The organism is Pseudomonas sp. BJa5 (assembly GCF_030272875.2).
Classification (GTDB): Bacteria; Pseudomonadota; Gammaproteobacteria; order Pseudomonadales; family Pseudomonadaceae; genus Aquipseudomonas.
Genome location: NZ_JALRNG020000007.1, coordinates 111,416 through 165,655, shown reverse-complemented (window position 1 = coordinate 165,655; position 54,240 = coordinate 111,416). Strand labels below are relative to the sequence as shown.

45 protein-coding genes and 2 tRNA genes (1 of these 47 running past the window's edge) are annotated in these 54,240 nt (G+C 62.4%); 19 read left to right on the top strand and 28 right to left on the bottom strand.

Translation table 11 applies throughout. The features are described 5' to 3' along the window. Positions 1 to 259 precede the first annotated feature (259 nt). The 13 genes from M2D63_RS06450 to M2D63_RS06390 all read left to right on the top strand — a co-directional run bounded on the left by M2D63_RS06450 (position 260) and on the right by M2D63_RS06390 (position 19,470). Positions 260 to 436, top strand: coding sequence for a hypothetical protein (locus M2D63_RS06450; RefSeq protein WP_003250005.1), 177 nt, complete (start codon positions 260 to 262; stop codon positions 434 to 436). Further along, positions 420 to 3,374, top strand: a complete 2,955-nt coding sequence (locus M2D63_RS06445; protein WP_285861992.1) for a sensor histidine kinase — start codon at positions 420 to 422, stop codon at positions 3,372 to 3,374. Before M2D63_RS06450 ends, M2D63_RS06445 begins: the two co-directional genes overlap by 17 nt. Positions 3,375 to 3,396: 22 nt before the next feature. Continuing rightward, positions 3,397 to 4,836, top strand: coding sequence for a sigma-54 dependent transcriptional regulator (locus M2D63_RS06440; RefSeq protein WP_285861991.1), 1,440 nt, complete (start codon positions 3,397 to 3,399; stop codon positions 4,834 to 4,836). Positions 4,837 to 5,535: 699 nt separating this feature from the next. After that, on the top strand, positions 5,536 to 6,921 hold the full coding sequence (locus M2D63_RS06435; RefSeq protein WP_285861990.1) for a polynucleotide adenylyltransferase PcnB: 1,386 nt from the start codon (positions 5,536 to 5,538) through the stop codon (positions 6,919 to 6,921). Positions 6,922 to 6,923: 2 nt separating this feature from the next. Beyond that, complete coding sequence (gene folK, locus M2D63_RS06430; protein WP_285861989.1) at positions 6,924 to 7,400, top strand: 2-amino-4-hydroxy-6-hydroxymethyldihydropteridine diphosphokinase; 477 nt, start codon at positions 6,924 to 6,926, stop codon at positions 7,398 to 7,400. Positions 7,401 to 7,651: 251 nt separating this feature from the next. Next, positions 7,652 to 8,452: a 3-methyl-2-oxobutanoate hydroxymethyltransferase gene (panB, locus tag M2D63_RS06425; protein WP_285861988.1), complete on the top strand. Its 801-nt coding sequence runs from the start codon at positions 7,652 to 7,654 to the stop codon at positions 8,450 to 8,452. Further along, the gene (panC, locus tag M2D63_RS06420) at positions 8,449 to 9,306 is read left to right on the top strand and encodes a pantoate--beta-alanine ligase (RefSeq protein WP_285861986.1); all 858 of its coding nucleotides are present in this window, start codon (positions 8,449 to 8,451) and stop codon (positions 9,304 to 9,306) included. The genes panB and panC overlap by 4 nt, the downstream gene beginning before the upstream one ends. A 125-nt stretch (positions 9,307 to 9,431) precedes the next feature. After that, positions 9,432 to 11,096 carry a glucose-6-phosphate isomerase gene (gene pgi / locus M2D63_RS06415; RefSeq protein ID WP_285861985.1) on the top strand — a complete coding sequence of 555 codons (1,665 nt, stop codon included), beginning with the start codon at positions 9,432 to 9,434 and terminating at the stop codon, positions 11,094 to 11,096. 120 nt (positions 11,097 to 11,216) lie between these two features. Further along, positions 11,217 to 13,151 carry an acetate--CoA ligase gene (gene acs, locus M2D63_RS06410; RefSeq protein WP_285861984.1) on the top strand — a complete coding sequence of 645 codons (1,935 nt, stop codon included), beginning with the start codon at positions 11,217 to 11,219 and terminating at the stop codon, positions 13,149 to 13,151. A 39-nt stretch (positions 13,152 to 13,190) separates the two neighbouring features. Further along, positions 13,191 to 14,060, top strand: a complete 870-nt coding sequence (locus M2D63_RS06405; RefSeq protein ID WP_285861983.1) for an oxygenase MpaB family protein — start codon at positions 13,191 to 13,193, stop codon at positions 14,058 to 14,060. A 113-nt stretch (positions 14,061 to 14,173) separates the two neighbouring features. Beyond that, positions 14,174 to 15,352: an acetyl-CoA C-acetyltransferase gene (locus tag M2D63_RS06400; RefSeq protein WP_285861982.1), complete on the top strand. Its 1,179-nt coding sequence runs from the start codon at positions 14,174 to 14,176 to the stop codon at positions 15,350 to 15,352. A 79-nt stretch (positions 15,353 to 15,431) separates the two neighbouring features. After that, positions 15,432 to 16,448, top strand: coding sequence for a class I SAM-dependent rRNA methyltransferase (locus M2D63_RS06395; protein WP_285861981.1), 1,017 nt, complete (start codon positions 15,432 to 15,434; stop codon positions 16,446 to 16,448). A gap of 91 nt (positions 16,449 to 16,539) precedes the next feature. After that, positions 16,540 to 19,470, top strand: coding sequence for a DUF748 domain-containing protein (locus M2D63_RS06390; protein WP_285861980.1), 2,931 nt, complete (start codon positions 16,540 to 16,542; stop codon positions 19,468 to 19,470). A 157-nt stretch (positions 19,471 to 19,627) separates the two neighbouring features. Here M2D63_RS06390 and M2D63_RS06385 read toward each other — a convergent pair whose 3' ends face one another. From M2D63_RS06385 to rlmE, 16 genes are all read right to left on the bottom strand, one after another. After that, positions 19,628 to 19,978, bottom strand: a complete 351-nt coding sequence (locus M2D63_RS06385) for a BON domain-containing protein (RefSeq protein WP_285861979.1) — start codon at positions 19,976 to 19,978, stop codon at positions 19,628 to 19,630. 259 nt (positions 19,979 to 20,237) lie between these two features. Next, positions 20,238 to 22,343, bottom strand: a complete 2,106-nt coding sequence (gene pnp, locus M2D63_RS06380; RefSeq protein ID WP_285861978.1) for a polyribonucleotide nucleotidyltransferase — start codon at positions 22,341 to 22,343, stop codon at positions 20,238 to 20,240. 251 nt (positions 22,344 to 22,594) lie between these two features. Beyond that, positions 22,595 to 22,864 (bottom strand): 30S ribosomal protein S15, encoded by a 270-nt coding sequence (rpsO, locus tag M2D63_RS06375; protein WP_028944521.1) that lies wholly within the window; start codon positions 22,862 to 22,864, stop codon positions 22,595 to 22,597. Positions 22,865 to 23,017: 153 nt separating this feature from the next. Next, the gene (truB, locus tag M2D63_RS06370) at positions 23,018 to 23,935 is read right to left on the bottom strand and encodes a tRNA pseudouridine(55) synthase TruB (RefSeq protein WP_285861977.1); all 918 of its coding nucleotides are present in this window, start codon (positions 23,933 to 23,935) and stop codon (positions 23,018 to 23,020) included. 3 nt (positions 23,936 to 23,938) lie between these two features. After that, positions 23,939 to 24,337 (bottom strand): 30S ribosome-binding factor RbfA, encoded by a 399-nt coding sequence (gene rbfA / locus M2D63_RS06365; RefSeq protein ID WP_285861976.1) that lies wholly within the window; start codon positions 24,335 to 24,337, stop codon positions 23,939 to 23,941. A 121-nt stretch (positions 24,338 to 24,458) separates the two neighbouring features. Next, positions 24,459 to 26,975, bottom strand: a complete 2,517-nt coding sequence (gene infB, locus M2D63_RS06360; RefSeq protein ID WP_285861975.1) for a translation initiation factor IF-2 — start codon at positions 26,973 to 26,975, stop codon at positions 24,459 to 24,461. 27 nt (positions 26,976 to 27,002) lie between these two features. Further along, entirely contained in the window at positions 27,003 to 28,484 is a 1,482-nt protein-coding gene (nusA, locus tag M2D63_RS06355; RefSeq protein ID WP_285861974.1) for a transcription termination factor NusA, read from the bottom strand. A gap of 59 nt (positions 28,485 to 28,543) precedes the next feature. After that, complete coding sequence (gene rimP / locus M2D63_RS06350; protein ID WP_285861996.1) at positions 28,544 to 29,002, bottom strand: ribosome maturation factor RimP; 459 nt, start codon at positions 29,000 to 29,002, stop codon at positions 28,544 to 28,546. A 129-nt stretch (positions 29,003 to 29,131) separates the two neighbouring features. Then, positions 29,132 to 29,208, bottom strand: a tRNA-Met gene (locus M2D63_RS06345). Between the two features lie 98 nt (positions 29,209 to 29,306). Beyond that, positions 29,307 to 29,392 (bottom strand) — tRNA-Leu (locus tag M2D63_RS06340). 19 nt (positions 29,393 to 29,411) lie between these two features. Next, positions 29,412 to 29,798, bottom strand: a complete 387-nt coding sequence (gene secG, locus M2D63_RS06335; protein ID WP_285861973.1) for a preprotein translocase subunit SecG — start codon at positions 29,796 to 29,798, stop codon at positions 29,412 to 29,414. 3 nt (positions 29,799 to 29,801) lie between these two features. After that, on the bottom strand, positions 29,802 to 30,557 hold the full coding sequence (gene tpiA / locus M2D63_RS06330; protein WP_285861972.1) for a triose-phosphate isomerase: 756 nt from the start codon (positions 30,555 to 30,557) through the stop codon (positions 29,802 to 29,804). A gap of 66 nt (positions 30,558 to 30,623) precedes the next feature. Further along, positions 30,624 to 31,964: a phosphoglucosamine mutase gene (gene glmM, locus M2D63_RS06325; RefSeq protein ID WP_285861971.1), complete on the bottom strand. Its 1,341-nt coding sequence runs from the start codon at positions 31,962 to 31,964 to the stop codon at positions 30,624 to 30,626. A gap of 17 nt (positions 31,965 to 31,981) precedes the next feature. Further along, positions 31,982 to 32,833, bottom strand: a complete 852-nt coding sequence (gene folP, locus M2D63_RS06320) for a dihydropteroate synthase (RefSeq protein ID WP_285861970.1) — start codon at positions 32,831 to 32,833, stop codon at positions 31,982 to 31,984. An 8-nt stretch (positions 32,834 to 32,841) separates the two neighbouring features. Further along, positions 32,842 to 34,743 carry an ATP-dependent zinc metalloprotease FtsH gene (gene ftsH / locus M2D63_RS06315; RefSeq protein ID WP_285861969.1) on the bottom strand — a complete coding sequence of 634 codons (1,902 nt, stop codon included), beginning with the start codon at positions 34,741 to 34,743 and terminating at the stop codon, positions 32,842 to 32,844. A gap of 212 nt (positions 34,744 to 34,955) precedes the next feature. Beyond that, complete coding sequence (rlmE, locus tag M2D63_RS06310) at positions 34,956 to 35,579, bottom strand: 23S rRNA (uridine(2552)-2'-O)-methyltransferase RlmE (protein ID WP_285861967.1); 624 nt, start codon at positions 35,577 to 35,579, stop codon at positions 34,956 to 34,958. 102 nt (positions 35,580 to 35,681) lie between these two features. Between rlmE and yhbY the strand changes: the two genes are divergently transcribed. Then, positions 35,682 to 35,990, top strand: a complete 309-nt coding sequence (gene yhbY / locus M2D63_RS06305) for a ribosome assembly RNA-binding protein YhbY (protein WP_285861966.1) — start codon at positions 35,682 to 35,684, stop codon at positions 35,988 to 35,990. A 12-nt stretch (positions 35,991 to 36,002) separates the two neighbouring features. Here yhbY and M2D63_RS06300 read toward each other — a convergent pair whose 3' ends face one another. The 8 genes from M2D63_RS06300 to grpE all read right to left on the bottom strand — a co-directional run bounded on the left by M2D63_RS06300 (position 36,003) and on the right by grpE (position 46,398). After that, a complete protein-coding gene (locus tag M2D63_RS06300) occupies positions 36,003 to 36,452 on the bottom strand; it encodes an MFS transporter (protein ID WP_285861965.1) in 450 nt (149 codons plus the stop codon). Further along, the gene (greA, locus tag M2D63_RS06295; RefSeq protein WP_081255197.1) at positions 36,430 to 36,912 is read right to left on the bottom strand and encodes a transcription elongation factor GreA; all 483 of its coding nucleotides are present in this window, start codon (positions 36,910 to 36,912) and stop codon (positions 36,430 to 36,432) included. The genes M2D63_RS06300 and greA overlap by 23 nt, the downstream gene beginning before the upstream one ends. Continuing rightward, positions 36,909 to 40,130, bottom strand: coding sequence for a carbamoyl-phosphate synthase large subunit (gene carB, locus M2D63_RS06290; RefSeq protein ID WP_285861964.1), 3,222 nt, complete (start codon positions 40,128 to 40,130; stop codon positions 36,909 to 36,911). Before carB ends, greA begins: the two co-directional genes overlap by 4 nt. A 106-nt stretch (positions 40,131 to 40,236) precedes the next feature. After that, positions 40,237 to 41,373: a glutamine-hydrolyzing carbamoyl-phosphate synthase small subunit gene (gene carA, locus M2D63_RS06285; RefSeq protein ID WP_285861963.1), complete on the bottom strand. Its 1,137-nt coding sequence runs from the start codon at positions 41,371 to 41,373 to the stop codon at positions 40,237 to 40,239. Positions 41,374 to 41,671: 298 nt separating this feature from the next. Further along, entirely contained in the window at positions 41,672 to 42,475 is an 804-nt protein-coding gene (gene dapB / locus M2D63_RS06280; protein WP_285861962.1) for a 4-hydroxy-tetrahydrodipicolinate reductase, read from the bottom strand. Between the two features lie 13 nt (positions 42,476 to 42,488). Next, positions 42,489 to 43,613 carry a molecular chaperone DnaJ gene (gene dnaJ, locus M2D63_RS06275; RefSeq protein WP_285861961.1) on the bottom strand — a complete coding sequence of 375 codons (1,125 nt, stop codon included), beginning with the start codon at positions 43,611 to 43,613 and terminating at the stop codon, positions 42,489 to 42,491. A 209-nt stretch (positions 43,614 to 43,822) separates the two neighbouring features. Further along, positions 43,823 to 45,742, bottom strand: a complete 1,920-nt coding sequence (dnaK, locus tag M2D63_RS06270) for a molecular chaperone DnaK (protein WP_285861960.1) — start codon at positions 45,740 to 45,742, stop codon at positions 43,823 to 43,825. Positions 45,743 to 45,843: 101 nt separating this feature from the next. Continuing rightward, a complete protein-coding gene (grpE, locus tag M2D63_RS06265) occupies positions 45,844 to 46,398 on the bottom strand; it encodes a nucleotide exchange factor GrpE (protein WP_285861959.1) in 555 nt (184 codons plus the stop codon). A gap of 230 nt (positions 46,399 to 46,628) precedes the next feature. On the opposite strand from grpE, the gene recN reads away from it, so the two are divergent. Further along, the gene (gene recN, locus M2D63_RS06260) at positions 46,629 to 48,302 is read left to right on the top strand and encodes a DNA repair protein RecN (protein ID WP_285861958.1); all 1,674 of its coding nucleotides are present in this window, start codon (positions 46,629 to 46,631) and stop codon (positions 48,300 to 48,302) included. 75 nt (positions 48,303 to 48,377) lie between these two features. On the opposite strand, the gene fur is transcribed toward recN, so the two are convergent. Further along, the gene (fur, locus tag M2D63_RS06255; RefSeq protein ID WP_285861957.1) at positions 48,378 to 48,782 is read right to left on the bottom strand and encodes a ferric iron uptake transcriptional regulator; all 405 of its coding nucleotides are present in this window, start codon (positions 48,780 to 48,782) and stop codon (positions 48,378 to 48,380) included. Between the two features lie 97 nt (positions 48,783 to 48,879). On the opposite strand from fur, the gene M2D63_RS06250 reads away from it, so the two are divergent. Next, positions 48,880 to 49,422 (top strand): outer membrane protein assembly factor BamE, encoded by a 543-nt coding sequence (locus tag M2D63_RS06250; protein ID WP_285861956.1) that lies wholly within the window; start codon positions 48,880 to 48,882, stop codon positions 49,420 to 49,422. A 58-nt stretch (positions 49,423 to 49,480) separates the two neighbouring features. Here M2D63_RS06250 and M2D63_RS06245 read toward each other — a convergent pair whose 3' ends face one another. Together M2D63_RS06245 and M2D63_RS06240 are read right to left on the bottom strand one after the other, a co-directional pair. Further along, positions 49,481 to 49,798, bottom strand: coding sequence for an RnfH family protein (locus tag M2D63_RS06245; RefSeq protein WP_285861955.1), 318 nt, complete (start codon positions 49,796 to 49,798; stop codon positions 49,481 to 49,483). Continuing rightward, positions 49,791 to 50,225: a type II toxin-antitoxin system RatA family toxin gene (locus M2D63_RS06240; RefSeq protein ID WP_285861954.1), complete on the bottom strand. Its 435-nt coding sequence runs from the start codon at positions 50,223 to 50,225 to the stop codon at positions 49,791 to 49,793. The genes M2D63_RS06245 and M2D63_RS06240 overlap by 8 nt, the downstream gene beginning before the upstream one ends. 168 nt (positions 50,226 to 50,393) lie before the next feature. On the opposite strand from M2D63_RS06240, the gene smpB reads away from it, so the two are divergent. Beyond that, positions 50,394 to 50,876: an SsrA-binding protein SmpB gene (gene smpB / locus M2D63_RS06235; protein ID WP_285861953.1), complete on the top strand. Its 483-nt coding sequence runs from the start codon at positions 50,394 to 50,396 to the stop codon at positions 50,874 to 50,876. Positions 50,877 to 50,966: 90 nt separating this feature from the next. Here smpB and M2D63_RS06230 read toward each other — a convergent pair whose 3' ends face one another. Further along, entirely contained in the window at positions 50,967 to 51,734 is a 768-nt protein-coding gene (locus tag M2D63_RS06230; RefSeq protein WP_285861952.1) for a GntR family transcriptional regulator, read from the bottom strand. Between the two features lie 256 nt (positions 51,735 to 51,990). Between M2D63_RS06230 and M2D63_RS06225 the strand changes: the two genes are divergently transcribed. Together M2D63_RS06225 and lldD are read left to right on the top strand one after the other, a co-directional pair. Then, positions 51,991 to 53,661 (top strand): lactate permease LctP family transporter, encoded by a 1,671-nt coding sequence (locus tag M2D63_RS06225; protein ID WP_285861951.1) that lies wholly within the window; start codon positions 51,991 to 51,993, stop codon positions 53,659 to 53,661. A gap of 70 nt (positions 53,662 to 53,731) precedes the next feature. After that, a protein-coding gene (lldD, locus tag M2D63_RS06220; RefSeq protein WP_285861950.1) for an FMN-dependent L-lactate dehydrogenase LldD crosses the window boundary here: on the top strand, positions 53,732 to 54,240 show its start. The gene runs 637 nt beyond the window's last position; 509 of the gene's 1,146 nt are visible here — the first part of the coding sequence; its start codon is at positions 53,732 to 53,734; its stop codon lies off the right edge, out of view.

The following is a 54,240-nucleotide window of genomic DNA, read 5'->3' as shown; positions in this document are numbered from 1 at the left end:
GTGCTTCATGGGTAACTCCTCTTCAGGGGTGTTGTGGGGGGCTGCCCCTGTTTTGCGTGGGTTCTTTTTTCACGAATGGGGGGGCAACCCCCGCTCCTACCACCAGCAACAATCAGATACGTCAAAAGCCCAATAAATTCAAAACTTTGGCTAAATTGCGCCAGCCCGTTTGCAGCCGTCAGCCCATCCGTTACCATCGCCGCAGCCATTTGCGCCAATAATAAGTTCAAGCCGCAGCGCCCTAACCTTTGAGGCCAGCATGTATATCTATCGTTTGGTCCTGCTTCTGGTCGTGGGGATCTACCTGTTCTCCCCGGCCATCATGGACTGGTGGATCGAGCCAACCGGTGCCTGGTATCGCCCTTACCTGCTCTGGCTGATCCTGATCGTCGTGACCTTTATCCTGCAGAGCCAACGTGATGCCGATGAGCTTTAGCCTGACCCAGATGATCCTGATCAGCGCCGCCTACCTGCTGGTGCTGTTCGGCGTGGCCTGGGTCAGCGAACGCGGCATGATCCCGCGCTCGATCATTCGCCACCCCCTGACCTACACCCTTTCGCTGGGCGTCTACGCCAGTGCCTGGGCCTTCTACGGCTCGGTGGGCCTGGCCTACCAGTACGGTTATGGTTTCCTGGCCTGTTACCTGGGTGTTTCCGGGGCCTTCCTGCTGGCACCGGTGCTGCTCTATCCGATCCTCAAGATCACCCGCACCTACCAGCTGTCATCGCTGGCCGACCTGATCGCCTTTCGCTTTCGCAGCACCTGGGCCGGAGCCCTGACCACGGTGTTCATGCTGATCGGCGTGCTGCCGCTGCTGGCCCTGCAGATCCAGGCCGTGGCCGACTCCATCAGCATCCTCACCGGCGAGCCGGTCAAGGCCCGGGTGGCCCTGGCCTTCTGCGCCCTGATCACCCTGTTCACCATCTTCTTCGGTTCCCGGCACATCGCCACCCGGGAAAAGCACGAGGGCCTGGTATTCGCCATCGCCTTCGAATCGGTGATCAAGCTGCTGGCCCTGGGCGGTATCGGCCTGTATGCCCTGTACGGCGTGTTCGGCGGCCCGCATCAACTGGAAGTGTGGTTGCTGCAGAACCAGACGGCCCTGGCCGCGCTGCATACCCCCTTGCAGGAGGGCCCATGGCGCACCCTGCTGCTGGTGTTCTTCGCCTCGGCCATCGTCATGCCGCACATGTACCACATGGCCTTCACCGAGAACCTCAACCCGCGCTCGCTGGTCAGCGCCAGCTGGGGCCTGCCGCTGTTCCTGCTGTTGATGAGCCTGGCCGTGCCGCTGATTCTCTGGGCCGGCCTGAAGATGGGCGCCAGCACCAGCCCGGAATACTTCACCCTGGGCCTGGGCATCGCCGCCAACAACCAGGCGCTGGCCTTGCTCGCCTATGTCGGCGGGCTATCGGCGTCCAGCGGGCTGATCATCGTCACCACCCTGGCGCTATCGGGCATGGCCCTGAACCACCTGGTGCTGCCGCTGTACCAGCCACCGGCCGAGGGCAACATCTACCGCTGGCTGAAGTGGACCCGCCGCGCCCTGATCGTCGCCATCATCGCCGCCGGCTTCGGCTTCTACCTGACCCTGGAAAGCCAGCAGGACCTGGCCAACCTCGGCATCGTCGCCTTCGTCGCCACCCTGCAGTTCCTGCCGGGCGTGCTCTCGGTGCTGTACTGGCCGACCGCCAACCGCCGCGGCTTCATTGCCGGGCTGCTGGCCGGGATCCTGGTGTGGATGGTGACCATGCTGTTGCCGCTGGTGGGCAACCTGCAGGGCTTCTATATCCCGCTGCTGAACATGATCTACGTGCTCGACGACACCAGCTGGCACATGGCGGCCATCGCCTCGCTGGCGGCGAACGTGCTGCTGTTCACCCTGATCTCGCTGTTCACCAACGCCAGCAACGAAGAAGTCAGCGCCGCCGAAGCCTGTGCCGTGGATAACGTGCGTCGCCCGCAGCGACGCGAGCTGCATGCCGCCTCGCCCCAGGAGTTCGCCACGCAACTGGCCAAGCCGCTGGGTGCCAAGGCTGCACAGAAGGAAGTGGAGCAGGCCCTGCGCGACCTCTACCTGCCCTTCGATGAACGCCGCCCCTACGCCCTGCGCCGCCTGCGCGACCGGATCGAAGCCAACCTCTCGGGCCTGATGGGCCCCAGCGTTGCCCAGGACATGGTGGAAACCTTCCTGCCGTACAAGTCCGGCAACGAAAACTACGTGACCGAAGACATTCACTTCATCGAAAGTCGTCTGGAAGACTATCACTCGCGCCTGACTGGCCTTGCCGCCGAGCTCGACGCCCTGCGGCGCTACCACCGCCAGACCCTGCAGGAATTGCCCATGGGCGTCTGCTCGCTGGCCAAGGACCAGGAAATCCTGATGTGGAACAAGGCCATGGAAGAGCTCACCGGGATTGCCGCCAAGCGCGTGGTCGGTTCGCGCCTGACCACCATCGGCGAACCCTGGCGCGGGCTGCTGCTGGGCTTCATCAACGTGCCCGATGAACACCTGCACAAACAGCGCCTGGGCCTGGACGGCCAGACCCGCTGGCTGAACCTGCACAAGGCGGCCATCGACGAACCCCTGGCGCCGGGCAACAGCGGCCTGGTGCTGCTGGTCGAAGACCTCACCGAAACCCAGGCCCTGGAAGACAAGCTGGTGCACTCCGAACGCCTGGCCAGCATCGGTCGCCTGGCCGCCGGGGTGGCCCACGAGATCGGCAACCCGGTCACCGGCATCGCGTGCCTGGCGCAGAACCTGCGCGAAGAGCGCGAGGAAGACGGAGAGATCACCGAACTGAGCAGCCAGATCCTCGAGCAGACCAAACGTATCTCGCGCATCGTCCAGTCGCTGATGAGCTTCGCCCACGCCGGCAGCCACCAGCACAGCGACGAGCCGGTGTGCCTGGCCGAAGTGGCCCAGGACGCCATCGGTCTGCTGGCCTTGAACCGGCGCAATTTCGAAGTACAGTTCTTCAACCTGTGCGACCCCGAGCACTGGGTCGATGGCGACCCGCAGCGCCTGGCCCAGGTCCTGATCAATCTGCTGTCCAACGCCCGCGATGCCTCGCCTCCCGGCAGTGCCGTGCGGGTCAAGAGCGAGGCCAGCGAACATACCGTCGACCTGATCGTCGAGGACGAAGGCAGCGGTATTCCGAAAAACATCATGGATCGTCTGTTCGAACCCTTCTTCACTACCAAGGACCCGGGCGAAGGTACCGGACTGGGGCTTGCTCTGGTCTATTCCATCGTGGAAGAGCATTATGGACAAATCACCATCGACAGCCCGGCCGATACCCAGAGCCAGCGTGGCACCCGGATCCGTGTGACCCTGCCGCGTCATGTCGTAGCGACGTCCGCTGTGAACTGAGACCGTCGAGAGAATTGAATCAATGCCTCACATTCTGATCGTCGAAGACGAAACCATCATCCGCTCGGCGCTGCGTCGACTGCTGGAGCGTAACCAGTACCAGGTCAGCGAAGCCGGCTCGGTCCAGGAAGCCCAGGAACGCTTCAGCATTGCCACCTTCGACCTGATCGTCAGCGACCTGCGCCTGCCTGGCGCCCCGGGCACTGAACTGATCAAGCTCGGCCAGGGCACCCCGGTGCTGATCATGACCAGCTACGCCAGCCTGCGCTCGGCCGTCGACTCGATGAAGATGGGCGCGGTGGACTACATCGCCAAGCCTTTCGACCACGACGAGATGCTCCAGGCCGTGGCGCGCATCCTGCGCGACCGCCAGAACGCCCCGGCGGTACCTGCCGAAGCGCGCGGCAACGGCAAGAGTGCCACCGCCGACAAAGGCGCCAGCACTGCCGCCAACGGCGAGATCGGCATCATCGGCTCCTGCCCGCCCATGCAGGATCTGTACGGCAAGATCCGCAAGGTCGCCCCCACCGATTCCAATGTGCTGATCCAGGGCGAGTCGGGCACCGGTAAAGAGCTGGTCGCCCGCGCCCTGCACAATCTTTCGCGCCGGGCCAAGGCACCGATGATCTCGGTGAACTGCGCGGCCATTCCGGAAACCCTGATCGAGTCGGAACTGTTCGGCCACGAGAAAGGCGCGTTCACCGGCGCCAGCGCCGGTCGTGCCGGCCTGGTCGAAGCGGCCGACGGCGGCACCCTGTTCCTCGACGAAATCGGCGAACTGCCGCTGGAAGCCCAGGCCCGCCTGTTGCGCGTGCTGCAGGAAGGCGAGATCCGCCGGGTCGGCTCGGTGCAGTCGCAGAAGGTCGATGTGCGCCTGATCGCCGCGACCCACCGCGACCTGAAGAACCTGGCCAAGCTCGGCCAGTTCCGTGAGGACCTCTACTACCGCCTGCACGTCATCGCCCTCAAGCTGCCCGCCCTGCGCGAGCGCGGCGCCGACGTCAACGAGATCGCCAACGCCTTCCTCGCCCGCCAGAGCGCGCGCATCGGCCGTAACGACCTGCGCTTCGGCCACGATGCCGAACAGGCCATTCGGCACTACTCCTGGCCAGGTAACGTGCGTGAACTGGAGAACGCCGTGGAGCGCGCGGTGATTCTGTGCGAAAGCCCGGAAATTTCCGCCGACCTGCTGGGTATCGATATCGAACTGAGCGACCTGGACGACGACGAGCCGTTCGCCAGCCTGCCCGGCAATGGCAGCCCGGCCAACGCCACCAGTCACGAACCGACCGAAGACCTGTCGCTGGAGGACTACTTCCAGCACTTCGTCCTCGAGCACCAGGACCACATGACCGAGACCGAACTGGCACGCAAGCTCGGGGTCAGTCGCAAGTGCCTGTGGGAGCGCCGCCAGCGCCTGGGCATCCCGCGGCGCAAGAGCGGTGCCACCAGCGACAGCTGATCCCTTTCAGCTGTCACCGGGGGGTGCCGGCGGTAACACAGTCGTTTCGCGACAAACTGTTACCCTGCCACAATCTCGTAACAAAAACCGGGGCTTACGGTAACGAAGCCCCGGTTTTTTTTCGCCCCATTTACACCCCGAAATCGCTGCAACCCCTTGTTTTACTGGGGTTTGCAAAAGTTGGCACGGCACCTGCTATATGTTTGGTACAAGAACAATAACAAGCACTGCAAAAGACAATAAAAATAAGACGAATCGGCTCACGCACAATAAGAACAAGACGGCGGAGACGCAGCTAACTGATTCTTTTGGAGAGGAGTTGTTTTTGGGGCTCGCCCCACAACCAGGCAGAGAACAACAAAAACTGCACTCTAGCAGAGCCTGAACTGGTTGGATCACATGATCATTGCAACCTCAGCGACCAAAGCAATCCGTTTGCTCTTGATCCCGGTTAGGGATACCGCCCACAAGCTTTCTTTGTGGGCAGGGCGCTCAACAAAAACAAGAAGCCCGGCAGAAAAACAATAAGAGCACGCAACTACTTCTTGGGGAGCTTCGGCTCCCCTTGTAGTTTCTCCCCTTCCCCGCGCCCCTAGACGCGACCGCCTACACCATCTCGCCAGTAAATGCTAGAATCCCCGGCCATCATGCGGCCATTCCTGATTCCTTGGCCGAACATTCCTTCAAACAGTGCATCCCATGCTGAAGAAGCTGTTCCAGTCGTTCCGTCCTCCCGTACGTGGTCCGCACCACAAGCGCACCACGCCTGAAGTGATCAATAGCGGTCAACATTCGCTGCAACGTGGCCAGTTCAGTCGTCATGCGGTGAGCATCGTCGAGCGCCTGCAAAACGCTGGCTACCAGGCCTATCTGGTCGGTGGCTGCGTGCGCGACCAACTCCTGGGCATCACCCCCAAGGACTTCGACGTCGCCACCAGTGCCACCCCTGAACAAGTCCGCGCCGAGTTTCGCAATGCGCGCATCATCGGCCGCCGTTTCAAGCTGGTTCACATCCACTTCGGTCGTGAAATCATCGAAGTCGCCACCTTCCGCGCCAACCACCCGGAAAGCGAAGCGGAAGACAGCCACACCTCGTCGCGTAACGAGAGCGGGCGGATTCTGCGCGACAACGTCTATGGCACCCTGGAAGAAGACGCGCAACGCCGTGACTTCACCATCAATGCCCTGTACTACGATCCGGTCAGCGAGCGCATCCTCGACTACGCCAATGGCGTACACGACATCCGCAACCGCCTGATCCGCCTGATCGGTGACCCGACCCAGCGCTACCAGGAAGACCCGGTGCGCATGCTGCGCGCCGTGCGTTTCGCCGCCAAGCTGAACTTCGGCATCGAGAAGCACACCGTGCAGCCGATCCGCCAGCTCGCACCGATGCTGCGCGAGATTCCGGCCGCCCGCCTGTTCGAGGAAACGCTCAAGCTGTTCCTCTCCGGCCAGGCTGCCGACACCTTCGAGATGCTGGTCGACCTGCAGCTGTTCGACCCACTGTTCCCGGCCAGTGCCGAGGCCCTGGAAGAACACCCGACCTACACCCACACCCTGATCAGCCAGGCCTTGATCAACACCGACCTGCGCATCAAGCAGGGCAAACCGGTGACCCCGGCCTTCCTGTTCGCTGCCCTGCTCTGGCCGGCCCTGCCGGGTCGCGCGCTGCGCCTGCAGAGCCGCGGCATGCCGCCGATCCCGGCGATGAACGAAGCCGCCCACGAGCTGATTGCCGAGCAGTGCCAACGCATCGCGATCCCCAAGCGTTTCACCATGCCCATCCGCGAGATCTGGGACATGCAGGAACGCCTGCCACGGCGCAGCGGCAAGCGTGCCGACCTGCTGCTGGACAACCCGCGCTTCCGTGCCGGCTACGATTTCCTGTTGCTGCGTGAAAGCGCAGGCGAGGAAACCGATGGCCTGGGCCAGTGGTGGACCGACTACCAGGACAGCAACGACAGCGAGCGGCGCGACATGATCCGCGACCTGGGCAGCCGTGACGAAGGTACCGGCGCCGCCCCGCGCAAACGCAAGCGCAGCCCGAGCAAGCGCAAGCGCGCCGACGGTGCGGGCGAATAACCATGGAGCGCGTGTACATCGGCCTGGGCAGCAACCTGGATGAACCGCAGGAGCAACTGCACAGCGCCGTCGAGGCGCTGGGCCAGCTTCCTGCTACGACGGTAGCGGCGGTTTCTGCGTTCTACAGCAGCGAATCGCTGTCGCCTGGCCAGCCGCGCTACACCAACGCCGTCGCCGCCCTGGACACCACCCTGGCGCCCCTGGAACTGCTCGACGGCCTGCAGGCCATCGAAACGGCCCAGGGCCGCGTGCGCCTGGAGCGCTGGGGCCCGCGCACCCTCGACCTGGACATCCTCCTGTACGGCGACCAGGTCATCGACATCCCGCGCCTGAAGGTGCCGCATTACCACATGCAGGCACGACCGTTCGTCCTCTATCCCCTGGCCGAACTGGTCGCCGAAGACTTCGTGCTGGCCGACCGGCGCCGCCTTGCGCAGTTACTGGCAGATTGCCCGTTCGTCGGCCTGGAACGCCTGTAGCCGGGCGTTTGCCCACGCGGTAACGCCCGTAGCGGCGTAATCGTAACAATGCGGTAACAGGGTAATTGACTTCAGCCCCCTCCCTCACGACTATAGGCGTCCCGTGGCGCCTGCGCGCCGCAAAAAGGCGTATATAGGCCTGGAACAGGTCGTAACCAAAACACCACGATCGATGATGTGCTGTTCCAGAAGATGAATACATGCGTTGTACGCAGTCGTTTTTCACAGCGCCTGAACGAGGATTCCTTTTCATGCCAGAAGTAACCCTGACCACCCTGCAGAGCCTCAAGGCCAAGGGTGAAAAAATCACCATGCTGACCTGCTACGACGCGACCTTCGCCCAGGCCGCCAGTCGCGCCGGCGTGGAAGTCCTGCTGGTGGGTGACTCCCTGGGCATGGTCCTGCAGGGCCATGACAGCACCTTGCCGGTCACCACCGCCGAGATGGCCTACCACACCGCGTGCGTCAAGCGCGGTAACGAAGGGGCCCTGATCCTCGCCGACCTGCCGTTCATGGCCTATGCCACCGCCGACCAGGCCTTCGCCAACTGTGGCGCCCTGATGCAGGCTGGCGCCCACATGATCAAGGTCGAAGGCGCGGCCTGGCTGGCCGAGACCATTCGCCTGCTGGCCGAGCGCGGCGTGCCGGTGTGCGCGCACCTGGGCCTGACCCCGCAGGCGGTCAATATCCTCGGCGGCTACAAGGTCCAGGGCCGCCAGGAAAACCAGGCCCGGCAGATGCGCGCCGACGCCATTGCCCTGGAGCAGGCGGGTGCCGCCATGCTGCTGCTCGAATGCGTACCCAGCGAACTGGCCGAAGAGATCACCCAGGCGGTGAGCATCCCGGTCATCGGCATCGGTGCCGGCAGTGCGACCGATGGTCAGGTGCTGGTGCTCCACGACATGCTCGGGCTGTCGCTGACTGGCCGGGTGCCCAAGTTCGTGAAAAACTTCATGACCGGCCAGAGCGACATCCAGGGTGCGCTCAAGGCCTATGTAACAGCCGTCAAGGACGTCAGCTTCCCAGGCAGCGAACACGGGTTCAGTGCATGAATACAGTCAAGACCGTCCGCGAACTGCGCGCCGCCGTGGCGCGTGCACGCAGTGAAGGCAAACGCATCGGTTTCGTACCGACCATGGGCAACCTGCACAGCGGTCATGCCGCGCTGGTGACCAAGGCGGCGCAACGCGTCGATTTCGTAGTCGCGAGCATCTTCGTCAACCCGCTGCAGTTCGGCCCCAGCGAAGACCTCGACAAATACCCGCGGACCCTCGCCGCCGACCAGGAGACGCTGCTCCAGGCCGGTTGCCACCTGCTGTTCGCCCCGACCGTCGAAGAGATGTACCCCGACGGCATGGCCGGCCAGACCCGGGTCAGTGTTCCACAGCTGTCCGAAGGGCTCTGCGGCGCCAGCCGCCCGGGCCACTTCGAAGGTGTGGCGACCGTGGTCAGCAAGTTGTTCAACATGGTCCAGCCGGACCTGGCCGTGTTCGGCCAGAAGGACTTCCAGCAGCTGGCGGTGATCCGCGCGCTGGTGCGTGACCTGAACATGCCGATCCAGATCATTGGCGAGCCGACCGTGCGCGCCGAAGACGGCCTGGCGCTGTCGTCGCGCAATGGCTACCTGAGCCAGGAGCAGCGCGATGTCGCCCCGGCGCTGTATCGCGTGCTCACTGGCATGGCCCAGGCCATCGAACAGGGCCAGCGCGACTACCCGGCGCTGATCGCCCAGGGCCAGCAACAACTGGTCGATGCCGGGTTCCGCCCGGATTACCTGGAAGTCCGCCAGGCCCTGAGCCTGCGCCCGGCCACGGCCGAAGACCGCGATCTGGTGATTCTGGTGGCCGCCATCCTCGGCGCCACCCGCCTGATCGATAACCTGCACCTTAATCTGGACGACAAGTAAAACGGGTCGTCAGCTGCCCCCTCTCCCGGTAAATCAGGCTGCATGCCTATAATTGGCATCAGCCTGCTAACAGGTCGCTTTTTCCAGTGTCCAAGGCAGTTCAAGCAATAAGGAAACCTGCAGCGATGGCGTATTACCGCACCCCTCACGATGTCACGACCTTGCCCGCATGGCAGGCACTTGAACAGCACCGCGAAGCCATGCAGGACTTCAGCATGCGCGAAGCGTTCAATGCCGAACCCAAACGCTTCGAACAGTTTTCCCTGAGCACCTGCGGGCTGTTCCTCGATTACTCGAAGAACCTGATCAACGACCAGACCCGTAGCCTGCTGGTCAACCTGGCCAATGAGGTCGGTTTGCAGGAGGCGATCAAGGCCCTGTTCGCCGGCGAGATCCTCAATGCCTCCGAGGGCCGCCCTGCCCTGCACACCGCCTTGCGCCGCCCGGTGGGCGACAAGCTGAGCGTGAACGGCGTCAACGTGATGCCCGAGGTGCACAAGGTCCTCAACCAGGTCACCGAGCTGGTCGGTCGCATTCACGACGGCCTGTGGCGCGGCTACAGCGAAAAACCAATCACCGACGTGGTGAACATCGGTATCGGCGGCTCGTTCCTCGGCCCCGAGCTGGTCTCCGAAGCACTGCTGCCTTATGCCCAGCGCGGCGTACGCTGCCATTACCTGGCCAATATCGACGGCAGTGAGTTCCATGAGCTGTCGGCCAAGCTGCGTGCCGAAACCACGCTGTTCATCGTTTCGTCGAAATCCTTCAACACCCTGGAAACCCTGAAGAACGCCCAGGCGGCGCGCGGCTGGTACCTGGCCCAGGGTGGCTCGGAAGCCGAGCTGTACAAGCACTTCATCGCCGTTTCCAGCAACAAGGCCGCCGCCGTGGCCTTCGGTATCCGTGAAGAGAACATCTTCCCGATGTGGGACTGGGTCGGTGGTCGCTATTCGCTGTGGTCGGCCATCGGCCTGCCGATCGCCCTGGCCATCGGTACCGCCAACTTCAAGGAGCTGCTGTCCGGTGCCTACACCATGGACCAGCATTTCCAGAACGCACCGTTCGAGCAGAACATGCCGGTGCTGCTGGCCCTGCTGGGGGTCTGGTACGGCAACTTCTGGGGTGCGCAGAGCCACGCGATCCTGCCGTACGATCACTACCTGCGTAACATCACCAAACACCTGCAGCAGCTGGACATGGAGTCCAACGGCAAGAGCGTTCGCCAGGACGGCACGCCGGTCAATCACGACACCGGTCCGGTGATCTGGGGCGGCGTCGGCTGCAACGGCCAGCATGCCTACCACCAATTGCTGCACCAGGGCACCCAGTTGATCCCGGCGGACTTCATCGTCCCGGTGGTCAGCTTCAACCCGGTGGCCGACCACCACCAGTGGCTGTACGCCAACTGCCTGTCCCAGAGCCAGGCCCTGATGCTCGGCAAGACCCGCGCCGAGGCCGAAGCCGAGCTGCGCGACAAAGACATGAGCGAAGCCGATATCCACAAGCTGGCACCGCACAAGGTGATCCCGGGCAACCGTCCGAGCAACACCCTGGTGGTCGAGCGCATCAGTCCGCGTCGCCTTGGCGCACTGGTGGCGATGTACGAACACAAGGTCTTCGTACAGAGCGTGATCTGGGGCATCAACGCCTTCGACCAGTGGGGCGTGGAGCTTGGCAAGGAGCTCGGCAAGGGCGTCTACCAGCGCCTGACCGGTGGCATCGAGGACGCGGCCGAGGACGCTTCGACCCAGGGCCTGATCAACTTCTTCCGCAGCCGTCACCGCGGTTGATCCTGCCGGTGTTACCCCTGGCCGAACGAACACGGCCGGGGGTAACAGCTACACTGTCCTGACATTCTTCGAGCCCGTCCCGCGCGGGATCGTGTCAACGACGTCAGGATAGGGCCCGCCATGTTCGATATCAGCGACTACCCCCACGCCGATGCCACCTGCAAGGCAGCGCAACTGAGCCAGGCCGACTATGAGCGCCTGTACCACCAGTCGATAGACGACCCCGACGCCTTCTGGACAGAGCAGGCCAAGCGCCTGGACTGGATCAAACCCTTCACCCGCGTGCAGCACAGCGACATGAAAACCGGCGAGGCGCGCTGGTTCGAAGGCGCCCGCCTGAACGTCAGCTACAACTGTATCGACCGCCACCTGGCCAGCCGCGCCGATCAGCCGGCCATCATTCGTGAAGGCGACGACCCCGCCGACGCCGGTGTGATCACCTATCGGGAACTGCACGACAAGGTCTGCCGCCTGGCTAACGTGCTCAAGCAGCGCGGGGTGAAAAAAGGCGACCGGGTCTGCATCTACATGCCGATGATCCCCGAGGCCGCCTACGCCATGCTGGCCTGCAGCCGTATCGGCGCCATCCATTCGGTGGTGTTCGGCGGTTTCTCTCCGGACGCCCTGCGTGACCGCATCCTCGACGCCGACTGCCGCACGGTCATTACCGCGGACGAAGGCGTGCGCGGCGCCAAGACCATCCCCCTGAAAAACAACGTCGACAAGGCCCTGGCCAGTTGTCCGAACGTCAGCAGCGTGGTGGTGATCAAGCGCACCGGCGGTGCCGTCGACTGGAGCCAGGGCCGTGACCTCTGGTACCACGAGGCAATCAACCAGGCCAGCGGCGACTGTCCGCCCGAGCCGATGGACGCCGAGGACCCGCTGTTCATCCTCTACACCTCCGGCAGCACCGGCAAACCCAAGGGGGTGATGCACACCACCGCCGGTTACCTGCTGCAGGCCACCCTGACCTTCAAGACCGTGTTCGACTACCGTGACGGCGAAGTGTTCTGGTGCACGGCCGATGTCGGCTGGGTGACCGGACACAGCTACATCGTCTACGGGCCGCTGGCCAATGGTGCGATCACCCTGATGTTCGAAGGCGTGCCCAACTACCCCGACACCTCGCGGTTCTGGCAAGTGGTCGACAAGCACCAGGTGAACATCTTCTACACCGCGCCCACCGCCCTGCGGGCCTTGATGCGCGAAGGTGCAGGCCCGCTGCAGAACACCTCGCGCAAGAGCCTGCGCCTGCTCGGCAGCGTCGGCGAGCCGATCAACCCGGAAGCCTGGGAGTGGTACTTCGAAGCCGTGGGCGAGAAGCGCTGCCCCATCGTCGACACCTGGTGGCAGACCGAGACCGGCGGCATCATGATCAGCCCGCTGGTGGGCACCCGGCGCATCAAGCCCGGCTGCGCGACGCAACCGATGTTCGGCGTGCAACCGGTATTGCTGGACGACAAAGGCAAGCTGATCGAAGGCCCCGGCAGCGGAATGCTGGCCATCAAGGCCAGTTGGCCCGGGCAGATCCGCAGCGTGTACGGCGACCACCAGCGGATGATCGACACCTACTTCAAACCGCTGCCCGGTTACTATTTCACCGGCGACGGTGCCCGCCGCGATGCCGACGGCGACCTGTGGATAACCGGGCGCATCGATGATGTGATCAACGTCTCCGGGCACCGTATCGGCACCGCCGAAGTCGAGAGCGCACTGGTGCTGCACGATGACATCGCCGAAGCGGCCGTAGTCGGGTACCCTCACGACCTCAAGGGCCAGGGCATCTATGCCTTCGTCACGCCCATGAACGGCGTCACCCCGGATGACAGGCTCAGGCAGGAACTGCTGGCCCTGGTCAGCAAGGAAATCGGCAGCTTCGCCAAACCCGAACTGATCCAGTGGGCCCCGGCCCTGCCCAAGACCCGCTCCGGCAAGATCATGCGCCGCATCCTGCGCAAGATCGCCTGCAATGAGCTCGACAACCTGGGCGACACCTCGACCCTGGCCGACCCCAGTGTGGTCCAGGGGCTGATCGACAAACGTCTCAACCAGTAAGCGGCAGCCTTGCTCCGGCTGCCGCGCGACAAGGTAGCCATGGAAGCGATTCGCCGCCGTATCGAAACCCAGGTGATGAGCCTCACCGGCTTGTCCCTGGGCCAGCTGGACCTGGAAAACCCCAAGGGCGATCCCGGGCTGTTCGGCCCGGACAGCATCAGCTGGCGTGTGCACGGGGATTTCCCCAGCATGCTGGTCGGCGGTATCAGTGCCCTGCTCCTGCAACTGCTGCACCCACTGGCGCTGTCCGGGGTCTGGGACCATTCCAACTTTCGCCAGGACCTGCTCGGGCGCCTGCGCCGCACCAGCCAGTTCATTTCCGGCACCACCTTCGGTGCCACCGCCGATGCCCAATGGCTGATCGACAAGGTGCGCACCATTCACCTGCAGGTGGTGGGCACCGCCGCCGACGGTCGTCCCTACGCCGCCAGCGATCCCGACCTGCTGACCTGGGTGCATGTGGCGGAAGTCAGCAGTTTCCTCGCGGCCCATCTGCGCTACCGCAACCCGGGCATGCCGGTTGCCGAGCAGGATGCCTACTACGATGAAATCGCCCTGATTGCCGACCGCCTGGGCGCCCGCAACGTACCCCGCTCGCGCCAGCAGATCAGCGACTATCTGCACGCCATGCGCCCACAGCTGCGGTGTGACGAGCGCAGCCATGAGGTGGTGCAGGTGCTGCTCGCTGCACCTGCCCCCAGTCGCCTGGCCCAACCCGTGGCAGCCTTGATGCTGCGCGCGGGCATCGATCTGCTGCCGGACTGGGCCTGCGCCCTGCTCGACCTCTGCCAGCACCCTCTGCAGCGCCGCTTGATCCGCCTGGGCATCAACAGCACCGCCCCGGTGCTGCGCTGGGCCATGCGCGACGGTTCGGCGCAGCGAGCGCGACGGCGCATGGGCATCGGCTGATCCGTGCGCCAATGGCGGGCGGCCGATCATCTATGCCACCATGGGTGTCTAGCCAGGCCCCCGGGGCCTGTACCGTTCTGACGCCAAATCCAATAAGAGTGAGGACCCGCGCCATGCAAGATGTCGTAATCGTTGCCGCCACCCGTACCGCCATCGGTAGCTACCAGGGGGCACTGGCCAATATTCCCGCCGTCGATCTGGGCGCCGCCGTGATTCGCCAACTGTTGACCCAGACCGGTGTGGCCGGCGAGCTGGTCGATGAAGTCATCCTTGGCCAGGTGCTGACCGCCGGCGCCGGGCAAAACCCTGCGCGCCAGGCCGCGATCAAGGCCGGCCTGCCCCACGCCGTGCCGGCCATGACCCTGAACAAGGTCTGCGGCTCCGGCCTCAAGGCCCTGCACCTGGCCACCCAGGCCATCCGCTGCGGCGACGCCGAGGTGATCATTGCCGGCGGCCAGGAGAACATGAGCCTGGCCAACTACGTGATGCCGGGCGCGCGCACCGGTTTGCGCATGGGCCACAGCACCCTGGTCGACAGCATGATCAGCGACGGCCTGTGGGACGCCTTCAACGACTACCACATGGGTATCACCGCCGAGAACCTGGTGGAAAAGTACGGCATCAGCCGTGAAGACCAGGACGCCTTCGCCGCCGCCTCCCAGCAGAAAGCCGCCGCGGCCATCGAAAGCGGGCGCTTCGTCGATGAAATCACCCCGATCCTGATCCCCCAGCGCAAGGGCGATCCGCTGGCCTTCAGCACCGACGAACAACCACGCGCCGGTACCACTGCCGAATCCCTGGGCAAGCTCAAGGCGGCCTTCAAGAAGGACGGCTCCGTCACGGCCGGTAACGCCTCGTCGCTGAACGACGGCGCCGCCGCCGTGATGCTGATGAGCGCCGCCAAGGCCCAGCAACTGGGCCTGCCGGTGCTGGCACGGATCAAGGCCTACGCCAACGCCGGCGTGGACCCGGCGATCATGGGCATCGGCCCGGTCAGTGCCACCCGCCGCTGCCTGGACAAGGCCGGCTGGCAACTGGCCGACCTGGACCTGATCGAAGCCAACGAAGCCTTTGCCGCCCAGGCGCTGTCGGTGGGCAAGGAGCTGGGCTGGGACGCCGCCAAGGTCAACGTCAACGGCGGCGCGATTGCCCTGGGCCACCCGATCGGTGCTTCGGGTTGCCGGGTGCTGGTCACCCTGCTGCATGAAATGATCAAGCGCGATGCCAGGAAAGGCCTGGCCACCCTGTGCATCGGTGGCGGTCAGGGCGTGGCCCTGGCCATCGAGCGCTGATCGCGCCGGGAGGGGCCGCAATGGCCCCTCCCCTGGCATCTGCTGGTAAACTGCACGTCCGCAAACCAAGGCCACGTGCATGTCCCTCTTGAATCAGGCGCTGCGCGCCGCCCTCGACGCCCGCCAGGGCCTTCTCAACGAACTGCATGCCCAGGGCACCGATTGCTATCGGCTGTTCCATGGCAGCCAGGAAGGCGCCGGCGGCCTGACCATCGACCGCTACGGCCCGCAATTGCTGGTGCAGAGCTTCCATCAGGCGCTCGACCGCGACACCCTGCTGGCCCTGCATGCCTGCATCGAAGCCGAGCTCGGCCTTGAGCTGCTGCTGGTCTACAACGACCGTTCCCAGGGCAACAGCCGTATCGACCGCCGTGACCCGGTCTATACCGCCAGCGAAGCGGCCCTGGCCGACCATGTCGGTCACGAGTGGGGCCTGAACTACCGGGTGCGCGGCCGCCACGCCGGTCAAGACCCGCTGCTGTTCCTCGACCTGCGCAACGCCCGTGGCTGGGTCAAGCAGCACAGTGCCGGCAAGCGTGTGCTGAACCTGTTCGCCTACACCTGCGGGGTCGGCCTGAGCGCCGCTGCGGGGGGCGCCAAGGAGGTCTGCAACCTCGATTTTGCCGAGGGCAACCTGGCGGTGGGCAAGGAAAATGGCGCGCTGAACCCGCAGCTCAAGCCCATGGAGTTCATCCAGTCCGACTATTTCCCGGCGATCCGCCAACTGGCCGGCCTGCCCGTCAGCCAGCGCCGCGGGCACAAGTTGCCGCCTTACCCGCGCCTGCAGCCACGCCAGTTCGACCTGGTGTTGCTCGACCCGCCGGCCTGGGCCAAGAGCGCCTTCGGCACCGTCGACCTGCTGCGCGACTACCAGAGCCTGCTCAAGCCGGCACTGCTGAGCACGGCCGAGGATGGTGTGCTGATCTGCTGTAACAACCTGGCCAAGGTCAGCCTCGACGACTGGCGCGAGCAGGTGCTGCGCTGCGCCGAGAAAAACGGTCGCCCGGTACGCGACTGGCAGGTGCTGAAACCGGCCAGCGACTTTCCGTCGCAGGACGGTCAGCCACCGCTGAAGACCTTGATTCTTCAGCTCTGACACAATTTTTGGCTATTTCGGGAGGTAGCTTCGGAACCGTTTTTACGTGCCATACTCCAACCACTCCCGTTCGAGACAGATGACGCCACACATGCCCAAAGGATTGAAACGCGCCCTCGGCGCCATGCTGGCCGCCGTGGCCCTGTACAGCTTGCTCGGCTTTCTGATTCTCCCAGGGGTAGCCCTGCGTATCGCCAACCAGCAGTTGGCCAACTACGCCACGGTGCCCGCCCACTTGCAGCGCATCGAGCTCAACCCGTTCAGCCTGGAGCTGACCCTGTGGGGCCTGAAGATCGGCGAGCCGGGCAAGGAACAGGTCGGTTTCGAGCGCCTGTACGCCAACCTCGAACTCGACAGCCTGTGGACCGGCGCCCTGCACCTGGCCGGCGTCGAGCTGGACACGCCGCGTACCGAACTGCTGTTCGCCAAGGATGGCAGCCTGAACCTCACTCAACTGTTCAAGCTGCCGCCCAGCGAAGCCAAGCCTGAAACGCCGCCCAGCGACCCGTTTCCGGTGCGCATCGGCAGCATCAAGCTGCATGAGGGTTACCTGCACTTCCAGGACCTGCGCCCCAGCGAGCCGATCGAGTTCCTCTACGACTCGATGAACCTGGAGCTGAAGAACCTCAGCACCCTGCCCGACGATAGCTCCGACATGACCCTGGTAGCGATCGGCCCGCACGGTGGTCGCATCGACTGGAGCGGCACCTTCAGCCTGGTGCCCCTTGCCTCCGAAGGCACCCTGAAGCTCACCGACGGCAAGATGAAGGCCTTCTGGCCCTATGTCCGCGATGCCGTGCCGCTGGTGCTGGAAGAAGGCGTGGTCAGCCTCGATACCCACTACAAGCTCAACCTGTCCAAGCAAACCGAGCTGCTGCTCGACAACACCTCGGTGAGCATTGCGCCCTTCGCCATCAAGGCGCCGGATGGCCGTCAACTGGCGCGCCTGGCCCGCCTGGATGTCAGCGAGACCTCGGTGGACCTGGCCAAGCAATTGGTCACTGTCGGCAAGATCCGCAGCGAGAAGCTGGAAACCTGGGCCGCCCTGGAGTCCGATGGCCAGCTCGACTGGCAGAAGCTGTTCGCCAGCCAGCCGGCCAAGGCCACGCCCAAGGAAAAAGCCGAGCCTGCCGCCGCCGAAGAGAAGCCAGCCAGCGACGCGCCGGACAAACCCTGGCAGGTGCTGCTCAAGGACGTGCAACTGCGCAATTACCTGGTGCACCTGGCCGACCGCTCGCAGAAAGAGCCGGTGGCGCTGGATGTCGGCCCGTTGAACCTCGACCTGCAGAACTTCGACAGCCTCAACCAGTCGCCCTTCACCCTCAAGCTCGATACCGGCGTGGGCAAGCAAGGCAAGCTGCAGGCCGCCGGTGAGGTCAACCTCGCACCGGTGACCGCCAAACTCAAGGTCAGCACCCAGGACATCGACCTGCGCGTGGCCCAGGCCTACATCAGCCCCTTCATCCGCCTGGAACTGCGCAGCGGCATGCTCGGCAGCGACCTCAATGTCGATCTCAAGAGCACCGCGCCGCTGGCCTTCAGCATCGACGGCAAGGCCCAGGTCAACCAGTTGCACACCCTGGACACCATCAAGGACCGCGACTTCGTCAAATGGCAGCAGCTGAACCTGGACGGCCTCTCCTATCGTCATGGCGATGCCCTGAGCATTGGCAAGGTCAGCTTCAAACAACCCTATGCGCGCTTCATGATCAACGAAGACCGCACCACCAACATCGATGACCTGCTGATCCCGCAGCCCGCCACTGCGCAGGCCCAGGCCAAGGGCAGTGCCAAGCCCGCGGCCGGCAGCAGCAAGCCGCTGGGCATTCGCATCGGCGCCATCGATATCGACGACGGCTCGGCCAACTTCGCCGACTTCAGCCTGACCCCCAACTTCGCCACCGCCATCCAGCAGCTCAACGGCCAGATCGGCACCATCGACAATCGCCAGCCCAAACCGGCCAAGGTCGATATCAAGGGCAAGGTTGATCGCTATGCGCCCGTGACCATCAAGGGCGCGCTGAACCCCTTCGACCCGATGGCCAGCCTGGACATCGCCACCAGCTTCAAACGCGTCGAGCTGACCACCCTGACGCCTTACTCGGGCAAATTTGCGGGCTTCCGCATCCGCAAGGGCCGGCTGAACATCGACCTGCACTACGTCATCACCCAGGGCCGCCTGAAGGCCGAGAACAAGGTGGTGGTCGAGCAGCTGCAGCTGGGTGAGAAAGTCGACAGCCCCGATGCGGTCGACCTGCCGATCCGCCTGGCGGTGGCGCTGCTCAAGGATACCGAGGGCAAGATTTCCATCGAGTTGCCGGTCTCTGGCGACCTCAACGACCCTCAGTTCAGCGTCATGCCGATCGTCTGGCAAACCCTGCGCAACCTGGTGCTGCGTGCGGCCCAGGCACCGTTCAAGTTCATTGGCGGCCTGGTCAGCGGCGGCGACGCCCAGGACCTGGGCAGTGTCGCCTTCGCCCCCGGCTCCAGCGACCTGGCTCCCGATGCCCAGGGCGCCCTGGACAAACTCGCCGCCGCGCTCAGGGAACGCCCGGCCCTGCGCCTGGAAATCGAAGGCACCAGCGCCCAGAGCAGTGACGGTCCGTTGATTGCCCAGCAGCGTCTGGAGCGCGAATACCAGAGCACCTACTACAAGATCCTGCAGCGCCGCGGCGACAAGGTCCCGGCACAAGCTTCGGACCTTAAAGTGCCCGACGGCGACAAGCCTTCGATGCTCGAAGGCATCTACCGCACCCGCCTCAAGCAGCAGCCACCGGCCGAATGGGAGCAGTTGGACCGCGAACAGCGCACCACCCAGCTGCGCGAGGCGGTACTCAAGTCCTGGGGTGAAAGCGCCGTTCTGCTGCGCCAGCTGGGCCAGGCACGGGCCAGCAGCATCAAGGACTACCTGGTCGACAAGGCCAAGCTGGAAGATGACCGGGTGTACTTCATCGATGCCAACCTGGGGCAGGCCGAGCCTGATGGCCGGGTGATCACCCCGCTGCACCTGGATGCGGAGTAACAAAGAGCGAACTCAAATCCTGTAGGAGCGGGCTTGCCCCGCGATGCGATGTGACTGATGACACGCGATCGCGGGGCAAGCCCGCTCCTACCGAGCCTCGCGACAGCGGCTACAAAGCAAAACCCCGGCACTAGTGCCGGGGCTTCAGGGTTTGTGCTTATTCGGCTTTCAGGCCATCAGCCGACACAGCCTTAACACCTTTGATCTTCTTGGTGATCGCCACCGCCATCTCTTTCTGCGACTCGGTCACCGCCCTGGTGGACGACAGGGAAACCACGCCTTTGTTGGTCTCAACCTCGATGTCAGTGCCCGGAATACCTTTCTCGGTCATCAGGTCTGCCTTGACCTTGGTAGTGATCCAGGTATCGGAGGTCGCTTCTTTTGCCTCGGTCATTTCACCGGCCGCGAGGGTCAGTGGGGCCTGGACAGGCTGTTGGGCGAATGCCGCGTGGGCCAGGGTCAGGCTCAAGGCGGTGGCAGTTGCGGCAGCAATAGCGAACTTCTTCATACGAGACACTCCTGTTTTTCGAAAAGTCTGCGCCTTCAGTCCTGGCAGCAGGGGTATAGAAACTGTAGCAGGGCCTGTGCCAGCTTCACTCCTACCATAAACCTCTTACAAATCAATAAGTTAAGTTGAAACCTAAAATCCTGGGTCATGCATTTTGCAATGCCCGGGCAAAATTCTGCATGCAAGTTGCAAGTCCCCAGGGCCTTTTGCGCAGGCATAAAAAAAGGACCCCGAAGGGTCCTTTTTCAACGCGTCGCGCTTAAACGCCGGATGCCTTGGCGGCAGCCACGTCCTTGATCGACAGCTTGATACGGCCGCGGTTGTCCACGTCCAGTACCAGTACTTCGACTTCCTGACCTTCCTTGAGGATGTCGGTGACTTTCTCGACGCGAGCATCGCTCAGCATGGAGATGTGCACCAGACCGTCCTTGCCCGGCAGGATGTTGACGAAGGCACCGAAGTCAACGATGCGCTCGACCTTGCCGACGTAGATCTTGCCGATCTCGGCTTCTGCAGTGATGCTCAGGACGCGCTGGCGAGCAGCTTCAGCGGCGTCTTTGGTCTCACCGAAGATCTTGATCGAGCCGTCGTCTTCGATATCGATCGAAGCCTTGGTCTCTTCGCAGATGGCACGAATGGTCGCGCCGCCTTTACCGATGACGTCACGGATCTTGTCGGTGTCGATCTTCATGGCGATCATGGTCGGAGCGTTTTCCGACAGCTCGCTACGGGACTGACCGATGATCTGGTTCATCTGACCGAGGATGTTCAGGCGCGCTTCCAGGGCCTGGCCCAGGGCGATTTCCATGATCTCTTCGGTGATGCCGTTGATCTTGATGTCCATCTGCAGCGCGGTAACGCCTTTGGCGGTACCGGCAACCTTGAAGTCCATGTCGCCCAGGTGGTCTTCGTCACCGAGGATGTCGGTCAGGATGGCGAACTTCTCGCCTTCTTTGACCAGACCCATGGCAATACCGGCAACCGGCGCCTTCATCGGTACACCGGCGTCCATCAGGGCCAGGGAAGCACCGCAGACCGAAGCCATGGAGCTGGAGCCGTTGGACTCGGTGATTTCCGATACCACGCGGATGGTGTACGGGAACACGTCAGCGGCTGGCAGCATGGCCTGGACCGAGCGACGGGCCAGACGACCGTGACCGATTTCGCGACGGCCAGCACCGCCCATGCGACCACACTCGCCCACCGAGAACGGCGGGAAGTTGTAGTGCAGCATGAAGGGGTCTTTCTTCTCGCCTTCGAGGGTGTCGAGCAGCTGGGCGTCACGGGCAGTACCCAGGGTCGCAACGACCAGGGCCTGGGTTTCGCCACGGGTGAACAGCGCCGAACCGTGGGTCTTGGGCAGCACGCCGACTTCGATGTTCAGCGGACGTACGGTCTTGGTGTCGCGACCGTCGATACGTGGCTTGCCGTTGACGATGTTTTCGCGAACGGTGCGGTATTCGATTTCGCCGAAGATGTCTTTGACTTCGCCAGCCGATGGCTGGCCTTCTTCGCCGGAGAACTTGGCGACGGCCTGGTCACGCAGCTCACCCAGGCGCGCATAGCGGTCGGCCTTGACGGTGATGGTGTAGCCCTGGGAAACGGCTTCGCCGAACTCGGCGCGGATGGCGTCGAACAGTGCGGTGTTGGCAGCGGCTGGTTTCCAGTCCCAGGTTGGCTTGCCAGCTTCGGCAGCCAGCTCTTTGACCGCCTGAATAACCGCCTGGAATTCGTCGTGGGCGAACAGGACAGCGCCCAGCATCTGGTCTTCGGTCAGCTCTTTGGCTTCCGATTCAACCATCAGAACGGCGTCGGAGGTACCGGCAACGACCATGTCCAGGCTCGAGGCAGCCAGTTGCTCGTAGGTCGGGTTCAGCAGGTAGCCGGTGCTTTCGTGGAAAGCAACACGGGCGGCGCCGATCGGGCCTTCGAACGGAATGCCGGAGATGGCCAGGGCAGCCGAGGTACCGATCATCGCAGCGATGTCCGGATCGGTCTTCTTGCTGGTGGAAACGACGGTGCAGACAACCTGCACTTCGTTCATGAAGCCTTCAGGGAACAGCGGACGGATCGGGCGGTCGATCAGGCGCGAGGTCAGGGTTTCTTTCTCGGAAGGACGGCCTTCACGCTTGAAGAAACCACCAGGGATCTTGCCGGCGGCGTAGGTCTTTTCCTGATAGTGAACGGACAGGGGGAAGAAGCCTTTGCCTGGATCAGCCTGCTTGGCACCGACCACGGTCACCAGTACGGTGACATCGTTGTCGACGGTGACCAGCACGGCGCCGGACGCTTGGCGGGCAATACGGCCCGTCTCGAGGGTAACGGTCGATTGACCGAACTGGAACTTCTTGATTACCGGGTTCACGGTTTCCTACCTTTTTTCAGTGGCTCTGGGGGAACTGGTTCTTGCGAATTCTTGGGCAGAACGGGGAATCGGCCCCATTGACCGTCCAGATAAAACTAGAGGTTGGGAGCCTGCCCTGCCCTTGCGGTAAACCGCTCAGGCGAGACAGACAGCCAACCTCATAGATACGCGCGGCGTGTTCATCGCTTCCGACGCCAGGCATCGAAAGCGAAGAATGCAACACGCCGTGCACACCACTGGCCAGGACGCTATTAGCGACGCAGACCCAGACGACCGATCAGGGCGCTGTAACGAGTGGTGTCTTTGCCTTTCAGGTAGTCCAGCAGCTTACGACGCTGGTTTACCATACGGATCAGGCCACGACGGGAGTGGTGGTCTTTACCGTTGGCCTTGAAGTGGCCTTGCAGTTTGTTGATGTTGGCGGTCAGCAGTGCAACTTGCACTTCCGGGCTACCGGTGTCACCAGCAGCTTGCTGGAATTCGCCAACGATCTTTGCTTTTTCTTCAACGCTGAGTGCCATCTGGCTTCTCCAAATCAAGGGAAACCGAACAAACGGTTTCCAATAGGCCAGGGACAGATCCCTGTATTCATAAAGTGAGGGCTGACCGTGCCTACTAACAGCCATCCTCTTTGCCGCCAGTGCCAGGCCTGGGCCTGACACCGAAGGTTTCGATCATTCCGACCGAATCAGTCGACGCGGCGCAATGCGCCCGTCTTCGCTCACTTCACCGATACCGATGAAGCGACCGTTGTGATCCTGTACCCGCACCATGCCGAACTTCGGCGCGTCGGGGGCCCTTACCGGCTGGCCGTGCAGCCAGTAGAAAGCGCTGTGCTCGGAGAACTGCAGCAGAGGCCAGTCCTGCAGACCGCTGTCGGACGGCATCAGGAAGCGATCGACCGCTTCGTTGCCACCCTCGGCGTGGACCTGCTCGAGTTCCTCGAGGGTCACGGTCTGGGCCAGCTCGAAGGGACCGGCGTGGGTCCGGCGCAGTTCGGCGACATATGCACCACAGCCCAGCAGCTCGCCGATATCCTCGACCAGGGTGCGGATGTAGGTGCCTTTGCTGCAACCGACCGACAGGCGGACCCGGGTGCCTTCGCACTCGAGCAACTCCAAGCGGTTAATAGTAACAGAACGCGCCTCGCGCTCCACTACTTCCCCTGCACGTGCCAGCTTGTACAACGGCTGGCCATCGCGCTTGAGGGCCGAGTACATCGGTGGTATCTGACTGATTTCACCACGAAATTGTGGCAGGACCGCTTCAATTTCGGCGCGACCAACGGTCACTTCGCGAGACTTCAGCACTTCACCTTCGGCGTCGCCGGTGGTGGTGGTCTGCCCCAGTTGCATGACGGTCTCGTAGCCCTTGTCGGAATCGAGCAGGTACTGGGAGAACTTGGTGGCCTCGCCGAAGCACAGTGGCAGTACGCCGCTGGCCAGTGGGTCGAGGCTGCCGGTGTGCCCGGCCTTCTCGGCGTTGAGCAGCCAGCGGACCTTCTGCAGGGCCGCGTTGGAGGTGAACCCCAGCGGCTTGTCGAGCAGGATGATGCCGCTGACGTTGCGACGGATACGTTTGACCTGGGCCACCGCTTACTCCTTGGTGTCCGGGGTATCGGCCGGCTGGTGCTGGCTGTCTTCGGCCACGGCGCGCTCGATCAGGGCCGACAGGTGAGCACCACGGGTGACGCTCTCGTCGTAGTGGAAATGCAGTTGCGGCACGCTGCGCAGTTTCATTTCCTTGCCCAGCTGCATGCGCAGGAAGCCTGCGGCGCTGTTGAGCACTTTCAGGCTCTGCTTGATGTCTTCGCTGCTGTCCTGGCCCATCACGGTGATGTAGACCTTGGCGTGGCCGACATCGCGGCTGACGTCAACGGCAGTGATGGTCACAAGGCCCACGCGTGGGTCCTTGACTTCGCGACGGATCAGCTGGGCCAGCTCGCGCTGCATCTGATCGCCAATGCGTTGGGTACGGCTATATTCTTTTGCCATTTTTGCTACCTGTAACTAAAGCGGCAAACGCCCGACCAGGCTTGAGCCTGACCGGGCGTTGCGTTCAGGGTCGCTGGCGACCGCCTTGCGGCGGGCGTTTCGCGCCTCCCATGCTCGATGCTTAGAGCGTACGAGCCACTTGGACTTTCTCGAAGACTTCGATCTTGTCGCCGACCTTGACGTCGTTGTAGCTCTTCACGCCGATACCGCACTCCATGCCGTTACGCACTTCGGAGGCATCGTCCTTGAAGCGGCGCAGCGATTCCAGCTCGCCTTCGAAGATCACCACGTCCTCGCGCAGTACGCGGATCGGACGGTTGCGGTACACGGTACCCTCGATGACCATACAGCCGGCGATAGCACCGAACTTCGGCGAACGGAACACATCACGCACTTCGGCGACGCCCAGGATGTTCTCGCGAACATCGCTGCCGAGCATGCCGGTCAGGGCTTTCTTGACGTCTTCAATGATGTCGTAGATCACGTTGTAGTAACGCATATCCAGACCTTCCTGCTCGACGATCTTGCGCGCGCCGGCATCGGCACGCACGTTGAAGCCGAACAGTACTGCATTGGAGGCCAGCGCCAGGTTGGCGTCGCTCTCGGTGATACCACCGACGCCGCCACCGATCACGCGAACCTGTACTTCGTCGTTGCCCAGGCTGCCCAGGGAGCCCTGCAAGGCCTCGAGGGAACCACGCACATCGGTCTTGAGGACGATGTTGAGGGTCTTCTTCTCTTCCTGGCCCATGCTCTCGAAGATGTTCTCGAGCTTGCCGGCATGTGCACGAGCCAGTTTGACTTCACGGAACTTGCCTTGGCGGAACAGCGCAACTTCACGGGCTTTCTTCTCGTCAGCCACTACCGACAGCTCGTCACCGGCGTCGGGGGTGCCGTCCAGGCCGAGGATCTCGACCGGGATCGACGGACCGGCTTCCTTAACAGGCTTGCCGTTTTCGTCGAGCATGGCACGTACACGGCCGTAGTTCGAACCGCACAGGACCATGTCGCCCTGACGCAGGGTACCGTCCTGGACCAGCACGGTGGCTACCGGGCCACGGCCCTTGTCCAGACGCGACTCGACCACTACGCCACGGCCTGGGGCCGATGGAGTGGCCTTGAGCTCGAGGATCTCGGCCTGCAGCAGAACCGCTTCGAGCAGTTCGTCGACGCCGGTACCCATCTTCGCCGATACCTTGACGAATGGCGTGTCTCCACCCCAGTCCTCGGAAGTGACGCCTTCGACGGACAGCTCGTTACGGATGCGATCGATATCAGCGCCTGGCTTGTCGATCTTGTTCACCGCGACAACCAGTGGAACGCCGGCAGCCTTGGCATGCTGGACCGCTTCACGGGTTTGTGGCATCACGCCGTCGTCCGCCGCGACCACCAGGATCACGATGTCGGTGGCCTTGGCACCACGGGCACGCATGGCGGTAAACGCGGCGTGGCCAGGGGTGTCGAGGAAGGTGACCATGCCGCGGTCGGTTTCCACGTGGTAGGCACCGATGTGCTGGGTAATACCACCGGCTTCGCCAGCGGCAACCTTGGCACGACGGATGTAGTCGAGCAGCGAGGTCTTACCGTGGTCAACGTGGCCCATTACGGTCACGACCGGCGCACGGGTCTCGGTCTCGCCTTCAAACTTCAGCGATTCGGCCAGGGAGTCTTCCAGGGCGGTGTCGCTGATCAGGGTGACCTTGTGGCCCAGCTCTTCGGCGACCAGCTGAGCGGTCTCCTGGTCGAGCACCTGGTTGATGGTCACCGGAGTGCCCAGCTTGAACATGAACTTGACGACTTCAGCCGCCTTGACCGACATCTGGTTGGCCAGGTCGGAAACGGTGATGGTCTCGCCGATCTGCACGTCGCGGATAACCGGACCGGTCGGGTTCTGGAAACCATGGACGTTGCGCTTCTTCGGCTTGCCCTTGCCACGACCGCCACGACGGAAGCCATCGCTTTCCTCGTCGGTGGTACGTGGAGCGGCACGCGGGGTCGGCGCCTTTTCCTTTTCCTTGACCTTGACCGACACGCGCGGCGCTTCGTTGCGGCGCTCGCCGCCACGACGCTCTTCGTCACGCGCCTTGTCGTTGCGACGCACGTCGTCCTTCTTGCGCTCGGCAACCGGTGCCGGGGCGGCGTCGGCCACCTCGATCACTGGCGCAGGCGCAGGCGCTGCCGGAGCGGCAGGCGCAGGTGCGGCAGCGGCTGCAGGTGCAGCGGCTGGCTGGCGACGGGCTTCTTCCTCGGCACGCTGACGTGCTTCGGCCTCGGCCTTTTCACGCACAGCGTTTTCCGCTGCACGGCGCTCTTCCAGCTCGCGCTTCTGCTCGGCCTGGATTTCTTCCGGGCTGCGCTGAACGAATACTTTCTTCTTGCGTACTTCTACGCTGATGCTCTTGCTGCCGGCGACACGCAGGGTGCTGGTGGTCTTGCGCTGCAAGGTAATCTTGCGCGGTTCTTCCACCTTAGCCTTGTGGCTGCTCTTCAAATGAGCCAGCAACGCCTGCTTCTCATTGTCGGTCACTACCTGACCGGCGTCGGTGTGCGGCAGACCTGCCTCACGCATCTGCTGCAGCAGGCGCTCTACCGGTGCAGCGACCTCTTGGGCCAATTCTTTCACCGTGACTTGCGTCATGCACTTCTCTCCTCAGGCCGCGCCTAATTACTCGAACCAGTGGGCTCGGGCGGCCATGATCAACTTGCCGGCACGCTCTTCGTCGATGCCGTCGATGTCGAGCAGGTCGTCAATCGACTGCTCGGCCAGGTCTTCGCGGGTAACTACGCCGCGCACCGCCAGTTCCATCGCCAGATCCTTGTCCATACCCTCGAGCGAGAGCAGGTCTTCGGCCGGATGGGCGTCTGCCAGCTTTTCCTCAGTAGCGATGGCTTTGGTCAACAGGCGATCCTTGGCACGAGCACGAAGCTCGTTGACGATGTCTTCGTCAAAGCCGTCGATGTTGAGCATCTCTTCCAGCGGTACGTAGGCAATCTCTTCCAGGCTGGTGAAGCCTTCATCGACCAGCACCTGAGCCAGCTCTTCGTCGACTTCCAGCTCGTCGATGAAGTTGCGCAGGATGTCACCGGTTTCAGCTTGCTGCTTGGCCTGGATGTCCGATTCGGTCATCACGTTCAGGGTCCAGCCGGTCAACTGGCTGGCCAGGCGCACGTTCTGGCCGCCACGGCCGATCGCCTGGGCCAGGTTGTCGGCGCCGACGGCGATATCCATGGCATGGGCGTCTTCATCAACGATGATCGCCGCGACTTCAGCCGGCGACATGGCGTTGATGACGAACTGCGCCGGGTTGTCGTCCCACAGGACGATATCCACACGCTCGCCACCCAGTTCACCCGATACGGCCTGGACACGCGAACCGCGCATGCCGATGCAGGCGCCTTGTGGATCGATGCGCTTGTCCTTGGAACGTACGGCGATTTTGGCGCGCGAACCCGGATCACGGGACGCGGCCATCACTTCGATCAGGCCCTCGGCGATTTCCGGCACTTCGATACGGAACAGTTCGATCAGCATCTGTGGTGCGGTACGCGACAGGATCAGCTGCGGGCCACGGTTCTCGGTACGGATTTCCTTGAGCAGGGCACGCAGGCGCACACCGACGCGGAAAGTCTCGCGGGAGATGATGTCTTCGCGGGCCAGCAGCGCTTCGGCGTTGTTGCCCAGGTCGACGATGACGTTGTCACGGGTGACCTTCTTGACGGTACCGGAGATGATCTCGCCCAGACGCTCGCGATAGGCGTCCACCACTTGGGCGCGCTCGGCTTCACGGACCTTCTGGACGATGACCTGCTTGGCGGTCTGCGCGGCGATGCGGCCGAACTCGATCGATTCGATCTTCTCTTCGATGACGTCGCCGACCTTGGCATCAGGATGGGTGTCCTGGATCTTGGCCAGCCAGGTTTCGATTGCCGGATCGTCCAGATCCGCTTCGTCGACGACCGTCCAGCGACGGAAGGTTTCGTAGCTACCGGTGTGGCGGTTGATTTCCACACGCAGGTCGACTTCGTCGTCAAAACGTTTTTTGGTTGCAGTGGCCAGTGCCACTTCCAGCGCTTCAAAAATCACGCCGGCCGGTACACCCTTTTCGTTGGATACCGATTCAACAACCAGCAGTACTTCTTTGCTCATCGTACGCCTCGCCTTTCGCAAGCCATTGGATCCGCGCGGTCCGCCGGACCCGGCACGTCTCAGTCAAAACTGGGAATAATGTTGGCCTTGTCGATCGAATCGATCGGCAACAGGAACTCGTGGTTGTCGACCTGGACAATCACGTCCTGCTCCTCCACACCGCGGAGAAGGCCTTGAAAGTTACGACGACCTTCAAAGGGCGTACGCAGCTTGATCTTCACTTGTTCGCCGGCATGCGAAGCAAACTGTTCCAAAGTGAACAGTGGGCGATCCATGCCAGGAGAGGACACTTCAAGGGTGTACTCGGAACTGATCGGATCTTCGACATCGAGGACCGCACTGGCCTGGTGACTGACGATTGCGCAGTCATCAACCAGGATGCCATCTTCTTTATCGATGTAGATTCGCAGTACCGAATGCTTGCCCTGAGAGATGAATTCGATCCCCCAGCATTGATAGCCAAGAGCCTCGACCACCGGGGCCAACAAGGCCTGCAACTGTTCTAGCTTGCTCGACACCTGAACCCCCTCGTGCATGCTGTGCAAATAAAAAATGGGCAAAGCGCCCATCCCTGATACGTCGTTGAATACCGACGCTATGACTGTTCAGCCAAGAAAAAGCCCCTGCAAAAGGGGCTCCGCTGAAACTGGTTGCGGGGGCTGGATTTGAACCAACGACCTTCGGGTTATGAGCCCGACGAGCTACCAGACTGCTCCACCCCGCGACAAAGCTGGGGCGAAAGTATACGACCGAACCCCAAGAGGGGTCAATCTAACCTCCACCTACAAGAAAGCCCGCTGTAGCGGGCTGTCTTGTTTCAATTGGTACCGAGAAGGGGACTCGAACCCCTACACCCTATGGGCACAACCACCTCAAGGTTGCGTGTCTACCAATTCCACCACCTCGGCAATACTACTTTGAAACCCGTTACTTCTGCTCTTGAGCGGGAGGAACATCGCCAGTCTTAGTGGCTTCGCTCTTCTGCTCCTGGAGCACCGGTACATCATCTGTTGCCGGTTTTTGCTGCTTCACTTCCAGTACTGCTGGATCTGGCAACCCTACTTGAGTCAGCTCGTGAGCTTTCTCCTTAGCAAAGTATCCTAACCCAAGAGCAGTTAAGAAGAAAGAGGCAGCTAGTATAGCAGTAAACTTACTCAGAAAGGTAGCAGAACCTTGGCTTCCGAACACAGTATTTGAAGCACCTGCGCCGAAAGATGCACCCGCTTCCGCACCTTTACCCTGTTGCAGCAACACCAGCACTACCAAACCCAGTGCGCCCAACAGATGAAACACAACAATCACTGTTTCCAGCATTTTTCAGTTTCCTGCGGCGCGACAAATTGCACCGAATTCGTCTGCGTTCAAGGAAGCCCCACCAATCAGGCCTCCATCGATATCCGGCATGCCGAACAGTTCAGCCGCATTGGCCGCCTTCACGCTGCCGCCGTATAGAAGCTGCACATTTTCTGCAACTTCAGCATCCTCTGCCGCCAGCTGTGCGCGGATGGCTGCATGCACATCCTGCGCTTGCTGTGGCGTGGCCGTCAGACCTGTACCGATGGCCCAGACAGGCTCATAGGCAATCACCGCTTTGGCGAAGGCTTGCACACCGAATGCTTCGATGATGCTGCCCAGCTGACGCCCGACAATCTCAAGCGTTTTACCCGCTTCGCGCTCCTCGAGGGTTTCCCCTACGCAGAGTACCGGCTTCAAACCGCAAGCCTGTGCCGCAGCGAACTTGCGATTGAGGACTTCGTCGTTCTCGCCAATGATCTGGCGGCGCTCCGAGTGCCCAATCAGTACCAGCTCGCAACCTGCCTCAGCCAGCTGACTCGGTGCAATCTCACCGGTCAGTGCGCCTTGCTCAGGCTGTACCGCAGAATTCTGAGCGCCAACAGCGATCGACTTCCCTTGCACCCCATCAATCACCTGATTGATGTACAGCGAGGGTGGAAACACCGCGACCTCAACACCGCTCGGCAAGGCTTGATTGCTCAAGTCCTTGATCAGCTCAGCGACGCTGGCGCGGGTACCGTGCATCTTCCAGTTACCAGCTACCATAGGGCGACGCATGCTGTACCTCGTCGGTCAAAGTGGGCGCAGATGTTACCCAACCCGATCACTGCTGGCAAGCATATTTCAAACGCAAACTTCACTTACCAGTTTGGCCAGCGCTTCGGCATGCGCACGCACCTGGTTTTCGTCATCGCCTTCGACCATGACACGCACCAGAGGCTCTGTTCCGGACTTGCGCAGCAACACGCGACCGCGACCGGCCATTTCCTCGGTGACCCGGGCACTGGCTTCCTTGACGGCCGGATGTTCCAGCGGATCGACCTTGCTGGCACCGAAGCGCACATTGATCAGCACCTGTGGGCACTTGCGCAGGGTCTGGCGGGCCTGGGCCAGGGTTTCGCCACGACGCTTGAGGGCCATCAGCACCTGCAGCGCGGCGATGATCGCATCGCCCGTGGTGGTGTGGTTGCAGCACACGACGTGCCCGGAGTTCTCGCCACCGATCACCCAGTCGCGCTCCAGCAGCTCGGCCATCACGTAGCGGTCACCGACCTTGGCCCGCACGAACGGAATATCGAGGTCCTTCAGGGCCAGTTCCAGACCCAGGTTGCTCATCAGGGTGCCGACTACGCCGCCTTGCAGCTTGTTCCGGTCCTTCAGGTCACGGGCGATGATGTACAGCAACTCGTCACCGTCGACGATGGCGCCGGTGTGATCGACCATCAGTACGCGGTCGCCGTCGCCGTCGAAGGCAATGCCGAGGTCGGCATGACCGACCAGCACCGCAGCCTGCAGCGATTCGATATGGGTCGAACCGCAGTTTTCATTGATGTTCAGGCCATCCGGCTGAGCCGACAGCACCGTAACCTCGGCGCCCAGCTCGCGGAACACGCTTGGCGCCACCTTGTAGGTCGCACCGTGGGCGCAATCGATCACCAGCTTGAGGCCGGCAAAATCGGTACTGGTCGGCACGCTGCTCTTGCAGAACTCGATGTAGCGACCGGCCGCATCGTTGATGCGCGAGACCTTGCCCAGCTTGCTCGACTCGACCACGGTCATGGGCTGATCGAGCAGCTCCTCGATCATCAGCTCCACCTCGTCAGGCAGCTTGGTGCCCTGGCCGGAGAAGAACTTGATGCCGTTGTCGTCGTGAGGGTTGTGCGAGGCACTGATGACGATGCCCGCTTCGGCATGGAAGGTGCGGGTCAGGTAGGCGATGGCCGGCGTCGGCATCGGCCCCAGCAGCATCACGTCGGCACCTGCGGCGGACAGGCCGGCCTCCAGGGCCGATTCGAACATGTACCCGGAAATGCGGGTGTCCTTGCCTACCAGCACCCGGCAGGCGCCCATCTTGCGGAAGGCCATGCCCGCTGCCCAGCCGAGCTTGAGCATGAAGTCGGGGGTGATGGGGTATACGCCAACGCGGCCGCGGATACCGTCGGTACCAAAGTATTTTCTGCTCATAGGGGCTCCATCACTTATTATTCGGCGGCTTGAACCGCAGCAATCATCCGCACTACATCGGCGGTTTCGGCGACGTCATGAACGCGCAATATGCTCGCGCCCTTGCTCATCGCCAGGGCAGCCAGTGCCAGGCTGCCATAAAGACGTTGGTCGACCGGGCGGTCCAGGGTCTGCCCGACCATGCTCTTGCGCGACACCCCTACCAGCAATGGACGCCCCAGGCGATAGAGGTCCTCCATGTGCTTGAACAGGCTGAGGTTGTGCGCCAGGTTCTTGGCAAAGCCGAAGCCCGGATCGAGGATGATCCGTTCGGCGTCGATACCCACCGCCGCACACGCCGCCATCCGTTGTTCAAGATAGCTCGCCACCTCAAGGGTGACATTGTCGTAATGCGGGTCGTCCTGCATGTTGCCCGGCTCACCGCGCATGTGCATCAGGCACACCGGCAAACCGGTCGCCGCCGCAGCATCCAGGGCGCCATCACGACTGAGCGAGCGGACATCATTGATCAGCCCGGCGCCAAGCCTGGCCGACTCGCGAATAACCGCCGGTGTCGAGGTATCGACCGAAATGACGACATCCAGTTCCCGATTGATCGCTTCGACCATGGGCGCGACCCGCTCGAGCTCCTCGAGCGCGGAGACCGCCCTGGCGCCAGGTCGAGTGGACTCGCCACCGATATCGATCAGGGTAGCGCCGGCCGCGACCATCGCCTCGGCGTGGCGCAGTGCAGCATCACGCTGATTGAAGCGACCGCCATCGGAGAAGGAATCGGGGGTGATATTGAGAATACCCATGACATGGGTACGGGACAAATCAAGAACCCGGTTGCCGCAAGGCAACCGGGTCGGGTACTGCTGTGAGGTCATAGAAGCCCTTAGATTTGCGCCGCCGGGCCGCCGATCGGCGATTCCGGACGATCACCCTGCTGCGCAGTGGTGCTGCCCGATCCACCTTCCCAGTCACGCGGCTCGCGTGGAGTGCGACCGGCCATGATGTCGTCGATCTGCTCGGCATCGATGGTCTCGTACTTCATCAGCGCATCGGCCATGGCGTCGAGTTTGTCGCGGTTATCGGTAAGGATCTGCTTGGCAGTGGCGTAGCACTGGTCGATGATGCTGCGCACCTCGGAGTCGATCAGCTTGGCCGTTTCGCCGGAGACACTGGCGTGCTGACTGCCGGCACTGCGACCCAGGAACACTTCGCCCTCTTCCTCGGCGTACATCAAAGGACCGAGTTTTTCCGACAGGCCCCACTTGGTGACCATGTTCCGGGCAATCTGGCTGGCGCGCATGATGTCGTTGGAGGCACCGGTGGTCACGCCATCGAAGCCCAGGGTCATTTCCTCGGCGATACGGCCGCCGTACAGCGAGCAGATCTGGCTGATCAGCGCGCGCTTGGACAGGCTGTAACGATCTTCTTCAGGCAGGAACATGGTGACACCCAGGGCACGACCACGGGGAATGATCGATACCTTGTAGACCGGATCGTGCTCAGGCACGACACGACCGACGATGGCATGACCCGCTTCGTGATAGGCGGTGTTCTGCTTCTCTTTCTCGGACATGACCATGGTCTTGCGCTCGGCGCCCATCATGATCTTGTCTTTGGCCAGTTCGAATTCCTTCATCTCGACCGTACGCTTGCCACCACGGGCCGCGAACAGCGAAGCCTCGTTGACCAGGTTGGCGAGGTCCGCACCGGAGAAGCCCGGGGTACCACGGGCAATGACCGCCGGGTTGACGTTCTCGCCGATCGGCACCTTGCGCATGTGCACCTTGAGGATCTGCTCACGACCACGGATATCCGGCAGGCCAACTACCACCTGGCGGTCGAAACGACCGGGACGCAGCAGCGCCGGGTCGAGCACGTCCGGACGGTTGGTCGCGGCGATGACGATGATGCCATCGTTCATTTCAAAGCCGTCCATCTCCACCAGCAACTGGTTGAGGGTCTGCTCGCGCTCGTCGTGACCGCCGCCCATGCCGGCACCACGATGGCGACCGACGGCATCGATCTCGTCGATGAAGATGATGCAGGGTGCGTGTTTCTTGGCCTGTTCGAACATGTCGCGAACACGGCTGGCACCGACGCCGACGAACATTTCGACGAAGTCGGAACCGGAGATGGTGAAGAACGGCACCTTGGCTTCGCCGGCAATGGCCTTGGCCAGCAGGGTCTTACCGGTACCGGGCGGGCCGACCATCAGCACGCCACGTGGAATACGGCCGCCCAGGCGCTGGAACTTGCCCGGATCGCGCAGGAACTCGACCAGCTCGCCCACTTCTTCCTTGGCTTCGTCGCAACCTGCGACGTCGGCCAGGGTGGTCTTGACCTGGTCTTCGGACAGCAGGCGCGCCTTGCTCTTGCCGAAGCTCATCGGCCCGCCCTTGCCACCGGCACCACCTTGCATCTGGCGCATGAAGAACATGAACACGGCGATGATGACCAGGATCGGGAAGCTGGCAACCAGCAACTGGGTCCAGATCGACTGCTGCTCAGGCTGCTTGCCTTCGACCACGACGTGGTTGTCGACCAGGTCGCCGATCAGCCCGTTGTCCTGGATGGCCGGACGGATGGTCTTGAAGCTGTCGCCATCGGTGCGCTTGCCGGTGATGACATAGCCGTCGACCGCTACGCGCTCGACCTTGCCATCCTTGACCTGCTGAATGAAGTCGGAATAGTTGAGGGTCTGCGGCTCATTCGGGCTGGAGAAGTTGTTCATCACTGTCACCAGGACAGCCGCGATGATCAACCACAGGATCAAGTTCTTTGCCATGTCGTTCAATTAACTACCCTCTGAAGCCGGCTGACGGCGCAGCCGTGCCTCGCATGATATTCACCGGCTTAACTTACTACATAACCTACACATCTGCAGGCGCCGTCTGTAACCCTTTGTGAAACCTAGACTACACGATGTTCATCCAGGTCAGGCAGGATTGCCGATTGGAAAAAACTATCGGACACCCTGGAAGCCGCCGGCCTGACGCCTCACTCGCCGCGATAACCCCTCGCCAGCAAGTACTGTTCGCGGGAACTGTCCCGTGAAGAGTCAGGTTTGAACATCTGGACCTTGTCGAATTTCTGACGAGCGTCCTTCAGATAAACATCAAACCCTTCGCCCTGGAAGATCTTGATCAGGAAATCACCGCCCGGCTTGAGTACCCGGGTGGCCAGATCGAGCGCCAGTTCGCACAGGAACATGGCTTTGGGGATATCCACGGCAGGCGTTCCACTCATATTGGGGGCCATGTCGGAAATCACAAGGTCTACGTGCGAATTACCTACCGCCTCGAGGATCTGCGCCAGCACTGCGTCCTGGGTAAAGTCACCCTGGATGAAGGTAACGTCGGGAATGCTGTCCATTTCCAGGATGTCCGAGGCGATCAGGCGGCCCTGACCGCCGATCAGACGACTGGTCACCTGCGACCAGCCACCCGGGGCCGCGCCGAGGTCGACGACGCTCATGCCAGGGCGGATCAGCTTGTATTTTTCCTGGACTTCCAGAAGCTTGTAGCTCGCACGCGAGCGGTAACCGTCCTTCTGTGCCTGCTTCACATAGGGATCGCTGACATGTCTTTCCAGCCACTTTTTGCTTGTCTTGGAGCGTGCCATGGGGTGCCTCGATGATAAGGGTCGTGATTTGTTGGGCGGATCCACGGGCCCTCGGGTAAAATGGCCGCCATTTTTACAGAATCCAGACGAAAGGGTCAGATTATGCCGCTCAATAACGAGCAGAAGAAACAATTCAAATCCATTGGTCACGACCTGAAGCCGGTCCTGATGGTGGCAGGCAACGGCCTGACCGAAGGCGTGCTCGCGGAGCTCGAGCGCGCACTGGTTGATCATGAACTGATCAAGGTGCAGGTCAAACTCGAAGATCGCGACGATCGTCGCGCAGTCATGGACGAATTGGCCAAGGTCGGCCGGGCCGAGCAGGTGCAGATCATCGGCAAGATGGTGCTGCTGTACCGCAAGAACCCGCAGCCGAACAAGCAACTGTCCAACATCCACCGCTACAAGTAACGGTGACTCCGGTCAGCGGCGCGGCTCGCGCGCCCTGGTCGGGACTGGCTGGGCTGCCAGTACGATACCGCTGATCCCCAGGATCACGAAGCAGAACATCTGCCAACGCTCTCCCACGGAAATGCCGTAGCGCAGGGTGTAGTAGCCGACGCAGGCGGTGAAACCCACCAGCAGCATCTGGCCGCTGAAGCTCCGCCACCAGGCCGCCGTCCCCTGCAACCTTGCCAGGACCGCCAGCTGGGTCAGCAGGCCGACTGCCGCCACGCCGATCAACCAGCGGTCGATCTGCACGGCAACGTCCTGCACCAGCAGCGGCGCCAGGCCACTGACCTTGAGCGCCGGCACCAACCCCACGTGAAACACCCACAGGCCGCCGACCCAGAAGACCTGGGCCAGCTGCCAGAGGATCCCTTCGAGGGTTGGCGCCCGCAGGCGCCGGTCAGATGTGCTTGACTTCGACAATCTCGTACTCGACGGTGCCACTTGGCGTCTTGACGACGACGGTGTCACCTTCTTCCTTGCCGATGATGGCACGGGCAATCGGCGCACTGGCCGAGAGCTTGCCCTTCTTGATGTCAGCCTCGTCCTCGCCAACGATCTGGTAAGTCACCTGATCGCCGGTCTCGGTGTTCTCCAGGTCCACGGTGGTACCGAAGATGACCTTGCCGGTGTGGGCAATGGTGGTCACGTCGATCACGACCGAGTTCTGCAGACGGCCTTCGATATCGCGGATACGCGCCTCGACCATGCCCTGCTCCTCGCGGGCGGCATGGTATTCGGCGTTTTCCTTGAGATCGCCCAGCTCGCGGGCTTCACCGATCGCCTGGCTCAGGCGCGGACGCTCGGTCTTGCTCAGGAAAAGGTGCTCTTCCTCCAGGGCGCGAGCGCCCTGGACGGTCATCGGGTACTTGGTAATGCTCATGCTTTGAGTCCTGCATGCAGATCCTGCAAGCGACGAACGGTCTTTTCAGGGCCGAATTTCAGCGCTTCACAGATGGCTTCACCGGCCGCAATGGTGGTGGTGCAGTAGATCTTGTGCTGCAACGCATTGCGACGAATCGAGTAGGAGTCAGCGATCGACTGACGACCTTCGGTGGTGTTGATGATCAGCGACACTTCGTCGTTCTTGATCATGTCGACCACGTGCGGACGACCTTCGGTCACCTTGTTCACGCGACGCACTTTCAGGCCAGCCGCTTCGATGACCTTGGCGGTACCGACGGTGGCGACCACTTCGAAGCCCAGGGCGATCAGGTCGCGAGCAACGCCAGCCACTTGTGGCTTGTCGTCGTCACGCACGCTGATGAACGCAGTACCGCCGGTCGGCAGCACTTCGCTGGCACCCATCTGGGCCTTGGCGAAGGCTTCACCGAAGCTGTCGCCCACGCCCATGACTTCACCGGTGGATTTCATCTCAGGGCCGAGGATCGGGTCAACACCCGGGAACTTGGCGAACGGGAAGACGGCTTCCTTGACGCTGTAGAAGTTCGGGATGATTTCCTTGGTGAAGCCCAGCTCTTTCAAGGTCTTGCCGGCCATGACACGGGCCGCGATCATCGCCAGGGAGGTGCCGATGCACTTGGAGACGAACGGTACGGTACGCGAGGCGCGCGGGTTGACTTCGATCACGTAGATCTTGTCGCCCTGCAGGGCCAGCTGCACGTTCATCAGGCCGACAACGCCCAGCTCCAGGGCCATTTTCTTGACCTGGTCGCGGACTTCGTCCTGCACGTGGGCCGGCAGCGAGTACGGTGGCAGCGAGCACGCCGAGTCACCGGAGTGAACACCGGCCTGTTCGATGTGCTGCATGATCGCGCCGATCACCACGTCGGTGCCATCGCAGACCGCATCCACGTCCATCTCGATGGCGCAGTTGAGGAAGTGGTCGAGCAGTACCGGGCTGTCGTTGGACACTTGTACCGCTTCACGCAGGTAGCGCTTGAGCTCGTCCAGCTCGTAGACGATCTCCATGGCGCGGCCGCCCAGTACGTAGGACGGGCGAACCACCAGCGGGTAGCCGATGCTGCCGGCGGCGCGGATGGCTTCGTCTTCGCTGCGCACGGTAGCGTTTGGCGGCTGCAGCAGGTTCAGGCGCTGGACCATCTGCTGGAAGCGCTCGCGGTCTTCGGCGCGGTCGATGGCGTCAGGGCTGGTACCGATGATCGGTACGCCGGCTTCTTCCAGGGCACGAGCCAGCTTCAGCGGGGTCTGGCCACCGTAGTGGACGATCACGCCCTTCGGCTTCTCGACGCGTACCACTTCCAGCACGTCTTCCAGGGTCAGCGGCTCGAAGTACAGGCGGTCGGAGGTATCGTAGTCGGTGGAGACGGTTTCCGGGTTGCAGTTGACCATGATGGTCTCGTAACCGTCTTCACGCAGGGCCAGTGCCGCATGTACGCAGCAATAGTCGAACTCGATGCCCTGGCCGATACGGTTAGGACCGCCACCCAGGATCATGATCTTGTCGCGGGTCGACGGGTTGGCCTCGCACTCTTCCTCGTAGGTGGAGTACAGGTAGGCGGTGTCGGTGGCGAACTCGGCGGCGCAGGTGTCGACGCGCTTGTAGACCGGGAACACTTCCAGCTTGTGGCGGTGACGACGCAGGTTCTTGTCGGTGATGCCCAGCAGCTTGGCCAGACGCTGGTCGGAGAAGCCCTTGCGCTTCAGACGCAGCATCATGCCCTTGTCGATGGCGGACAGGGCCAGGGTCTTGACCTTCTCTTCTTCCTTGATCAGGTCTTCCATCTGCACCAGGAACCAGTGGTCGATACCGGTCAGGGCGAAGATTTCGTCGCAGGTCATGCCCGAGCGCATGGCGTCGGCCACGTACCAGATGCGCTCGGCGCCCGGTACGGTCAGCTCGCGCTTGAGGATGCTGGCAGCGTCAGGGCTGGCCAGGTCGACTTTCGGGTCCAGGCCGCAAACACCGACTTCCAGGCCGCGCAGGGCTTTCTGCAGCGACTCCTGGAAGGTCCGGCCGATGGCCATGACTTCACCCACGGATTTCATCTGGGTGGTCAGGCGGGCGTCGGCTTTCGGGAATTTCTCGAAGGCGAAGCGTGGCAGCTTGGTGACGACGTAGTCGATCGACGGCTCGAAGGACGCCGGGGTGCGACCGCCGGTGATGTCGTTCTGCAGCTCGTCCAGGGTGTAGCCGACAGCCAGCTTGGCGGCGATCTTGGCGATCGGGAAGCCGGTAGCCTTCGACGCCAGGGCCGAGGAACGGGAAACCCGCGGGTTCATTTCGATCACGACCATGCGGCCGGTGTTCGGGCAGATACCGAACTGCACGTTGGAACCGCCGGTCTCGACACCGATTTCACGCAGCACCGCCAGGGAGGCGTTGCGCATGATCTGGTATTCCTTGTCGGTCAGGGTCTGCGCAGGAGCGACAGTGATCGAGTCGCCGGTGTGCACGCCCATCGGGTCGAAGTTTTCAATCGAGCAGACGATGATGCAGTTGTCCTTTTTGTCGCGGACCACTTCCATCTCGTACTCTTTCCAACCGATCAGCGATTCGTCGATCAGCAGTTCCTTGGTCGGCGACAGGTCCAGACCACGGGCGCAGATTTCTTCGAATTCTTCACGGTTGTAGGCGATACCGCCACCGGTGCCGCCCATGGTGAAGGACGGACGGATGATGCACGGGAAGCCCAGGCGCTCGAGGACGGCGTTGGCTTCTTCCATGCTGTGGGCGATACCGGAGCGCGGGCACTCCAGACCAATGTCCTTCATCGCCTTGTCAAAGCGCGAACGGTCTTCGGCCTTGTCGATGGTGTCGGCGTTGGCACCGATCATTTCCACGCCGAACTTTTCCAGGACGCCTTCGCGCTCCAGGTCCAGGGCGCAGTTCAGGGCAGTCTGGCCACCCATGGTCGGCAGCAGCGCGTCAGGACGCTCTTTCTCGATGATCTTGGCCACCGATTGCCACTTGATCGGCTCGATGTAGGTGGCGTCGGCCATGGCCGGGTCGGTCATGATGGTGGCCGGGTTGGAGTTCACCAGGATGACGCGGAAACCTTCCTCGCGCAGGGCTTTGCACGCCTGGGCGCCGGAGTAGTCGAATTCGCAGGCCTGGCCGATCACGATCGGGCCAGCGCCGAGAATCAGGATGCTTTTAATGTCTGTACGTTTTGGCATGGGTTGTCACTCAATTCCGCAGGTCAGTCGGCAAGCCGCATTGAACAATCGTGGGGGCGGCACCTGAACGCGGCTTGCACCGGTCCAGGGCCTTCTCGCCAGGTGCTCAGCGGCGCTTGGCCATGGCATCGATGAAACGGTCGAACAGTGGCGCGACGTCGGTCGGGCCCGGGCTGGCTTCAGGGTGGCCCTGGAAGCTGAAGGCGCTCTTGTCGGTGCGCTCGATGCCCTGCAGGGTACCGTCGAACAGCGACTTGTGGATGGCGCGCACGTTACCCGGCAGGGTCGCTTCGTCAACCGCAAAGCCGTGGTTCTGGCTGGTGATCATCACAACGCCGGTATCCAGGTCCTGGACCGGGTGGTTGGCGCCGTGGTGGCCATGACCCATCTTCACGGTCTTGGCACCGGAGGCCAGGGCCAGCAGCTGGTGACCCAGGCAGATACCGAACACCGGGATCTCGGTTTCGAGGATGTCCTTGATCGCCTGGATCGCGTAGTCGCATGGCTCCGGATCGCCAGGGCCGTTGGACAGGAACACGCCATCGGGGTTGAGCGCCAGGACTTCGCTGGCCGGGGTTTGCGCCGGCACCACGGTCAGGCGGCAGCCGCGGGCAACCAGCATGCGCAGGATGTTCAGCTTGACGCCGAAGTCGTAGGCAACCACGTGGTAAGGCAGCTGGGCGGCGTCGATGGTCGCGTGGCTGTCGGTCTTCAGCTCCCAGACGCTGGAGTTCCACTCGTAGCTGTTCTTGGTGCTGACGACCTTCGCCAGGTCCATGCCCTTCAGGCCAGGGAAACCGCGAGCGGCGGCGATTGCTGCTTCTTCGCTGATGTTGTCGCCAGCCAGGATGCAACCGTTCTGCGCGCCCTTCTCACGCAGGATGCGCGTCAGGCGACGGGTGTCGATACCGGCGATCGCCACCACGTTGTTGGCCTTGAGGTAATCAGGCAGGGACTGCTTGTTACGCCAGTTGCTCGCAATCAGGGGCAGATCGCGAATCACCAGGCCGGCCGACCAGACGCGGTCGGATTCGGCATCTTCCGGGGTGGTGCCGGTGTTGCCGATGTGCGGGTAAGTCAGGGTAACGATTTGCTGCGCATAGGAAGGGTCAGTCAGGATTTCCTGATAGCCGGTCATTGCGGTGTTGAACACCACCTCACCAACGGTCTGACCGTCGGCTCCAATGGCTTCACCGCGAAAAATGCTGCCATCGGCAAGGGCGAGTATGGCTGGCTTAGTCAAGAAGACCTCCCGTAAATCAAGCCTGAAGGGGCGATCGCAGGTTGCAAAAAAGCGGAATGACGTATAGACACGTCACCCCGCTTTCTTCGTCGAATTATCTGCGCGCTTTTAGTGGACACACTAAAGCTGTAGCTTACAGAAAAACGCTTTTTTGGTCTACCACTGATGTGCCTGAAAGGCGCAGGAATGCGACAGAGCGCATGGGGAGGGCTCTGTGGGAGCGGGCTTGCCCCGCGATTGCGATGTGCCTGGTACACCGCAATCGCGGGGCAAGCCCGCCCCCACAGGGGTGTTGCAATCAACGCAGGTCGAGCACGTCCTGCATGTCGTACAGGCCAGGCTCGCGCCCGTCCAGCCACAGCGCGGCACGCACCGCACCCTTGGCGAAGGTCATGCGACTGGAGGCCTTGTGGGTAATCTCCAGGCGCTCGCCCTCGGCGGCAAACAGCACGGTGTGATCACCGACCACATCGCCGGCACGCACGGTGGCGAAACCGATGGTCTGACGATCACGCGCACCGGTCTGGCCTTCGCGACCGTAGACCGCCACTTCCTCCAGGTCGCGACCCAGCGCATTGGCAACCACCTCACCCATGCGCAGTGCGGTACCCGACGGCGCATCGACCTTGTGCCGATGGTGGGCCTCGATGATCTCGATGTCCACGTCATCGCCAAGCACCCGCGCCGCCATGTCCAGCAGCTTCAGGCTGAGGTTGACGCCGACGCTGAAGTTGGCGGCGAAGACGATCGGGATTTCCTTGCCCGCCTCGACCAGCAGTTGCTTCTCTTCAACACTGAAACCCGTGGTGCCGATAACCATGGCCTTGCCCGCCTTGCGGCAGAACGCCAGGTTCTTCAGGGTCACCGAAGGGTGGGTGAAGTCGATCAGCACGTCGAACTCGTCGGCCACCTTGGCCAGATCGTCGGACAACAGCACGCCAATCCGGCCCAGCGCCGCCAGCTCGCCCGCATCAGCCCCCACCAGGGAGCTGTCCGGACGATCGATCGCTGCCGTGAGACCAGCGCCCGGCGCCTGCTGCACCGCTTCGATCAGGGTCTTGCCCATGCGCCCTGCCGCGCCCATTACCGCTATACGTCGCATGCCCTATTCCTTCTTACAAGTCGCCGAAGAAGCGTTTCACACCCTCGAACCAGCCACTGGCCTTGGGCGAATGGGAACTGTCGCCTTCCAGCGAATCGCGCAGCTCTTCAAGCAGCTCGCGCTGGCGACGACTGAGGTTGACCGGGGTTTCGACCGCCACCCGGCACATCAGGTCACCGGCACCACCGCCGCGAACCGGGGCCACGCCCTTGCCGCGCAGACGGAACTGCTTGCCGGTCTGGGTGCCTTCCGGGATCTTCAGCTTGACCCGACCGTCGAGGGTCGGCACTTCCAGCTCGCCACCCAGGGCGGCATCGGTGTAGCTGATCGGCACTTCGCAGTACAGATGCTTGCCATCACGCTGGAAGATCGGGTGTTCGCGCACGTTGATCACAACGTACAGGTCACCGGTCGGCCCGCCGTGGGAGCCCGCCTCGCCCTCGCCGGACAGACGAATGCGGTCGCCGGTATCGACGCCAGCCGGCACCTTGACCGACAGGGTCTTGTACTCTTCGACACGGCCCTCGCCATGGCAGGAGCTGCACGGGTCGGTGATGATCTTGCCCTGGCCGTGGCAACGGGGGCAGGTCTGCTGGACCGAGAAAAAGCCCTGCTGCATGCGCACCTGACCGATACCGCCACAGGTCGGGCAGGTCGATGGCGACGAGCCTTGCTTGGCTCCGGAGCCGTCGCACGGCTTGCAGTTGACCAGCGTCGGCACACGGATATTTACCGTGGTGCCGCGCACAGCTTCTTCCAGGTTCAGCTCCAGGGTGTAGCGCAGGTCGCTGCCACGTTGGGCACCACCGCGCGAGCCGCCCCGGCCGCCACCGAAGAAGTCGCTGAAGACGTCACCGAAAATATCGGAGAAGTTCGCACCACCAAAGCCCGCACCGCCACCACCCATGCTCGGGTCGACGCCGGCATGACCGTACTGGTCGTAGGCGGCACGCTTGCTGGCATCGGAAAGAACTTCGTAAGCCTCGTTGGCTTCCTTGAATTTCTCTTCCGACTCTTTGTCATCAGGATTACGGTCCGGGTGATGCTTCATCGCCAGACGGCGATAGGCCTTCTTCAGGTCCGATTCACTGGAGCCGCGCTCAACTCCCAGAACTTCGTAATAGTCACGCTTTGCCATAAGTCTTTGCACTCTTGAGGACGTTCGGCAAACCTCTGCGCATATCGCGCGGTGCCGCCAGCACCTGCCTCACCCCCTCCAGGAAGCACGACAAATGCTGTAAAAATTCGGGTATTCCAGACACGCCAACGCGGGAGCAAGCCCCCGCGCGGCGACATCCTACCAGCCAACCACTAGAAAGCAGTCAACCGGCCGACAACCTGTAGCAATTACTTGTTGTCTTTGACTTCTTCGAACTCGGCGTCGACGACGTCGTCGTGCTTCGCTTCTTCAGCGTGCTGCTGGGCACCACCCTGAGGCTGCTCGGCTTGCTGCTCGGCGTACATCTTCTGGGCAACCGGAGCCGATACTTTCGACAGCTCTTCGACCTTGGCGTCGATGGCAGCCTTGTCGTCGCCTTTTACAGCGACTTCCAGCGCAACGACGGCAGCTTCGATCGCGGCCTTCTCTTCGGCAGTGACCTTGTCACCGGCGTCAGCGACCATCTTGCGAGTCGAGTGAACCAGTGCATCACCCTGGTTACGGGCAGCGGCCAGCTCTTCGAACTTGCGGTCTTCTTCCGAGTTCGCTTCGGCGTCGCGGATCATCTGTTGAATTTCTTCGTCAGACAGACCGGAGTTGGCCTTGATCACGATCGACTGGGTCTTGCCGGTGGCCTTGTCCTTGGCGCCTACGTGCAGGATGCCGTTGGCGTCGATGTCGAAGGTCACTTCGATTTGTGGCACGCCACGTGGTGCTGGTGGAATCTCGGCCAGGTCGAACTTGCCCAGGGACTTGTTCTGCGAAGCCTGCTTGCGCTCACCCTGCAGCACGTGAATGGTCACAGCGCTCTGGTTGTCATCGGCAGTCGAGAACACCTGCGACTTCTTGGTCGGGATGGTGGTGTTCTTCTCGATCAGCGCAGTCATCACGCCGCCCATGGTTTCGATACCCAGGGTCAGCGGGCTGACGTCCAGCAGCAGTACGTCTTTCACGTCACCGGCCAGTACCGCGCCCTGGATGGCAGCACCCATGGCAACCGCTTCGTCCGGGTTGACGTCCTTGCGTGCTTCCTTGCCGAAGAAGTCGGCAACAGCCTTCTGCACCATTGGCATACGGGTCTGGCCACCGACCAGGATCACGTCGTCGATCTTGCTGACGTCGATACCGGCGTCCTTCATGGCGATGCGGCATGGCTCGATGGTGCGCTGAACCAGGTCTTCGACCAGCGATTCCAGCTTGGCGCGGGAGATCTTCACGTTCAGGTGCTTCGGACCGGTGGCATCTGCAGTGATGTACGGCAGGTTGACGTCGGTCTGCTGGCTCGAGGACAGCTCGATCTTGGCCTTCTCAGCGGCTTCTTTCAGGCGCTGCATGGCCAGCGGGTCACCCTTGAGGTTCATGCCGCTTTCTTTCTTGAACTCGTCGACGAGGTAGTCGATCAGACGGATGTCGAAGTCTTCACCACCGAGGAAGGTGTCACCGTTGGTGGCCAGTACTTCGAACTGGTGCTCGCCGTCGACTTCAGCGATCTCGATCACCGACACGTCGAAGGTACCGCCACCCAGGTCGTAAACGATCACAGTGTGATCGCCCTTGGCCTTGTCCATGCCGTAGGCCAGTGCGGCTGCGGTTGGCTCGTTGATGATGCGCTTGACGTCCAGACCGGCGATGCGACCGGCATCCTTGGTGGCCTGGCGCTGGCTGTCGTTGAAGTAGGCCGGAACGGTGATGACCGCTTCGGTGACAGGCTCGCCGAGGTAGTCTTCGGCGGTCTTCTTCATCTTCTTCAGGATCTCGGCGGAGATCTGTGGCGGTGCCATTTTCTGGCCGTTTACTTCGACCCAGGCGTCGCTGTTGTCAGCCTTGACGATCTTGTACGGAACCATCTGGATGTCTTTCTGCACGACGTCTTCGTCGAAGCGACGGCCGATCAGACGTTTTACCGCGTACAGGGTGTTGTGCGGGTTGGTGACGGCCTGACGCTTGGCCGACTGGCCAACCAGGATCTCGCCATCGTTGGCGTACGCGATGATCGACGGCGTGGTGCGCGCGCCTTCGGCGTTTTCGATGACCTTGACGTTGCCGTTTTCCAGGATCGAGACGCAGGAGTTGGTAGTCCCCAGGTCGATACCGATGATTTTGCCCATGTTAACTCTCCCGAAACTTGAATTTGGTTGCCGCAGCAGTGGTGGCTAACTGCGGTAATACTTGAATGCTTGACACCTAGATGGGGACGCCTGAAGCGATTTCAAGCCTGCTCGTCAATCGACGGCGAAACCGCTGCTGGCGCCTTGCTGACCACGACCATCGCCGGGCGCAGCAGGCGACCGTTGAGCTGGTAGCCCTTCTGGAACACCTTGAGCACGCTGTTGGGCTCGACCTCGGCGCTTTCCTGCATGGCCATGGCCTGGTGGTGCTCGGCGTTGAACGGTTCGCCGTGCGGGTCGATGGCCTCGAGGTTGTAGCGCTTGAGGGTGTCGTGGAACATCTTCAGGGTCAGCTCGATACCTTCGCGCATCGGGCGGATGCTCTCGTCTTCGGCGCTGGACAGTTCCAGGCCACGCTCGAGGCTGTCGATGACCGGCAGCAGGTCACCGGCGAATTTTTCCAGGGCGAACTTGTGTGCCTTTTCCACGTCCTGTTCGGCGCGACGGCGCACGTTCTGCAGGTCGGCCGCAGTGCGCAGGGATTGATCCTGGGCCGCCGCCAGCTGCTCTTCGAGCACCTGCACGCGGGCGCTCAGCTCTTGCGCGCCAGTGGCTTCGGCGTTCAGATTCTGTTCATCCAGCTGTTCGTCAGCCATAAAATCTCTCCTCTCGAATAATGTCAGCGAGGCGTACTCGCGCTTCTGCCGGCTATATGGGGTCGCAAAACCCAGGTTCAAGGGGTAGAAAGCGCGGCGTGCAGATTCGTTCATAACCCATCGCGATCAGCACCCCACCCTGATAACCGAATCGAACTAAGCGCAGCCATTGTCAGCGGATTTGAAAACACTGTATAAATAACCAGACTTCACGCCTGGGAGCCGCCCCAATGCTGGTGCACCTGTCCGTACACAACTACGCCATCGTCGAACACCTGGACCTCGAACTCGCCCGCGGGATGAGCGTCATCACCGGTGAAACCGGGGCCGGCAAATCGATCATGCTCGACGCCCTGGGCCTGACCCTGGGCGATCGCGCCGACAGCGGCGTGGTACGCCCGGGCGCCGACAAGGCCGACATCCTCGCCACCTTCGACCTCGCCGACATTCCCGAGGCCCGTGCCTGGCTGGCCGAACGCGACCTGGACAACGACGGCCCGTGCATCCTGCGCCGGGTGATCACCGCCGAAGGCCGCAGCCGCGGCTACATCAACGGCACGCCCTGCCCGCTCGGCGACCTCAAGGCCGTCGGCGAACTGCTGATCGATATCCACAGCCAGCACGAGCACCAGTCGCTGCTGAAAACCGACACCCACCGCCGCCTGCTCGACGAGTATGCCGGCGCCACCGACCTGGCCCGCCAGGTCCAGCTCGCTGCCCAGCGCTGGCGCCAGACCCGCCAGGAACTGGAAAGGCTGTCCAATTCCGGCGACGAGCAGCGGGCGCAGCACCAGTTGCTCAGCTACCAGCTCGAAGAGCTCGACAACCTCGGCCTGGGCGACAACGAACTGGAACAGCTGGAGCAGGAACACAAGAACCTGACCAACGCCGAGGCCCTGTTCGGCATCTGCCGCCAGGTGATCGACCACTGCAGCGAAAGCGATTCGGGCAACGTGCTCAACGCCCTGACCGCCAGCCTCAATCGCCTGACCGCGGTGCAGAATGCCCCCAGGGCACTGGGCGAGGCCGCCAACATGATCGCCAGCGCGCAGATCCAGGTCGAAGAAGCCGTGGGCGAGCTCAACCGCTTCCTCGATCACTTCGACGCCGACCCGGCGCGCCTGCAGCAACTCGAAGAGCGCCTCGACAGCATCTATACCCTGGCCCGCAAGCACCGTGTCCACCCGACCGAGCTGGCCAACCTGCAACAACGCCTGATGGAAGAGCTCGAAGGCCTCAATGCCAATGACGAGTCGATCGAGCGCCTGGGTGAAGAACTGGCCGCCTTTGCCCGTCATTACCAGGACAAGGCCGGCGAACTCAGCGCCCTGCGCCAGCAGGCCGCCAGCCAGCTGGCCGGCGCGGTCGAGCAGGAGATCCAGCGCCTGGGCATGCCGGGCGGGCGCTTGCGCATCGAGCTGCACCGCAATGAGGGCGACGACCTGTCACCCCACGGACTGGAACAGGTAGAGCTGCTGGTCAGCGCCAACCCGGGCCAACCGCTCAAGGGCCTGGCCAAGGTCGCCTCCGGTGGCGAGCTGTCGCGCATCAGCCTGGCGATCCAGGTCATCACCGCCCAGACCTCGCGCATTCCGACGCTGGTCTTCGACGAAGTGGACGTGGGTATCGGCGGCCCTACCGCCGAAATCGTCGGCCAGTTGCTGCGCCGCCTGGGCGAGCGCGGACAGGTACTGACGGTCACTCACCTGCCCCAGGTAGCTGCACAAGGCCATCACCACCTGTTCGTGCACAAGGTGCGCAACAGCGACGCCACCCACACGGCCGTGGCCAGCCTGGGCAAACGCGAGCGGGTAGAAGAAGTGGCACGCATGCTGGGCGGCATCGACCTGACCAAGGAGTCCCTGGCCCACGCCCGCAAGATGGTCGTCACCAACAAGGCCTGACGCCCACCCCGCCGCCATAAAGCACAAAGGCGACCCCAGGGTCGCCTTTGATGCTGCGCAGCAAGAAAGTGTTGCTTACTTTTTCTTGCGTACGTACAGGACCAGATTATGGTCAACCAGTTCGAAACCGTGCTGGGCAACGATTTCCTTCTGACGCTTCTCAATCTCCACGTCGAAGAATTCGATGACTTCACCGGAGTCCACGTTGACCATATGGTCGTGGTGGCCGCCGTCGGCCAGTTCGAATACGGCGTGACCGCCGTCGAAGTTGTGGCGCACGACCAGACCTGCGGCTTCGAACTGGGTCAGAACACGGTAGACCGTGGCCAGACCTACGTCCTCGCCTGCCTCCATCAGCGCCTTGTAGACATCCTCGGCACTCATGTGACGCTGCTCGGTAGAGTCGAGCATCTGTAGAATCTTGACTCGAGGCAGGGTCACCTTGAGACCGGCTTTGCGCAGTTCGCTATTTTCAACCATGGTCAGCTTTCTCGCCGATGCTGCTTCGCAGCTTCTCTGAATACGGGTATGATCGGGGTTTACGTTGTCCAGCCAAGATAGTGGAAGTCGCCCACCGATGCAAAACACCAAGCTCTTGCTAACCAGCCTCACGCTCGTGGGACTGCTCGCACTCGCCGGTTGCTCGTTTCCCGGGGTTTACAAAATTGACATCCAGCAGGGCAATGTCGTTACGCAAGATATGATAGACCAATTACGCCCCGGAATGACCCGTCGGCAAGTACGGTTTATCATGGGCAACCCACTGATTCAGGATACCTTCCACACCAATCGCTGGGATTACCTGTACAGCCTGCAGCCTGGTGGTGGCCAGCGCCAGCAGGAGCGCATGAGCATCTTCTTCAACGACAACGACCAACTGGTCAGCCTGTCCGGCGACTTCATGCCGGGCGTCAGCCGCGACCAGGAAATCCTTGGCGGCAGCGGCGACACCAGCGTTACCCCGGCCCAGCCAGGCACCGCCGAAGCGGTCCAGCCAGTCGAGCCTGCCCCGGAAAAGCCGGCCAAGCCTGGCTCCCTGGAAGACAAGATCCAGAAGGAAGTCGATACCATCGAAACCATCCCGGTACCGACCCCTGCCCCACTGGAAACCTCGCCGTAACACCCAGGCGACAGGCAAAGAAAAGCCCGGAGATTCCGGGCTTTTTTGTATCTGCGCGCTACCGCTTGGCCTTCTTGAACACTCGCGCCACTTTGGCGGCGCGCTGCTTGCGCACCTCCTTCGGATCGACCAGCAAAGGCCGGTACAGCTCGATCCGGTCGCCTTCACTCACCGCCTGTTGCTCGGCGTCGCTGACGACCTTGCCGAAGATCCCCAGGGGGCAGGCTTCCACATCCAGGCCCGGCACCTGCCCGGCGATCCCCGACAAGCGCACCGCCTCGCGCAACGTTGTGCCCGGGGCGACGTCAAGCGCCAGCAGCCACTGCTGCTCGGCGGTGGCGTAGACCACTTCAACCGGCAATCTGCGCTCAGACATTGAGCTGCTTGGCCCGTTGGCAGAAAGCGTCGACCAGGGTGTTGGCGGCCTGGTTGAACAGCGGACCGAGGGTCGCCCGCACCAGTGGCCCGGCATAATCGAAGGACAGGTCCAGGCTGATCTTGCAGGCCTTCTCGCCCAGGGGCTTGAAGATCCAAAGGCCATGCAGTTGATTGAACGGCCCTTCTTCCAGGTTCATCTCGATGGATTGCCCGGGCACCAGGGCATTGCGGGTGACGAACTTCTGACTCATGCCACCCTTGGCCACTTCCAGGCTGGCACGCATCTGCGTGTCGCTGGCCTCCAGCACGGTGCTGGACGAGCACCAGGGCAGGAACTCCGGATACCGCGCAACATCGTTGACCAGGTCATACAGCGCCTGGGCGGGATAAGGCAGCAGGGCCGAACGTTGAATATGGGTAGTCATCCAGGCGTCACTTCCAAAGCTGAGCGGCAAATACAACCAGAATGCCGAGGGGCGCCGCATGGCGCATCAAGAAAAATCAGCGCGCATTGTCCGGGATTCACCGCAACGGCTCAAGCGCACTGCAACCCCGTAGCCGACAGCGCAACGACTGCCTATAATGCCGCCCCTATGGCCAAACAAACGAAACATCCGACAGGGACCATCGCGCAGAATAAAAAGGCGCGTCACGATTACTTCATCGAGCACAAGTTCGAGGCCGGATTGGTCCTGTCCGGTTGGGAAGTAAAAAGTCTGCGTGCCGGCAAGGCGCACCTGACCGACAGTTACGTGGTGCTCAAGGACGGCGAGGCCTGGCTGATGGGCAGCCATATCACGCCGCTGACCACCGCCAGCACTCACGTCATTGCCGACCCGACACGCACCCGCAAACTGCTGCTCAATCGTCGCGAGCTGGAGCGTCTGCACGCTTCCGTCCAGCAGAAGGGCTACACCTGTGTGGCCTTGTCGATCTATTGGAGCAAGCACCTGATCAAGTGCGAAATCGCGCTGGGCAAGGGTAAGAAGGAATACGACAAGCGCGACACCCAGCGCGAGCGTGATTCCGATCGCGAATTGCAGCGCGCGGTTCGCAACAAGGGCCGCGAAGACTGACTTCAGTCTGAAGCGACGCTATCGCGGGGCAAGCCCGCTCCTACGGGGTTATCGCCAACCTTGTAGGAGCGGGCTTGCCCCGCGATCCGTTCAACGCCCGCTGCGCCGCTCCGCCCGCGCCGTGCGCTGCACTTCCTCACGCACTTCATCGAGCACTTCCTGCACATACAGAATGTGCCGACTGGAGACTTCGCGCGCGTCGTCGGCGCGACCTTCGACAATCGCCAGGTACAGCTCGCGGTGCTGGTTGATCAGCATGTCGCGGGTTTCCGCACGCTGCTTGTACATCCCGCCGATGTTGGTCACCACGTTGCGCTTGAGCAGGTCGAACAGGCCCCGGATGGTGTGCAGCAACACGGCATTGTGGCTGGCCTCGGCAATCGCCAGGTGAAAGCGCGCATCGGCCGCGCCCTCCTCGGCCCGATCCACCTCGCCGCAGCGGGTGTAGCAGTCCTGCAAGGTATCGAACGCCGCCTTGAGCCTCAGGCGATCCGGCTCGGTGGCGCGGATGGCGGCGTAGTAGGCGCAGGACGCTTCCAGGGTATGGCGAAACTCCAGCAGGTCGCGCTGGGCCTCCGGATTGCTTTCAAGCAGTTTCAGCAGCGGATCGCTGAAGGTCGAACCCAGTGACTCGGCCACATAGTTGCCGCCGCCCTGGCGACTGACCAGCAAGCCCTTGGCCACCAGTTTCTGGATCGCTTCGCGCAGCGACGGTCGCGACACCCCGAACTGCTCGGCCAGCGTCCGTTCGGCAGGCAGCCGCTGACCGGCAGTCAGGGTGCCTTCGAGAATCATCCCCTCTAGCCGCTCGACGATATCGTCGGACAAACGGCGTTGGCGGACCTGATCAAAAACCATCACATGCTCTCCACGATCCCGAGTGCGTTCGGGGCGGTCTATTCTGGCCTATCCGCCCCCTGCCGACACCCATCAGTTGGCAAATTTCCCTGCTACCCAGCCCCCTTCGCCCGCCACGCACCCGACAAAAGTTTTGCCGGGACAAATTGACACACCCACAAAGAGGCTTTTAACCTAGCGCCTCGACATTGTAAATTGGTCTTACCAATTATCCAATGCCAGTGCTCTGACCAACAACAATTAGGGGCCACCCCATATGCAAACCTGGCAACAGCTCTACAGTCCGCTTGGTAGTCTTGGCCTGTCCGCACTCGCGGCAGTCATCCCGATCGTCTTCTTCTTCCTCGCCCTGGCGGTGTTCCGCCTCAAGGGGCACGTCGCCGGCAGCATCACCCTCGGCCTGTCGATCCTGGTGGCGATCTTCGCGTTCCAGATGCCTGCCGACATGGCCTTCGCCGCCGCCGGTTACGGTTTTGCCTATGGCCTGTGGCCTATCGCCTGGATCATCGTTGCCGCGGTGTTCCTGTACAAACTCACGGTCAAGAGCGGCCAGTTCGAAGTGATCCGCAGCTCGGTGCTGTCGATCACCGATGACCAGCGCCTGCAGGTGCTGCTGATCGGCTTCTGCTTCGGTGCCTTCCTCGAAGGTGCGGCCGGTTTCGGCGCCCCGGTGGCCATCACCGCCGCCCTGCTGGTGGGCCTGGGCTTCAACCCGCTGTACGCCGCCGGCCTGTGCCTGATCGCCAACACCGCACCGGTGGCCTTCGGCGCCCTGGGCATCCCGATCATCGTCGCGGGCCAGGTGACCGGCATCGACGCCTTCCACATCGGCGCCATGACCGGCCGCCAGCTGCCGCTGCTGTCGCTGTTCGTGCCGTTCTGGCTGGTGTTCATGATGGACGGCCTGCGTGGCGTCAAAGAGACCTGGCCAGCCGCCCTGGTAGCCGGCCTGAGCTTTGCCGTGACCCAGTACTTCACCTCGAACTTCATCGGCCCGGAGCTGCCGGACATCACCTCGGCCCTGGCCAGCCTGGTTTCCCTGACCCTGTTCCTCAAGGTCTGGCAGCCCAAGCATTCGTTCGCCAGCGCCAAGGGCAGCGTCGGTGCCGCTATGGTCAGTGGCGGTGGCAGCCACCCTTCGCCGTACAGCCTGGGCCAGATCTTCAAGGCCTGGTCGCCATTCCTGATCCTCACCGTGCTGGTCACCATCTGGACCCTCAAGCCGTTCAAGGCGATGTTCGCCGCCGGTGGCTCGATGTACAGCTGGGTGTTCAACTTCGCCATCCCGCACCTGGATCAACTGGTGATCAAGTCCGCGCCGATCGTCGCCACTCCGACCGCGATCCCGGCCGTGTTCAAGCTTGACCCGATTTCCGCCACCGGCACCGCGATCTTCTTCTCGGCGCTGCTGTCCATGCTGGTACTGAACATCAATCTCAAAACTGGTCTGACCACTTTGAAGGAGACCTTCTACGAGCTGCGCTGGCCGATCCTGTCCATCGGCATGGTGCTGGCCTTCGCCTTTGTCACCAACTACTCGGGCATGTCCTCGACCATGGCCCTGGTCCTGGCCGGCACTGGCGCCGCGTTCCCGTTCTTCTCGCCGTTCCTCGGCTGGCTGGGCGTGTTCCTGACCGGTTCCGACACCTCGTCCAACGCCCTGTTCAGCTCGCTGCAAGCCACCACCGCGCACCAGATCGGGGTCAACGACACCCTGCTGGTCGCCGCCAACACCAGCGGTGGCGTGACCGGCAAGATGATTTCGCCGCAATCCATCGCCGTGGCCTGCGCGGCCACCGGCCTGGTCGGCAAGGAATCGGACCTGTTCCGCTTCACCCTCAAGCACAGCCTGTTCTTCGCCACCATCGTCGGCTTGATCACCCTGATCCAGGCCTATTGGCTGACCGGCATGCTGGTTCATCACTAAAGTGACTGAGGCCGGGCGCGTAGCAATGCGCCCGGCTACTGTCTCCTCTCACCTGACGCTGCGAGAGCTCATGATCATTTCTGCCTCTACCGACTACCGCGCAGCAGCCCAACGCAAGCTGCCGCCGTTCCTGTTCCATTACGCCGACGGTGGTGCCTATGCCGAGTACACGCTGCGGCACAACGTCGAAGACCTGGCCGGCATCGCCCTGCGCCAGCGCGTGCTGAAGAACATGTCCGAGCTGAGCCTCGAGACCACGCTGTTCAACGAGACCCTGAGCATGCCGGTGGCCCTGGCACCGGTTGGCCTGACCGGCATGTATGCCCGTCGCGGTGAAGTCCAGGCCGCCCGCGCCGCCGCGGCCAAGGGCATTCCCTTCACCCTGTCGACGGTGTCGGTGTGCCCGATCGAGGAAGTCGCCCCGGCCATCGACCGGCCCATGTGGTTCCAGCTCTACGTGCTCAAGGACCGTGGCTTCATGCGCAACGCCCTGGAGCGCGCCAAGGCCGCCGGCGTCACTACCCTGGTGTTCACCGTCGACATGCCGGTACCCGGCGCTCGCTACCGTGACGCCCACTC

Coding starts and splice junctions, on each gene's coding strand:
- M2D63_RS06390 (WP_285861980.1), top strand. CDS start 16,540: ATGCCCAAAGGATTGAAACGCGCCCTCGGCGCCATGCTGGCCGCCGTG.
- nusA (WP_285861974.1), bottom strand. CDS start 28,484: ATGAGCAAAGAAGTACTGCTGGTTGTTGAATCGGTATCCAACGAAAAG.
- dnaK (WP_285861960.1), bottom strand. CDS start 45,742: ATGGGCAAAATCATCGGTATCGACCTGGGGACTACCAACTCCTGCGTC.
- secG (WP_285861973.1), bottom strand. CDS start 29,798: ATGCTGGAAACAGTGATTGTTGTGTTTCATCTGTTGGGCGCACTGGGT.
- M2D63_RS06240 (WP_285861954.1), bottom strand. CDS start 50,225: ATGACTACCCATATTCAACGTTCGGCCCTGCTGCCTTATCCCGCCCAG.
- infB (WP_285861975.1), bottom strand. CDS start 26,975: ATGACGCAAGTCACGGTGAAAGAATTGGCCCAAGAGGTCGCTGCACCG.
- rpsO (WP_028944521.1), bottom strand. CDS start 22,864: ATGGCACTCAGCGTTGAAGAAAAAGCAAAGATCGTTGGCGAATTCCAG.
- M2D63_RS06400 (WP_285861982.1), top strand. CDS start 14,174: ATGCAAGATGTCGTAATCGTTGCCGCCACCCGTACCGCCATCGGTAGC.
- pgi (WP_285861985.1), top strand. CDS start 9,432: ATGGCGTATTACCGCACCCCTCACGATGTCACGACCTTGCCCGCATGG.
- panC (WP_285861986.1), top strand. CDS start 8,449: ATGAATACAGTCAAGACCGTCCGCGAACTGCGCGCCGCCGTGGCGCGT.
- ftsH (WP_285861969.1), bottom strand. CDS start 34,743: ATGGCAAAGAACTTGATCCTGTGGTTGATCATCGCGGCTGTCCTGGTG.
- carB (WP_285861964.1), bottom strand. CDS start 40,130: ATGCCAAAACGTACAGACATTAAAAGCATCCTGATTCTCGGCGCTGGC.
- glmM (WP_285861971.1), bottom strand. CDS start 31,964: ATGAGCAGAAAATACTTTGGTACCGACGGTATCCGCGGCCGCGTTGGC.
- smpB (WP_285861953.1), top strand. CDS start 50,394: ATGGCCAAACAAACGAAACATCCGACAGGGACCATCGCGCAGAATAAA.
- M2D63_RS06225 (WP_285861951.1), top strand. CDS start 51,991: ATGCAAACCTGGCAACAGCTCTACAGTCCGCTTGGTAGTCTTGGCCTG.
- M2D63_RS06435 (WP_285861990.1), top strand. CDS start 5,536: ATGCTGAAGAAGCTGTTCCAGTCGTTCCGTCCTCCCGTACGTGGTCCG.
- M2D63_RS06450 (WP_003250005.1), top strand. CDS start 260: ATGTATATCTATCGTTTGGTCCTGCTTCTGGTCGTGGGGATCTACCTG.
- M2D63_RS06445 (WP_285861992.1), top strand. CDS start 420: ATGCCGATGAGCTTTAGCCTGACCCAGATGATCCTGATCAGCGCCGCC.
- M2D63_RS06395 (WP_285861981.1), top strand. CDS start 15,432: ATGTCCCTCTTGAATCAGGCGCTGCGCGCCGCCCTCGACGCCCGCCAG.
- M2D63_RS06245 (WP_285861955.1), bottom strand. CDS start 49,798: ATGTCTGAGCGCAGATTGCCGGTTGAAGTGGTCTACGCCACCGCCGAG.
- acs (WP_285861984.1), top strand. CDS start 11,217: ATGTTCGATATCAGCGACTACCCCCACGCCGATGCCACCTGCAAGGCA.
- rbfA (WP_285861976.1), bottom strand. CDS start 24,337: ATGGCAAAAGAATATAGCCGTACCCAACGCATTGGCGATCAGATGCAG.
- folP (WP_285861970.1), bottom strand. CDS start 32,833: ATGACCTCACAGCAGTACCCGACCCGGTTGCCTTGCGGCAACCGGGTT.
- M2D63_RS06230 (WP_285861952.1), bottom strand. CDS start 51,734: ATGGTTTTTGATCAGGTCCGCCAACGCCGTTTGTCCGACGATATCGTC.
- M2D63_RS06405 (WP_285861983.1), top strand. CDS start 13,191: ATGGAAGCGATTCGCCGCCGTATCGAAACCCAGGTGATGAGCCTCACC.
- grpE (WP_285861959.1), bottom strand. CDS start 46,398: ATGGCTGACGAACAGCTGGATGAACAGAATCTGAACGCCGAAGCCACT.
- greA (WP_081255197.1), bottom strand. CDS start 36,912: ATGAGCATTACCAAGTACCCGATGACCGTCCAGGGCGCTCGCGCCCTG.
- panB (WP_285861988.1), top strand. CDS start 7,652: ATGCCAGAAGTAACCCTGACCACCCTGCAGAGCCTCAAGGCCAAGGGT.
- folK (WP_285861989.1), top strand. CDS start 6,924: ATGGAGCGCGTGTACATCGGCCTGGGCAGCAACCTGGATGAACCGCAG.
- rlmE (WP_285861967.1), bottom strand. CDS start 35,579: ATGGCACGCTCCAAGACAAGCAAAAAGTGGCTGGAAAGACATGTCAGC.
- tpiA (WP_285861972.1), bottom strand. CDS start 30,557: ATGCGTCGCCCTATGGTAGCTGGTAACTGGAAGATGCACGGTACCCGC.
- M2D63_RS06250 (WP_285861956.1), top strand. CDS start 48,880: ATGCAAAACACCAAGCTCTTGCTAACCAGCCTCACGCTCGTGGGACTG.
- M2D63_RS06385 (WP_285861979.1), bottom strand. CDS start 19,978: ATGAAGAAGTTCGCTATTGCTGCCGCAACTGCCACCGCCTTGAGCCTG.
- yhbY (WP_285861966.1), top strand. CDS start 35,682: ATGCCGCTCAATAACGAGCAGAAGAAACAATTCAAATCCATTGGTCAC.
- fur (WP_285861957.1), bottom strand. CDS start 48,782: ATGGTTGAAAATAGCGAACTGCGCAAAGCCGGTCTCAAGGTGACCCTG.
- dapB (WP_285861962.1), bottom strand. CDS start 42,475: ATGCGACGTATAGCGGTAATGGGCGCGGCAGGGCGCATGGGCAAGACC.
- M2D63_RS06440 (WP_285861991.1), top strand. CDS start 3,397: ATGCCTCACATTCTGATCGTCGAAGACGAAACCATCATCCGCTCGGCG.
- recN (WP_285861958.1), top strand. CDS start 46,629: ATGCTGGTGCACCTGTCCGTACACAACTACGCCATCGTCGAACACCTG.
- dnaJ (WP_285861961.1), bottom strand. CDS start 43,613: ATGGCAAAGCGTGACTATTACGAAGTTCTGGGAGTTGAGCGCGGCTCC.